Source organism: Lachnotalea sp. AF33-28 (assembly GCF_003477885.1).
GTDB lineage: Bacteria > Bacillota > Clostridia > Lachnospirales > Lachnospiraceae > AF33-28.
In genome coordinates, this window is record NZ_QUEE01000001.1 from 403,701 (window position 1) to 461,371 (window position 57,671).

General features: G+C 47.8%; 39 protein-coding genes (2 of these 39 cut by a window edge). 12 read left to right on the plus strand and 27 right to left on the minus strand.

The features are described from left to right. The 5 genes from DWZ56_RS01650 to DWZ56_RS01670 form a co-directional block, all read left to right on the plus strand. On the plus strand, positions 1-1,156 hold the 3' portion of the coding sequence (locus DWZ56_RS01650) for an ABC transporter substrate-binding protein (RefSeq protein WP_118554630.1). 227 nt of this gene lie to the left of the window's left edge; 1,156 of the gene's 1,383 nt are visible here — the last part of the coding sequence; its start codon lies beyond the left edge, outside the window; the stop codon is at positions 1,154-1,156. A 99-nt stretch (positions 1,157-1,255) separates the two neighbouring features. Further along, positions 1,256-2,167 carry a carbohydrate ABC transporter permease gene (locus tag DWZ56_RS01655; RefSeq protein WP_118554631.1) on the plus strand — a complete coding sequence of 304 codons (912 nt, stop codon included), beginning with the start codon at positions 1,256-1,258 and terminating at the stop codon, positions 2,165-2,167. A gap of 1 nt (position 2,168) precedes the next feature. Next, the gene (locus DWZ56_RS01660) at positions 2,169-3,017 is read left to right on the plus strand and encodes a carbohydrate ABC transporter permease (RefSeq protein ID WP_118554632.1); all 849 of its coding nucleotides are present in this window, start codon (positions 2,169-2,171) and stop codon (positions 3,015-3,017) included. 330 nt (positions 3,018-3,347) lie between these two features. Then, positions 3,348-5,036, plus strand: a complete 1,689-nt coding sequence (locus tag DWZ56_RS01665) for a hypothetical protein (RefSeq protein WP_118554633.1) — start codon at positions 3,348-3,350, stop codon at positions 5,034-5,036. Then, positions 5,018-5,980 carry an aldo/keto reductase gene (locus DWZ56_RS01670; protein WP_118554634.1) on the plus strand — a complete coding sequence of 321 codons (963 nt, stop codon included), beginning with the start codon at positions 5,018-5,020 and terminating at the stop codon, positions 5,978-5,980. The genes DWZ56_RS01665 and DWZ56_RS01670 overlap by 19 nt, the downstream gene beginning before the upstream one ends. Before the next feature lie 92 nt (positions 5,981-6,072). On the opposite strand, the gene DWZ56_RS01675 is transcribed toward DWZ56_RS01670, so the two are convergent. The 8 genes from DWZ56_RS01675 to DWZ56_RS01710 all read right to left on the minus strand — a co-directional run bounded on the left by DWZ56_RS01675 (position 6,073) and on the right by DWZ56_RS01710 (position 18,782). Further along, the gene (locus DWZ56_RS01675) at positions 6,073-7,782 is read right to left on the minus strand and encodes an extracellular solute-binding protein (RefSeq protein WP_118554635.1); all 1,710 of its coding nucleotides are present in this window, start codon (positions 7,780-7,782) and stop codon (positions 6,073-6,075) included. Positions 7,783-8,054: 272 nt separating this feature from the next. Continuing rightward, the gene (locus DWZ56_RS01680; RefSeq protein ID WP_199679535.1) at positions 8,055-8,966 is read right to left on the minus strand and encodes a carbohydrate ABC transporter permease; all 912 of its coding nucleotides are present in this window, start codon (positions 8,964-8,966) and stop codon (positions 8,055-8,057) included. Between the two features lie 35 nt (positions 8,967-9,001). Continuing rightward, entirely contained in the window at positions 9,002-9,949 is a 948-nt protein-coding gene (locus DWZ56_RS01685; protein WP_243095015.1) for an ABC transporter permease, read from the minus strand. A gap of 19 nt (positions 9,950-9,968) precedes the next feature. Continuing rightward, on the minus strand, positions 9,969-12,263 hold the full coding sequence (locus DWZ56_RS01690; RefSeq protein ID WP_330424815.1) for a glycoside hydrolase family 3 N-terminal domain-containing protein: 2,295 nt from the start codon (positions 12,261-12,263) through the stop codon (positions 9,969-9,971). Then, on the minus strand, positions 12,235-13,683 hold the full coding sequence (locus DWZ56_RS01695) for an L-fucose/L-arabinose isomerase family protein (protein ID WP_118554637.1): 1,449 nt from the start codon (positions 13,681-13,683) through the stop codon (positions 12,235-12,237). Before DWZ56_RS01695 ends, DWZ56_RS01690 begins: the two co-directional genes overlap by 29 nt. A 27-nt stretch (positions 13,684-13,710) precedes the next feature. Beyond that, entirely contained in the window at positions 13,711-15,192 is a 1,482-nt protein-coding gene (locus DWZ56_RS01700; protein ID WP_118554638.1) for a rhamnulokinase, read from the minus strand. 26 nt (positions 15,193-15,218) lie between these two features. Further along, positions 15,219-16,085: a class II fructose-bisphosphate aldolase gene (locus tag DWZ56_RS01705; RefSeq protein WP_158584397.1), complete on the minus strand. Its 867-nt coding sequence runs from the start codon at positions 16,083-16,085 to the stop codon at positions 15,219-15,221. A 432-nt stretch (positions 16,086-16,517) separates the two neighbouring features. After that, positions 16,518-18,782, minus strand: a complete 2,265-nt coding sequence (locus DWZ56_RS01710) for a helix-turn-helix transcriptional regulator (protein ID WP_118554640.1) — start codon at positions 18,780-18,782, stop codon at positions 16,518-16,520. A gap of 328 nt (positions 18,783-19,110) precedes the next feature. On the opposite strand from DWZ56_RS01710, the gene DWZ56_RS01715 reads away from it, so the two are divergent. From DWZ56_RS01715 to DWZ56_RS01725, 3 genes are read left to right on the plus strand one after another with little or no spacing between them, the layout of a single operon-like run. Further along, positions 19,111-21,288 carry a glutaminase domain-containing protein gene (locus DWZ56_RS01715; RefSeq protein WP_158584398.1) on the plus strand — a complete coding sequence of 726 codons (2,178 nt, stop codon included), beginning with the start codon at positions 19,111-19,113 and terminating at the stop codon, positions 21,286-21,288. Between the two features lie 27 nt (positions 21,289-21,315). Then, positions 21,316-22,038: a sulfite exporter TauE/SafE family protein gene (locus tag DWZ56_RS01720; protein WP_118554642.1), complete on the plus strand. Its 723-nt coding sequence runs from the start codon at positions 21,316-21,318 to the stop codon at positions 22,036-22,038. Between the two features lie 18 nt (positions 22,039-22,056). Beyond that, positions 22,057-23,325, plus strand: coding sequence for an alpha-L-fucosidase (locus DWZ56_RS01725; RefSeq protein WP_118554643.1), 1,269 nt, complete (start codon positions 22,057-22,059; stop codon positions 23,323-23,325). Between the two features lie 86 nt (positions 23,326-23,411). Here the strand turns inward: DWZ56_RS01725 and nagA are convergent, their stop codons facing one another. Together nagA and DWZ56_RS01735 are read right to left on the minus strand one after the other, a co-directional pair. Beyond that, positions 23,412-24,641, minus strand: a complete 1,230-nt coding sequence (gene nagA, locus DWZ56_RS01730) for an N-acetylglucosamine-6-phosphate deacetylase (protein ID WP_118554644.1) — start codon at positions 24,639-24,641, stop codon at positions 23,412-23,414. A 150-nt stretch (positions 24,642-24,791) separates the two neighbouring features. Beyond that, on the minus strand, positions 24,792-25,685 hold the full coding sequence (locus DWZ56_RS01735; protein WP_118554645.1) for an Rpn family recombination-promoting nuclease/putative transposase: 894 nt from the start codon (positions 25,683-25,685) through the stop codon (positions 24,792-24,794). Between the two features lie 633 nt (positions 25,686-26,318). On the opposite strand from DWZ56_RS01735, the gene DWZ56_RS01740 reads away from it, so the two are divergent. Beyond that, entirely contained in the window at positions 26,319-27,047 is a 729-nt protein-coding gene (locus tag DWZ56_RS01740; RefSeq protein ID WP_118554646.1) for an ABC transporter ATP-binding protein, read from the plus strand. Beyond that, entirely contained in the window at positions 27,019-28,611 is a 1,593-nt protein-coding gene (locus DWZ56_RS01745; RefSeq protein ID WP_243095017.1) for a hypothetical protein, read from the plus strand. The genes DWZ56_RS01740 and DWZ56_RS01745 overlap by 29 nt, the downstream gene beginning before the upstream one ends. Before the next feature lie 78 nt (positions 28,612-28,689). On the opposite strand, the gene DWZ56_RS01750 is transcribed toward DWZ56_RS01745, so the two are convergent. The 10 genes from DWZ56_RS01750 to DWZ56_RS01795 form a co-directional block, all read right to left on the minus strand. Next, positions 28,690-29,223: a GNAT family N-acetyltransferase gene (locus DWZ56_RS01750; protein ID WP_176927460.1), complete on the minus strand. Its 534-nt coding sequence runs from the start codon at positions 29,221-29,223 to the stop codon at positions 28,690-28,692. 17 nt (positions 29,224-29,240) lie between these two features. After that, complete coding sequence (locus tag DWZ56_RS01755) at positions 29,241-30,137, minus strand: aminoglycoside 6-adenylyltransferase (protein ID WP_118554647.1); 897 nt, start codon at positions 30,135-30,137, stop codon at positions 29,241-29,243. Between the two features lie 42 nt (positions 30,138-30,179). Further along, complete coding sequence (locus DWZ56_RS01760; RefSeq protein ID WP_118554648.1) at positions 30,180-33,374, minus strand: glycosyl hydrolase; 3,195 nt, start codon at positions 33,372-33,374, stop codon at positions 30,180-30,182. Positions 33,375-33,662: 288 nt separating this feature from the next. Then, complete coding sequence (locus tag DWZ56_RS01765; RefSeq protein ID WP_118554649.1) at positions 33,663-35,828, minus strand: alpha-L-rhamnosidase-related protein; 2,166 nt, start codon at positions 35,826-35,828, stop codon at positions 33,663-33,665. A 455-nt stretch (positions 35,829-36,283) separates the two neighbouring features. Continuing rightward, positions 36,284-36,859, minus strand: coding sequence for an RpiB/LacA/LacB family sugar-phosphate isomerase (locus tag DWZ56_RS01770; RefSeq protein WP_118554650.1), 576 nt, complete (start codon positions 36,857-36,859; stop codon positions 36,284-36,286). Positions 36,860-36,936: 77 nt separating this feature from the next. Further along, positions 36,937-37,824 (minus strand): carbohydrate ABC transporter permease, encoded by an 888-nt coding sequence (locus DWZ56_RS01775; protein WP_118554651.1) that lies wholly within the window; start codon positions 37,822-37,824, stop codon positions 36,937-36,939. 18 nt (positions 37,825-37,842) lie between these two features. Next, positions 37,843-38,766, minus strand: a complete 924-nt coding sequence (locus DWZ56_RS01780) for an ABC transporter permease (RefSeq protein WP_118554652.1) — start codon at positions 38,764-38,766, stop codon at positions 37,843-37,845. Between the two features lie 154 nt (positions 38,767-38,920). Next, positions 38,921-40,540, minus strand: coding sequence for an extracellular solute-binding protein (locus tag DWZ56_RS01785; RefSeq protein ID WP_118554653.1), 1,620 nt, complete (start codon positions 40,538-40,540; stop codon positions 38,921-38,923). 233 nt (positions 40,541-40,773) lie between these two features. Then, a complete protein-coding gene (locus tag DWZ56_RS01790; RefSeq protein WP_118554654.1) occupies positions 40,774-43,362 on the minus strand; it encodes an alpha-L-rhamnosidase in 2,589 nt (862 codons plus the stop codon). Positions 43,363-43,759: 397 nt separating this feature from the next. After that, on the minus strand, positions 43,760-44,767 hold the full coding sequence (locus DWZ56_RS01795; protein WP_118554655.1) for a LacI family DNA-binding transcriptional regulator: 1,008 nt from the start codon (positions 44,765-44,767) through the stop codon (positions 43,760-43,762). 249 nt (positions 44,768-45,016) lie between these two features. Between DWZ56_RS01795 and DWZ56_RS01800 the strand changes: the two genes are divergently transcribed. After that, positions 45,017-45,673, plus strand: a complete 657-nt coding sequence (locus DWZ56_RS01800; protein ID WP_118554656.1) for a hypothetical protein — start codon at positions 45,017-45,019, stop codon at positions 45,671-45,673. Here DWZ56_RS01800 and DWZ56_RS01805 read toward each other — a convergent pair. From DWZ56_RS01805 to DWZ56_RS01820, 4 genes are all read right to left on the minus strand, one after another. Next, positions 45,670-50,112, minus strand: a complete 4,443-nt coding sequence (locus DWZ56_RS01805; RefSeq protein WP_118554657.1) for a hypothetical protein — start codon at positions 50,110-50,112, stop codon at positions 45,670-45,672. The genes DWZ56_RS01800 and DWZ56_RS01805 overlap by 4 nt on opposite strands. Next, on the minus strand, positions 50,099-50,818 hold the full coding sequence (locus tag DWZ56_RS01810) for a DUF6063 family protein (RefSeq protein ID WP_118554658.1): 720 nt from the start codon (positions 50,816-50,818) through the stop codon (positions 50,099-50,101). The genes DWZ56_RS01805 and DWZ56_RS01810 overlap by 14 nt, the downstream gene beginning before the upstream one ends. A 54-nt stretch (positions 50,819-50,872) precedes the next feature. Continuing rightward, positions 50,873-52,384: a hypothetical protein gene (locus DWZ56_RS01815; RefSeq protein WP_118554791.1), complete on the minus strand. Its 1,512-nt coding sequence runs from the start codon at positions 52,382-52,384 to the stop codon at positions 50,873-50,875. Positions 52,385-52,783: 399 nt separating this feature from the next. After that, positions 52,784-54,580 (minus strand): glycoside hydrolase family 2 protein, encoded by a 1,797-nt coding sequence (locus DWZ56_RS01820; RefSeq protein ID WP_118554659.1) that lies wholly within the window; start codon positions 54,578-54,580, stop codon positions 52,784-52,786. Positions 54,581-54,902: 322 nt separating this feature from the next. Between DWZ56_RS01820 and DWZ56_RS01825 the strand changes: the two genes are divergently transcribed. Continuing rightward, the gene (locus DWZ56_RS01825) at positions 54,903-55,823 is read left to right on the plus strand and encodes an ArsR/SmtB family transcription factor (RefSeq protein WP_118554792.1); all 921 of its coding nucleotides are present in this window, start codon (positions 54,903-54,905) and stop codon (positions 55,821-55,823) included. Here DWZ56_RS01825 and DWZ56_RS01830 read toward each other — a convergent pair. The 3 genes from DWZ56_RS01830 to atpD form a co-directional block, all read right to left on the minus strand. After that, entirely contained in the window at positions 55,817-56,920 is a 1,104-nt protein-coding gene (locus DWZ56_RS01830; RefSeq protein WP_118554660.1) for a Wadjet anti-phage system protein JetD domain-containing protein, read from the minus strand. The genes DWZ56_RS01825 and DWZ56_RS01830 overlap by 7 nt on opposite strands. A gap of 86 nt (positions 56,921-57,006) precedes the next feature. Continuing rightward, positions 57,007-57,414, minus strand: coding sequence for an ATP synthase F1 subunit epsilon (atpC, locus tag DWZ56_RS01835; protein WP_118554661.1), 408 nt, complete (start codon positions 57,412-57,414; stop codon positions 57,007-57,009). 10 nt (positions 57,415-57,424) lie between these two features. Then, positions 57,425-57,671 carry the 3' end of a F0F1 ATP synthase subunit beta gene (gene atpD / locus DWZ56_RS01840; protein WP_118554662.1) on the minus strand. It continues 1,145 nt past the right edge of the window, so only the last 247 of its 1,392 coding nucleotides appear in the window; its start codon lies beyond the right edge, outside the window — the gene reads right to left on this strand; the stop codon is at positions 57,425-57,427.

Genomic DNA, 57,671 nt, shown 5'->3' on the forward strand with positions numbered 1-57,671 from the left:
CACCATAAAGGCCATCGAACTCTATATGGAAAAAAATCCGCATGTCACCATCGAATATGAATATATGGGCTTTGACTCCTATTATCAGAAGCTCCTGACACAGCTTTCGGGCGGGACACAGCCCGAGATCGTTTCGGTGGATTACAAATGGATCGGCGATCTGATCGCACAGGGCAAGCCTTTCCTCAACATGAACGAACTTCCGGATCAAATTGATCTGTCCAGTTTTGATACGGATTTCATCAATGAATACTGTGGACAGGACGGCTACCTGATCGGAGTGCCCTGCGGCATCAACGGCAGAGGCGCGCTCTACAATACAGAATTCTTCGAAAAATACGGTCTTACCACCGCAGACGACTGGAACTGGGACGATCTGCTGGCTGCCGGCAGCAAAGTTAACGAACAGGATGAAAACGCTCATCTGCTCTTTTTGACCAATGATGTGCTGGTCTATATCACCCGTGACCTCATTAAGCAGAAATACGGTGAAAATATGATCAATGACAGCTATGAACTGATCTGCACGCCGGAAGATCTGGTGGAATGCATGGATATGGTACTGCAGCTGGTGGAGACAGGCACTATGCCGCCTTTTGAAGAGAGCGTATTATATGAGACCGTATTTGCCGACCAGATCCCCAACTGGCTGGAAGGCAGCTGGGGCATGACGGTCTTAAGCGCCTCCAATCTGCCTTCCATCGTTTCCGCCTCTCCTTTTAAAATCGGGACTATGCGCTGGGTGGTGGCGGATGATGCTAAAGATTCTTCCATTACCATAGCTCCTACCATGATGCTGGCCATCCCAACCGCCTGCAAGTATCCGGAAGAGGCGGCGGCTTTCATCAACTGGTTCATGAACGACGAGGAGGCCATCCGCATCACAGGTGACACCAGAGGAATCCCGGCCAATAAGGACGCGCGCGCCATATTGGAGGAGGACGGTCTGATCTCTCCGGAAGTCTCTTCTATGCTGGAACAGGCCCTCGCAGACGGCGGCAGCCCGGAAAACGGCCCCACCTTAAACTCCGAATGCGCAGCGATTATCAGCGACTACTCCCACAAAGTCGGATATAAGGAGCTGACGCCCGAGGAAGCCGGACAGAAACTGTACGACGATCTCGTCTATACGCTGGAACAGTTAAAAAAGCAGTAAGAAATTCTTTGTCCCGCTTTGGAAATGGTCCGCAGTCCGGACCATTTCTGGCTTAATAAGCGGCGGCTTATGCACTGCGGAAAATCGAGGTAACATATTATGAAGAAATCAACCGGCAGATCTGTCCGAAGGTATAGGAAGAGGGATTATGCGGCATTCATTTTTATCTCCCCGTGGATCATCGGATTTCTGGTATTCCAGGCCTATCCCTTTCTGTCCTCTTTTGTGTATTCCTTTACGGACCTGTCTATGCTGAAGCCTTATAAATTCATAGGTTTGTATAACTTCAAGGAAATATTCACCCATGATCAGACATTTATACAGTCCCTCAAGGTAACCGTCGTCTATGTGCTGATCTCCGTACCGCTGAAGCTCACATTCGCCCTCTTCATCGCGATGCTGCTGAACCTGAAGGTAAAGGGAATCGGTGTGTTTAAAACGCTCTATTATCTCCCCTCCATCCTGGGCGGCAGCGTAGGAATCGCTATTTTATGGAGATTTCTCTTTAATAAAAACGGATTCATTAATCAGCTGATCGGAAGGCTTGGAATGCCTGCGGTAGACTGGCTGGGAAGCCCCGATATCTCACTGATCACCATCAGTCTGCTGGCTGTCTGGCAGTTCGGCTCGTCCATGATCCTGTTTCTGGCCGCACTCAAGCAGATACCGCAGGAACTCTACGAGGCCGCCCAGGTAGACGGTTCCGGCAGGGTGAGGATGTTTTTCAAGATCACCGTACCGATGATCACGCCCATCATTCTCTTTAATATCGTGATGCAGATGATCAACGCATTTCAGGAATTCGCGGCCCCCTTCCTCATAACTAAAGGCGGACCGTTAAAAGCGACCTATCTCTACGGGCTCATGCTGTACGACAACGCGTTCACCTATCTCAAGATGGGCTACGCATCCGCGCTTTCCTGGATCATGTTTGTCATCATTTTGATTCTTACCGCGCTGATTTTTAAATCATCCGCGTACTGGACTTTCTATCAGGACGGAGGGAAATAAGATGAAATTGAGAAAATGGAAGAAGGCCGGCAGGTTCCTGAACTACCTGTTCCTAACCGCGCTGGCAGTCATCATGATCTATCCTCTGTTCTGGCTCGCTGGATCCGCCTTTAAGGACAACAACGAAATCATCACTTCCTTAAGCATTTTCCCCAGGGAATGGAAGTTCAGTTCCTTCGTGCAGGGGTGGAAGGGAAATGGAAAATACACTTACCTCGTATTTTTCAAAAACACTTTTCTCCTGGTGGTTCCCACCGTATTTTTTACGGTATTCTCCAGCCTGCTGGTATCCTATGGGTTCGCACGGTTTCGCTTTCCTTTAAAAAAGCTGCTGTTCGCCCTCGTGATTTCCACGCTCCTCCTGCCGGAACAGACGCTTCTCGTTCCCAGGTATCTGATCTTTAACCGGCTGGGCTGGCTGGACAGCTACCGTCCGTTTATCGTGCCGGCTATGTTTGCCACTTATCCGTTCTTTATCTACATGATGATTCAGTTCATACGCGGAATTCCGACAGAGCTGGATGAATCGGCCAGAATCGACGGCTGCGGCGCCTTCGGAATCTTCTCCAGGATCATACTGCCGCTGTCCAAGCCGGCCATGTTCTCCGTCACGATCTTTCAGTTCGTATGGCGATGGAATGACTTTTTTAACCCGCTGATCTATATCAACAGTGTAAAAAAATATCCGGTATCCCTGGCGCTTAGGATGTCGTTAGATGTGGCGGATACCGTGCACTGGGACCAGCTGATGGCGATGTCGTTGGTTACGATGCTGCCGCCGGTGCTGCTGTATATCTTCGCACAGAAGTATTTTGTGGAAGGGATCGCTACTACCGGACTCAAGGGGTGAAGGGGCATGTAAGATGGGGGGTGCGAAAAGTCCGCCGGGGAGTGGCGGCGGTATCCCTCATTGGGACACGCTCTCGCTCTGTGAAGCGCGCAGCGGTACTAACGTCACAAAGGACGTGACGTAAGGACCGGCGGGCTTCAAAGGATCCCTATGAGGGATACCGCCGCCACTCCCCGGCTGGGTTATCGAATGTTCGGCGATCTTATATGCCTGAGGAGAAATAAGTCGTAGAAGGCGGGGTATGTGTTGGGGGAATATAATCAGTTGGGGATGAGTTTGAAGGCTACTAGTTTGGAAATGGATTTTATTATTAATAATTTGGAGGGTATTATGCGGAAATTTGAGTTTAGAGGATATGAGATTCACAGTTCCAGGATGTGGCAGATGGCGCAGGTGGATCTGGCGCTGGAGTTTATGAAGGAGGAAGGGCTAAATGCTCTGATTTTTCATCAGAATGATCTGGTGGATCAGATGGTGTTTCCGGAGAAGTATTATGATAACGATGTGATGTGGGAAAGATGGCCGGTGAGAAGACAGGGAGTGCTGTATCAGCGGGATTATCTGAATGGGGTTATACGGAAGGCAAAGGCTCTGGGGATCGGGTTTTATCCGGAAATTAAGGAGATCTATACGGTAGAGTCAATTTTTGAGCTGAAACCGGATCTTCGAAACGCGGATGGGACAGTGTGTCCGAACCATCCGTTCTGGACGGAATTTCTGGACGCCAAGTTTACCGAGCTGTTTTTAGTCTATCCGGATGTATCCGGTGTGATTGTCAGTCTGGGCACCAGGGAGAGCCCGGTATCCATTGCGGCTAACCGCTGCCACTGTGAGCGCTGCCGCAATACCAGGGATCTGGATTGGTATGTGAATGTGCTCACCGCAATGTACCGGCCGATCGCCGCTGCGGGGAAGGTGCTGATTGTGAGGGATTTCGCCTATACGGCAGAGCAGCAGAGCCTGATGATCCAGGCCTGTGAACAAGTGTCGGATGATATCATTATCGCTCTGAAAGCTCAGCCCCATGACTATTATCCCACATTTCCTACAAATCCCGAGATCGGGCATACGGGGAAACTTAGGGAGTACATAGAGTTTGATACCTGGGGACAGTATTTTGGCATGGGCGTATCACCGATGAGTCTGGTGGAGGATATGAAGGAACGGCTGGAAATCTGCTATGAGAAGGGGGCTGCCGGCGCATGGTTCCGCACGGATTGGGAACTGGTGCATGACGCTTCCGTCCACTGCTCGCCCAGCATGGTAAACCTCTATGCCGGTGCCATGCTGACCTGGGACCTGGATACGGAAACGAATGAAATCTATCGAAGATGGGTGTCAAAAGGTCTGTACTCCCCGCTTAAGACTGCTTCCTGCCTGCAGAAGAATGAAGTTCCGGCCAATCCGGAAGCCTGGAAAAAGCTTAAGGATTTCATGAAGGCATCCTGGGAGGCATTCGCTAAAGCCGCGTATATACGCGGGCATCAATATCTGGAAAGCGACCAGCCGCCTTATACCATAGATAAGGCTTTTGAGATAATGACGGTCATTCATTCCAGGGATGACTGGGATCCGGGCGCATCTTCCAGGGTATCTGTGACCCCGGATAATATGGAGTTTATTTTCCGCGAAAAGAAAGAAGCGATCTCCCAAACAGAGGCTTTATATGATATACTGGATATAAATTCTCTTGGGGTTTCGGACAGCTTTGCTGCGGATATGAAGGCTGCCATTGACTGCATGGTGCTGTTTGCCCGGTTCTGTGATATCACAACGAGGGCGATGTATCTCACCGTTTATGCGGAACAGACGCGCTATGAAGACGATCTGAAGGCCGCAGAGGGCACTTTGGATGAGCTCTACGGCATCGCACGGCAGATTGAGGACGCCTTTGACGGAACGTTTTATCCCTATTATCTCTATTCAAGGCTTCACCCCTTAAGAATCCGGCGCTTCGCAGAAGATGTGGCGCGCAGGCTGAAATTGAAGGAGGAGAAGGTATGCAGTACACTTTATTGAACAACACGGATCTGAAAGTATCCAAAATCTGTCTTGGTACGGTGAAGTACGGCACCGATATGCCGGAAAAACAGGCATGCAGACAGATGGAACAGTTTTTGGAATCAGGAGCTAATTTTATTGATACCGCCCACGTCTATGGAGACTGGGAACCTGGCGAACAGGCAAAAAGCGAGCATGTGATCGGACGTTTTCTGAAATCGTCCGGACGCAGACACGATGTGATCTTAAGCACGAAAGGGGCTCATCCCAGGCTGGATACCATGTCCGTTTCCAGGGTGACGCCTGACGATATCCGCACCGACATCGATGAGAGCCTTAAGGCGCTGCAGACCGATTATATCGATCTCTATTTTCTGCATAGAGACAATGCCGGCATCCCTGCCGGGAATCTGCTGGGTGTACTGGAGGAGGCCAGGGCAAAGGGCAAGCTGCGCTGGTACGGATGCTCCAACTGGAGCCTTCCCCGCATCCGCGAGGCGGATCGGGCGGCGGCCGATAACGGGTTCACTGGCTTTGTCTGCAATCAGCTGATGTGGAGCCTGGCCGATATCAACGCAGAAGCCGTGACGGATAAAACGCTGAACATGATGGATATGCCCACCTACGAATACCATCTCCAGACCGGGAAAAATGCGATGGCCTATACTTCCGCAGCCCACGGGTATTTGAGCAAGAGGATTGCCGGAACGCAGATTGGCACAACCGTCCGCGCGCTCTACGACAATGAGGAAAATGAAACGATCCTGTCCCTGATTCGGGAGTCCGGGCTGCCCGTTGGAGAGGTTTCCTTCGCATATCTGATGGCGCAGGATTTTCCGACGGTGCCCATCGTCACGTTCCGCACTGAAGAACAGCTGGAAGAGGGAATCCGCAGCTGTGAACTGAAACTGCCGGAGACGCTGCTGGACGGCATACGGCAGGTTAAGAGACACAGCCTGTAGACTCAAATAGTGGGCAGACACATAGCCAAGTCTGTCCACTATTTTTAATTCCGTAAGCACAGAGTCTGTATCGGTAAAAGTTTCATAAAAGTTTATTTCCTTGCTATATCTACTCTATTCTGCATAATATCAAGTATTGTCTGATAGCCAATTTTTTCTATTTCTTTCATATAATCATTCCAGTCATCATCATTATGGATGTCACGAATACCTAAGATAAATTTGGTCCTAGCTTCATCGATATATGTAACTAAAGTTGCATTTACTTCACTCATTCTTTTAGCGTCTTCCACATTGTAGAAGTATGATTTCATATAATTCTTCTCAGCGGGAGCATATGGAAAATATAACTGGCTGGCTTCCGCGAATACTCTTTCCGGCTCATATTCATCCTCAGATCTTGCCACATAATTCATAAACTTGTCCGGACAGCCTAAGTTATGGCCTGCCCGTACATTATTAGGATCTCCGGAATAGAGATCAATCAAAATTTCTATTTTAGCTGCTTCTCCATTTAGGCCAATAGTCCCCTCTGCCGGCTTTTGCCAGTGAACTCCTTCCACACCGTATTTATTTCTAATTGAAATATCTTCACTATACCAATAGTCCAACCATTTAAATGCCGCTTCAGGATTCTCGCAGGCGCTTGTAATTGCGGAGTAACTGCCTGTACCGATTGACCAAATACGGGTTTTTGTCAACTGCACTCCTTCCGGACCTTTTAGCGGCGGCAATGCTACATATTCTTTAAACCGATCGGTTCCCGGTGTTACCGCCATGGAAGATGCCGTTGATGGGAAGCAGCCAACTATACCTTCTTCCTTTTCCACCAATTGCTTCAGCTGAGCATTATCCTGGGTATAGGTGGATGAATCCAGCAGTCCGGCTTCTGACAGACTATTCAAGTATATAAGTGCTTCTCTATATTCATCCTGTGCATAACTGGCTTGTACTTTACCGTTATCATCAATATAATACATGTTGTCATTATCGTAAGGTAAAAATGCATTTGACAGGAATATCTCCGGCAAACTGTCCCATCCGCCTTTTGTAGCACCTATCAGAGGAATTTCATCCATTTTTCCATTTCCGTTTGGGTCTTTCTCTTTAAATGCCTGCAGGACTTCCTTAAATTCGTCTGTAGTAGTCGGCATTTCCAGCCCCAAATTATCTAACCATGTCTGATTAATCCACATCTTTCCGCCAATTGCGCTGTGTTCGGCCTGTTCCACTTTTTCGCCAACAGGTAAGAAATATGGAATACCAACAATCCGGCCATCCGGCAGCGTTAATGACTCCCTTGCATGTTCTCTTTCCTCCAAGAGGGGTTCAAAGTAAGCGCTCTGTGTTTCCAGATAATCATTAATTGGCACAAACATATTTTTTTCAGAGTAAGTACTAATCAAGTCTGATGTCAGACATGAAATAAAGATATCCGGCATATCCTGGCCGCTGGATAACATCAGATTTATCTTCTGAGTAATATCATCTGCAGGAATCACTATATAATTTGCCTTAATTCCGGTTTTCTCTTCCATATAGTTGATTAGAAGGTTATTCTCATAATCTGATATTTGCGGATTACTTTTTACCACAACATCCAACTCAATCGGTTCAGATGCAATCGGTAACTCACCCTTTGCAGATACCTGCACAGTTGTATCCTGGCTTTGACTCTTATCTGCTGTCTCTGTTGCCGAAATTTTCTGAGTAATTTCTGAGCTTTGAATCCCACACGCACTTAAGGATACAATCAAACTTGTAACAGCAATACATCTTACTAGCCTTTTCATAGCTCTCATCGCGTTCCCTCCAATTCTGATTAGTTTTAGTATCGGGCTGCGGTATAAACAATGTTTATGACTCCGGATTTTCACACATTATTTTAAACCGCTCCCACTTTGCAAAATTACGTGCTGCAAGTACATCTTATTCGCTTTGTCATAATTAGAAAAGTGTAAATCTCTCATATAACATTGAAAAATACCGAAATGACTGCTATTTTACACCACATATGCGCATTTTACACTCCCCTGTCTGTTCAATCTCCTTGTTGTGTCAGAATAAATAAACGTTATCCCTTTACAGCTCCCGTTAAAGTCCCTTTCGCAAAATGCTTAGAAATAAACGGATAAGCTGCGACTAGTGGAACGCTGGAAACTACAATAAGCGAATATTTCAACAAATCTGCCATTCCCTGCTTTGCCAGCATCTCCTTCGCATCCATCATACTCTCAGCAGTAACGGTATTCATAATGAGGATATCCCTAAGTGCCATAGATAGAGGAAGCTTATCCGGATCCGTTATATAGAGGAATGCATCAAAGTACGCATTCCAATGTACGACAGCATAGTATAATGCAAGGACGGCTAATATGGGTTTGGACAATGGGAGCACTATATTTTTTATAAATTTAAAATAATTGCAGCCATCAATTTGGGCCGCTTCAAACAGTTCCTCTGGCACATTATTCTCAAAGAAATTTTTTGCTATCGTCAGATTAAAGATATTAATCGCATTAGGAAGCATCATAACTAACCGTGAATTCAGAAGCCCTAAATTATTCATAAGCATATAAGTCGGAATCATTCCACCGCTGAATATCATAGTAAAAGTAAAAAGCATAATAAATATCTTTCTAAAAGGAAGATTTTTACGTGACAGTGGATATGCAGCCATAACGGTAAATACTAAGTTAATACAAGTTCCGAGCACCGTATAAAATATTGTATTTCCATATCCCACCAGGACTTTAGACTGCTTGAAGACCTCAGTATATCCTTTCAACGAAAAATCTACCGGCAGCAAAAACACATTGCCGGCTGACACCGCTCTCGCGTCGCTGAATGATGCGCTGATCACATGTAATAATGGTATTGCTACGACTAAAAGTGCGAATAACAAAAATATGTTATTGAAAATGTAAAAAAAAGTGTCACTATTCAATTTTTTCATATGTATTTTTGTTTCTAATTGATTTTTCATATTTGTTCTCCCTTGCTATGTTCTTTGCAATACCATTAGAACAAACTTGTCTTACTAAGCTTTTGTGTAATCTTATTCACAGATAATACCAAAATTAAATTAATTACCGAATTAAACATACCAACAGTCGTAGCCAGAGGAATATCGGGGACGGACGAAGACAGGCCTATGTAATAAGTAAAGGTAGCTAAGATTTCTGAAGAATCCTTGTTTAAATTATTTTGAAGCAAAAACACTTTTTCAAATCCCAGATTCATAATATTGCCTGCATTTAAAATTAACATTATAGACGCTGTCGGCAATATACAGGGAATATCAATATAAAGCATCCTTTTAAACCTGCTTGCACCATCAAGCATAGCAGCTTCGTGCAAATCGTTATCCACAGCAGATAATGCCGCAAGATAAACTATCGTCCCCCATCCACAATTCTGCCACACGCCACTCCATACATAAATATGTCTAAACCAATTACTATCTGCCATCAAATCCTTTGGTGTACCACCCAGTGCCGTAACCAGATTTGGAAGCAACCCTATCTTGGGATTTAAGAGCTGCATGATAATACCGACAAGCACTACAGTTGAGATAAAGTAAGGCATATAGGTGACTGTCTGAACTACTTTACTAAATTTCTTTCTTTTGCAGCAATTTAATGCCAACGCTAAAATAATGGGAAACGGAAATGATGCCATTAAATAATAAAAGCTTAAAGTTAATGTATTTTTAATTACTCTGCCGCATTGATAATGGCTGAAAAATTTTTTAAAATTATCTAATCCGACCCATGGGCTTCCTAAGATTCCTTTCTGGATATCGTAATCCGTAAAAGCCATAAGCAGTCCATACATGGGCCCATATTTAAAAAGAATTAACCAAACCAATGGTATAGCAAGGAGAATTAATAGTTGATATGTTTGTTTCAATTTCTTTTTCATATTTTTCATTCTAAAATCTTTATTTTTTGCTATTCCCTGTCTCATCTTTTCCTCACTGTACTACTTACTTGATTTTCACTGTAGTTTCTTCTGTTCCTGCCATCAAAAGGACTTCTCCTTGCTCAATGACAAAATTCATGTGCAGATCCCACACTCCCAGTTCTTCCATGCCAAGATATAGATTCACAGTTTTTGTTTCTCCCGGAAGCAAATAAATCTTCTCAAATCCTTTTAATTCTTTTACTCTTCTGGTGACACAAGATTGAATATCCTTTACATACAGCAGCACCGCTTCTTTTGCGGGGACTGTTCCTGTATTGGTCACATCTATTGTCACACTGATTTTCCCTCCTCTTTCCAGCTCTTTTCGACTGATATGATCTGCCTTTAAATTGGTGTAGGAAAATGTGCTATAGCTCAATCCATATCCAAAGGAATAGGACGGTTCCGGTGACATATCTGTAAAATTTCTATGCCCCTTGTGGTTATAATAAACTGGCAGCTGACCTGAACTTTTAGGAATGGATACGCTTAAACGTCCGCTCGGACAAACCTCACCAGCAAGAATTCTCGCAACAGCAAGGCCTCCCATTTCGCCCGGATACCAGACCTGAAGCAGCGCATTTGCGGGTTTCGCCCAATCCAACGAGAATGGACGGCCACTGATGTTTAAAACAATGACCGGTTTTCCCACTTTAAAGATCGCTTCCGCCAGTTCTCTTTGTACCTGGCCAATATTGAGCTCTGCAATATCCCTGCCTTCTCCTGTATCCACTTCCGTATTATAGTGTACAATTTCTGCTGCACCGTTCTTTCCATATGCCACTTCCGGATTTCTAGCACTGCTGCCGCCTAATGCCAGAATTACTGCATCTGACATTTCTGCTGCTTTTACCGCCGCCTCCAATTCTTCTCTGGTTCCGCTTCTGATTCCGCAGCCTTTTTCATAAATAATTCTGGAATCACTAAAGACTTCTCGTATTCCATCCAGAATGGTGTACACATCCTCTTCCTTCTTCCATGAAGTAAAATCACCTAACAAATTATATATATCATGAGCATTAGGTCCAATCACTGCTATAGTTCCGGTATCTTTACCCAGTGGCAGCAGCTGTTCTTTGTTCTCCAACAGTACTACCGATTCCTCCGCCAGCTGCAGATTAATGCCTTTCATACGGTCATCACCAAAAACTTTCTCTGCTAAATCTTCCGGAGTATATGGATTTTCAAACAGGCCCAGCAGGAATTTCACGTACAAAACATGCCGTACAGCAGTATCAATATCATCCTCTTTTACTTTTCCGTGTTCCACCGCGTCCTGCAGCGCAAGAAATGACTGATTCCAGAGATTTAAATCAATACCGGCATTTAAAGCCGCAGCGCCTGCATTTTCATAACCGCCATATTGTGCCTCTGACATATCTATGGCACAGCCATCCGACATTACAATTCCCTGGAAACCATATTCTCCTCGGATAATATCTTTCAGAAGCTTTTCATTCATATGACACGGAACACCGTCAATATCGTTATAGGCCGCCATACATCCCAGCGCTCCGGCACGTACGCCTGCTTTCATGCCCTGCAGATGGATCTCACGCATTTCCCGCTCTCCGATATTGCTGCAAATACCGCTGTGTGCTCCAATAGGATTTCCAAAACCGCACAGATGCTTTAATACGGCAATTATTTTATTACTGCTTTTCAGCTCATCCGGATCTTCTCCCTGAAAACCACGCACCACATTTTCACACATGCGGGCTGCCAGATAAGGATCTTCGCCAAAGGATTCCTCTGACCTTCCCCAACGGGGTTCCTGTAATATATCCAGACATGACACCAATCCCAGGGTACATCCTCTTGCACGGATCTGCGCCGCAATACATTTTGCCGCTTCCTGATACAACTGCGGATTAAATGTAGAACCGATTCCTACATTGACAGGTATGGAAGTACCATCCAAGGCTTCATGTCCGTGAGGGCATTCTTCACTGATTAATGCCGGAATTCCGAGTCTGGTATGTTCCAGTAAATATTTCTGCAACATATTAATCACTTTTGCGCTGTCTTTAGCAGATACTCCCGGAAATTCCTTTATGTTCCATCCGTCTGCCCGGAAAGGAGCATAGATTGCCCCCACACCGTCTCCATAGGCTACTTCTTCCCGAAATATATCAGTTATTTCAAATCCGGAATCCGTTATTTTGTATCCTTCCCATCCATATATTTTCTGGTTCAGCTGACCCACTTTTTCCCGGAGCGTCATCCGTTTAAGTAAATCTTCGACTCTGGATTGAATCGGCTGCATACTGTCTTTATAAATTTCCATATTACCTATCCTCTTTCTCTGGAGTTCCATGTATCAAATAATATTCTATTTCTTCTTTGCCGGGCGTTACCGGATCCGGAGTAAGTCCGGGAATATATTTACAAGCTTCATACAATACAGCCGAGATCTTTCCGTAAACGCAGGCGCAGTGATGTACATAGGGGCCGGTTACCAATTTATGTTCCCAGGCCTCCCAGTCCGGTGTTTCCAGCCAGACATATGTGCCCAATGTTTTTGGTCCGTCTACTGCTTTTCCTTCTCCCAGGAACAAAGAATAATTTCCATTATCTCCATCAAATCTGCAGACAGTAATATCTCCTTTTTTCAGTTCCCAATCTGCGGTACCCGGTTTATGAGTAGGGAAAACAAAATGTCTGTCTGCTTTGGCCTCGTCTGGTTTTTTCGCAAGCGTATAGGGGAAATTTCCGCAATGCCACAAGAGTTCTGCGTTATCGTTGCAGGGATGTCTTACTGTCAAATCAGCAAAGAAAACCGGGGAAGTACATAAAAGTGCCTCCTGAACCATAATGGCAGATATTGCTCCGTGAATATCCGTTTCACAAACGCAGGGAATTCCTTCCTCAAAAAGAAGTCCATTTGACAGACATGGCATAATACCAATCTCTTCCTGCATTTGTGTCCAGCACTGAATGCAGACTGCCGAGCAATCCAGCTCCGCACAATATTTTTTTATCACACTGTTCAAGGCCGCCACAGTCTCCAACCCATCTGACTTATCAAATACGGAACAGTCAATTCTCTGCAGCTTTTCTTTTGCTTCTGCATAATAACCGCCTTTTACCTCTTTTTCCTGTTTCACCTTGCCTATTAATTCTGACATATTAAGGGGAACTATCTCTATTCCGAATTTTTCCAGCAGTTCTCCTTCATTTACAATCATAGTCCAAAACGGAGCCGGTCTTGTAGAAATCTGCAAAATCCGAATTTTCCTGAATGCTTTTACCACTGCACACACTGCCAAAAAATCGGAAAGTCCCTCGGTAAAACGGGAATCTTCCATAGAGCAGTTTACCAGATATGTAAACGGCACATGAAATCTCCTTAACACCTTTCCCGTAGCAAATAGTCCACACTGTGTATCACGGCTTCTTACCCCGTTTTCCAATGGCGCATCATCTCTGGGGCCCCAGATTAATACCGGTTTGCCAACCTGCTTCGCCACTTTTGCAACAAGATATTCCGTACCAAAATTGGTATGCGGGCAGAAAATTCCGTCTACATTGGCATCTTTGAATTTTTTAACGACAGGCGCCACATGCTCTTCTTCAAACAACAGTCCTTCTTCATTAATATCCTCAATATCAACAATTTCCACATCAAAATTTTTTAATTTTTCCAGAAGCAGATTTTTATATCGAATCGCCTCTTCTGTTGAAAAAATTTCCCTTCTTGTTGATGCTACTCCTAATACAACTTTTCTTTTTTGCATAATAACTCCTTTCTGTGTCTTTGGTTTTTAATGATCCCTATTTATCATTGTGATAAATATTTTATATTCCGCATCCCAGTCTTTGGAATTGCATGGCTGAAATTCTTTTATATCCTGTGTATTTCTTATAATTGTCCTGCCTTCCTGCACATCTTTAACGTCTCCGGAAGCAATCAGCTGAACCATAATATTTCCGATTGCCGTTGCCTCAGACGGGCCTGCGACCACCTTTGTTTTGCAGATATCGGCTGTTAACTGGCATAATAGACTGCTTTTGGAACCGCCGCCCACCATATAGATACATGGATAATGAATGCCTGTGCATTCCATTATATGTTCTATCGCAACTCGATACTTCATCGCCAGGCTTTCATAAATACACCGGACAAACTCTCCCTCTGTTTTAGGAATCGGCTGACTTGTCCGCAGGCAGTATTGACTTATTTGCTCCGGCATATTTCCTGCCTTTTGAAAGCTCTCATCATCTGTATCTATATAGCAGCCGCATGTAATAGAATTCATTGCGCTTTCTTCCAACTGAGCATATTCACAGGTTTTTCCTTCCTGTTTCCACTGTCTTCGACATTCCTGCAAAACCCATGTACCCGTAATATTAGTCGCAAAAGATACTTTCTTCTGATATCCCCGCTCATTTGTCATGTTGAACTCTTCCGCTTTATGAGACACAACAGGCGAATCAAGTTCCGTTCCCAGAAAGGACCATGTACCGCAGCTGATAAAGATAAAGTCTTTTTCCCTGGCAGGTATTGCTAAGACCGCGCTCTGTGAATCATGGGAATCTACAGCGATGACATCCATATCGCTTATTTCCAGCTCTTTCTGTATATCAGGCCTTAACTTGCCTGCCATACTTCCGGATGATATTATTTGCGGGAACAGTTTTTCCGGAATACCCAGTTTATCTAATATTGCCTTGGACCAGGTTCCTGTATGCGTATCTACCAGTTGTGTTGTCATCGCGATAGAATACTCTGCATAAATCTGATCTGTCAGCATGTAGTTAATCAGATTCGGCATCAGCAGCAGTGTTTCCGAATTTTCAAGCAGCGCTGGCCGATCCCTTGCTATGGACAGCAGTTGATAAATCGTATTGGATTCAAGGAATTGGATTCCTGTTGTCTCAAACAGTGAAATAGAACTGCCCAATACTTCGTCGCAAACTTTTTTCATGCCCTTGGTTCTGCTGTCACGGTAATGTACGGGATTTTCCAAAAGTCTTCCTTCACTGTCCAGCAGACCAAAGTCCAGTCCCCAGGTATCCACTCCCAAACTGGTTATCACGCCTTCAGACTTAGCTGCCAAAATTCCTCTCTTTATTTCATGAAAAAGTCTGAGAATATCCCAATAGAGAACACCTCTCATGTTAACCGGGTTGTTCAAAAATCTATAAACTTCTTTCAGTTTAATACTTTTGTTCTCGTACACTCCCAGAACAGCACGGCCGGAGGATGCTCCAAGGTCAAATGCCAGCACATTTCTTTTCTCCATTTCTCTCACCTCTTTTCATCTGTTTGTTAAGTATTGCGAAGAAGTGTAAGCATATTTTTTGCCTGTATCTTCATCGCTTCTTTCGCACACTCTGCAATCTCATGATAATATATGGTTCCTTTTGTATTTTTTATCTTCTCTTCTACCGGTAAAGCGGCGGCGGTTGCTACTCCTGTAAAATAATTGAATTTCCTTACTCCTTCTACTATTGCTCTCTTTATCTGCACATGGTCTACACCTGTTGTACCGTGCATAACCAGCGGAATGCCGCAAGCTTCCTCTATTTTTTTCAGTCGTTCGAAATCCAGCACCGGTTTTTCCACAAAGAATCCATGCACCGTTCCAAAGGAGGCTGCAAGCATATCAATCTTTGTTTCTTTACAGAAGTACGCAGCCAGCTCCGGATCAGTATAATACTGTTCTATATTGTCAATGCTTTTTCCGTATTCCGTACAGCCTCCCATTCCCACTATATTACTTGGCATCATACCTACTTCAGCTTCAATAATGATCCCCAAATCATGTGCAGACTCTGTAAAAGCCTTTACTTTTGCAATGTTTTCTTCTACAGGAAGATTAGAGCAATCATACATAATAGAATTGAAACCATAACGGATTGCTTTTAAGATATAGGAATATTGAGTTCCATGATCCAGGTGCAGCACTACTGGAATTTTTGCTTTTTCTGCAAAAGCGGCTAAAAGCGGACCAAAGGTATCTATCGGCGCATACGGATCATGTACCTGTGCATGACTTAACATAATTGGCGCTCCTACTTCTTCTGCCGCTTCTATAACGGCTTGAATACCCTCTAATGTCGTCGCATTTATCCCTGCTATTGCATAATTATTCTGTTGTGCATCTTTAAGCAGCTCCTTAGGATTTACTAACATACATACCCTCCTTGTATTTGTTATTTTTGCATTCATCACCGGTTTGTAGTTTTCTCCTAAAGTGTAGCAATCCGTTTTTTTTCTGAAAAGTAGATATTTCATATATAAAGTATAAGAAACCTGTATTTTCCGTGAACCCAACACATTTAAACCCTCAAACGCTATATTCCACTAATTCTGACAATTCAGGCAGCTATTGCGGCCAGGCAGGCATGAAAAAGGGACATCGCCATAAAAGGATGCCCCTTATTAATTATCATTTTCGATTTAAAAAAAGGTTTTTAGAATTTTCATAAAACAATTGTTCCATAATATATTTTGCTTCATTTTCATCGATTAAGGCTCTAAAAGTTTCCACCTTTCCAGAATATTTACGGTAGAATCCATTGCCTTCATCCAATTGCTTTCAGCAATCATTCCTTTCCTGTAATTTTACACTCCTCTCTGATGCATTTCCCTGTATTCTGAAGGGGTAACACCATAATATCGTTTGAACGCTTTATAAAAAGTGTTAAGATTCAAATAACCTGTCCTCTGTGCAATCTCCTTTATAAATATCCCCGTTTCCTTAACAAGCTCTCCCGCCTTATCCATCCGTACCTTCTCAATTGTTGCCGCAATACTGTTCCCAATATTCTGACGAAAAATGACGGATATATAGTTTTCTGATAATTGCAGGCTTTTCGCGATCTCTACTATTGAAAAATCAGGTTCCAAGTATCTTTCAGCAATCATTCCTTCAATTCTTTCACAGATCTGGCGTGCCCTATTAGGGCTGGCTGACTGTGTGTTGTTTTCCATATACCTAAGTACTTTAAGAAACTGATTCAGGATTTTATCCCCGCTGTGCATATGTCGAATCAGATAAATACTGTCCTCTGCGTACCGTTCTATCATACTTCCATAAGCTTCTCCTGTACGCAATGTTCGCAGAAATGTACTGCATACATTTTCAACAAAATACTGCCGTTCCTTAGCCCCAATATTTTCAGCATTAAAATTCTTAGCAAACAGTCTATTCAGTATATCTGCCGCATCCTTATACTTATGCCCGGACATACAGTTCATCAGACTCTGTTCTTCAAAGACAGGATAGTAATATCCCCTTCCGTATCCTGAAACTTCTGAACTGTGAATGAATCGTTCAGCGAACGCTGTCCCCTGCGATTCCAGCATATCGAAAAGCTGACAGCAGCTTTGATACTGTGTACAAAGTTGCTCCGGCACTTCACAGTATCGGCTTAATATGCAGGTATATTGCGCCGTTTTGTCACGGTCCAATGCCTCCATTAACTGAATCAGCCCCCTGTCAATCAGTTCTGTTTCCTCTTTATCGGATGCAAAAATAACAGAGAATCGATTGATTTCTGTCTGTATCACATAGCAGTATTGAGGAGCATTCTGCCTGATAATGTCTTCTACCATCATACGAAACACATCACTGTTCTTATAATCTGCCAGATCAAACTGCAGCAATGCAACACAATATTTCTGATAATTCAAGAAATTCCCAAGATGTTTATTTACACTGGTAATTTCCAGCTGAGACATCGGAACCCCGTTCAGCAGCTTTGTAAAAAAGATGATTTTGGAAGTCTGAATATATCGGCTGAGTTCCTCCTTTAGGATTGTATTTTTACATACAATCTTTTGCAAGCTCGCATCTATACTATCTGTATCCAAAAACAGTGATGACTCTGGGTCTTCGCTTCTGTCAGAAATTTTTTTTACAAATTCAAAAATCGGTTTGGAATTATGATATGCCAAATAAACCGCCATCATAATAAAACCGGCAGATAACATGATTCCTGTTAGGAGCACCGCCTGCACATTTTTGCCCGCATTCTGATAAATCACATTCTCAGGAATAAGCCATAAGTATGTCATAGCAACCAGTTCATCTTCTTCCTCTACTACTATATGGCTTATACCATCAATTTGAATTGTGTCTCCTGTCTCCCTACCACACAACTGTTCTGCCAATTGTGTTTCAGAAAGAGTGGAATATAAAACCTCATCTTTATTTTCTATCACAATTAAGTCACTTTCCCTGAAGAACTGTGAATGCTTTAAAATTTTGATGAAGGGATTTTCTGAAAATGTAACAATCAAAAGTAACGGATTATCAAATAATAATTGATTACTCAGATTATATAATACATAGCTTTTTTCTTTTCCATCAGGTTTTTCCTTTACTGAAAGCCTACTTTCATTTTGTAACACTTCTTTTTTCCAATCGTCATATGACTGCTGCGCCTGGTCAAACCGACTGTTATAAAAAATTTCCGGCTCCATTCCTGCATTTCCAGTATCTAGGAATAACTGCGTCCTTCCCAGAAAAACAGTAATTGAATCTAAATCATCCTGCAAAATTCGATATTTCGTAAAATCATTCACAAATAATCTGATTTTTTCCGTATCTTCTACACTGTAGGGAGTTTTCAGCCTGCATATATCCATAAATTGCGGATCCTGTTTCAGAGCATACCACAGCTTTTCACTATCCAGAATTCTTTCATTCATCCAGTTTTTCTGCTCGTTAAGTGTCTCCTGCGCCAGCCTGATCTGCTCTTTTCTTTCCTGTTCTGAAAATTTAGGAAGAATAATACCAGCCAGCAGCCCCACAATCAATATTGTCAGTAATATATTTGACAGCAAATATTCTGAATAAATCTTTGGCATCTCATTTTTCTTCACTCTTTATCTCCTTGTAAGTGTATTACATTGTATCAGTGATAATTTTTTCAGTCAACGAAATTACCTTCCAATTTTATCCATTACTTATACAAGTATTTAGAAATAGCAGAAATATCAATATAATGTTCACCAGAGCCACCTGCGCTCCTGGCCCCTCTTTAACTTCAGTCTAACAAACCTCCCTGTCAGACGAAAGTGTAAATCCTTTTGGCAGGTGTAAAATAGCTGCAATAAAGCTAATTTCCCATATATCAACGGTTTTCAACTTTTGATTTCTTTACCCCTGTGCTATGCTCAAAGCGAATTAATAACAGGGAGGAGTATGCAAATGTATCCGATTTCGACTAATCTTTCAACTCTAGGTTCCAGATATACACTTATATTTGATATTGCAGCCAAACGTTTAAAACACGGTGTCCTTGGCATGTTTCTAGAACAGAGCGACCAGCTGATCTGTGGAGTGGAGTCAGAAGGTATCTCCGGAAGCTATCTTCCTTTCAGTGATCTTCCGAATCATTTCCAGGCCTTTTATCAAACTCTGGAAATGAATTCTGTTTCTTACAGGGCTGTCAACAAAGAAGGGGGATACGATATAAGTATCACTTTCACAAGCCCTTTTTGTCCTGAAAATGAAAAAATGAATACAGCTCCTATTTTTTATACAGACATTGAGATTTCGCGGAACTCTCGTCCTCATAGTCTTGTATGCGTCAGGAAAAATATAGAAAAGGGCATGCTGAGATTCGGCCTTCAAGGCAGCAACCTGAATGCAGCACCTAAGGACAACATTTGTGACTTTACCTACGAAGTGGAAACCAGCAGCCGTTTTGTACTCGGGGATTTTGCTCGTACACTACATTTAAAATTATACAGAGATGGAACGGAAGTAAAAACAGTCCCCTGCACAGAACGTCTTATCAATAAAGATGGGCATTGCGGAAAAGATGGTATTTTTGAGATTCCTTTTATTCTGTCAGATGAACCGTTTCACACGCAATTTGTCCTCTGCGGCTATTGTGATATTCGGGATTTCATCTCTGTCAACGGTACTCTCCATAATTTGCTGTATACCTCCTACTTTGACTGCATAGATGACCTGATGGACTATGCGTTGGACACTGTGGAAGATAATATGCGGCAAACTGCATTTGTTAACAGTGCAATCAGCAAGTCTTCTCTATCTCAAAGCTGGAAGGATTTTATCTCTTTCACCTTTCAGAGTTATAAGATGAACACTGTATGGTCTTATAACAATCAGGGAAAAAAGGCTTATCACGTATGGGAAGGCAACTGCATGTACAACTCCACAATGGATGTAGAGTATAATAACGGACTGTTTTACTATACCTTTTTTCCCGAAGTCCTTCCTACTTTGTTTGAGCAATGGGCTGCTTCCGAAAACGGTAAAGGTTATATTGCTCATGATCAGGGAGAAGCCTATTCTATTAGTAACGCAAAGTATTCTTATCCCATGATTGTAGAAGAAAATTGCTGCTATCTTCTCATGCTGCATACTTATTGCATCTACCGGGGCAGTTGGGAAACAGCAGCTTCTCATTACGAAGTTATTAAGCGGTTAGCCGACCGCATACTGAATGCTGATACAACTGGCAACGGCATTCCCGATACCGGAACTGATAATACAATTGATGATGCCATTCCTGCCATACAAAACGCCCGAGAACAGACTTATCTCGCTCTCAAAAGCGCCTGCGCCCTTGGCTGTTTTGCAGAAATAGCCCAAAATCTCGGACATACCGATGAGGCCAAAACCGCATTATCACGCTCACGTCAAATTATGGTAAGTGTGGACAAAGAGCTATGGTTAGGTGATCATTATGGAGTATGTACTGATACCAGCCAGAATGGCTATCGCCGTTTCCTGACTCATGAGATACTGTCCGGTCCCATGGAAGGAAAAGATTCATATTCCATTTATGCGGAAAACGGGTTGCTCTATCCGTTCCTTTCCGGTACAGCAATGCCTTACTTGAATACAGACCGGCTGAAACAGAACATCGCTGTTTCCAATGAAATTTGTTCTACGGAATTTGGTTGTAAACATTCCCATGATTCCGGCTCTGTCTGGTTCTCTCAAAACATGTGGAGAGATTTTACCGCCTCTTATCTTGGTCATGATATGCTGGATAATGTGGATCGCTATTGGGAATTCCAGAAAATTATGAACACCGGTGAAAATCTGAATCTGTATATTGATACCTTTGGAGAAAATGCTCTGTGGTATTATCCCAGGGGACTCACCTCCGTCGGTGTACTAAATGCTTCTCTACGGCTACAAATCAACAATTTTACACATGAACTGCATATATCTCCTCTGCGGCAGAGTATGCGCATTCCGCTTGTGTTCCTGGCTGACTGGAAAAAGCTTCAAATGCCCTGGGTAACCGTTAACGATGGCAGAATCACTATTGAGAACAGTCAAATGCTTCACAGCTATAAGATTATATTGCAAGAATGGCAGATCCATGAATCACAGATAAACTAACCGTATTCTGCCGGAAAGGAACTGAATATGCTGCTTAATATACTTATTTTTATAATTGCCTGTTCATCGGGCTTTCTACAATCCATCAGCGGTTTTGGTTATTCGGTGGTGTCTATGGCCACTCTCCCCATGCTGATGACACCGGTTGCTGCTACCACAGTTTCCGGAGTGGTAGGCAACCTTCAGTCCATAGTATTGTCTCTGAAGATGAGACATCACATTCGTTATCGCGTACTTGCAGTACCGCTTGTAATATCTGTTTTATCAGGCTGGGTTGCTATCTCAATTATGTCTGCACGGCCTCTTGTGGAATACAAGCGTATGTTAGGCATATTCTTAATCTTTATTGCTCTCTATCTTCTTTTTTTCAATAATAGAATAAAAATCAAGGCTAATATATTTACCGGTATCATAACAGGTATCATCAGCGGAATTGCCAATGGTCTATTCGGTATGGGCGGTCCGCCCGCTGTTATGTACATGATGGCAGCCACCAAAAACAAGGAAGAATATTTATCTACAATACAGTTTTTCTTTCTTTTATCCGGACTTAGCAATACAGCCGCAAGAATATGGAATGGCGCATTATCAGATGCAGTGTTAAAGTTCTGTGTTATTTCTATCGCAGGTATGCTTCTTGGCGGACTAGCCGGAGCAAAGGTTTTCAAGAAATTATCTCAGGACCAGATGGGGAAATTTGTATATGGCTTTATGATGATTATGGGACTGTTTATCGCATTCAAAGGATGACAGTTAAAGGAGGTATTTATGAAAAACAATACTATGAACTGGTGGCTTGATGCCAAATTTGGTATGTTCATTCACTGGGGAGTCTATGCGTTGCTGGCAGGTACATGGAAAGGAAGAACCGTTAAAGGCAACAGCGAGTGGATTATGCATCGTTTAAATATACCGGTCAAAGAGTATGAAGAGATTGCTTCCACCTTCTGTCCATCAGAATTTAATTCCGATCTTTGGGTAAAAACGGCATATGAATCCGGAATGAAATATATTGTATTTACCGCCAAACATCATGACGGTTTTGCTATGTTCCATTCATCAGACCCTTACAACATTACAGATGCAACACCTTTCGGCAGAGATCCTGTAGCTGAACTTGCAAAAAGCTGCAAGAAATACGGAATAAGATTATGTTTATACTATTCACACGTGTTAGACTGGCACGAGCCGGATGCTTTCCGTGATGATATACCACTTGATCAGCTGTCCCTGGTACAGGAAAAAAATATATCATTCCGAAGATATCTTGACAAAAAAGTGAAACCCCAATTGAAAGAGCTCCTCTCGAATTATGGAAACATAGGCGCCTTGTGGTTCGATATGCCCGGCTGCATTGACAGCACATATTGCAGGGAAATACGTGATTATGTAAAAATGCTTCAGCCTGAATGTATTATCAGTGGCCGCATTGGTCATGGGATGGGGGATTACATTACAGTTGGCGATAACAAAATTCCGCTGACGGCCTGCAGTAAACCATGGGAAATGCCGGGTACGATAAATGATACATGGGGGTATAAAGCAGGAGATCGGAAATGGAAAACTTCAGATGAGCTGTTACGTATTTTACTTAAAATAGTCAGCAGGGGCGGTAATTACCTTCTGAATGTAGGTCCCGATGCTCTGGGAAATATTCCTGAAGAAAGTGTTAGAGTGCTTAAGGAACTGGGAGCTTTCCTTACTCAAAACAGTGAAGCAGTCTATGGCGCTGCTGCCATGAATCCTTACCCCTATGATCTGTCCGAAGGTTTATTTACTTCAAAACCTGGAGTAATGTATTATTGCTGTCTGTCTGTTCCTGACAAACTGTTTCTTAGCTGTATCTCTAACCCCATTAAAGCGGTGACACTGTTAAGGACAGGCGAAGCGCTCTCATACGAAGTCACATGGTCTGAGGCTTCCATGTGCCATGATCTGGTGATTGACATGCCGGTCGAGTTTATAAATGACAATATTATTGTTATAAAAATTGAAATTGAAGGAAACACCCCTGTTTTTGAAAATATCTTCCGGTAATACTTGTTAGAGCACGCACGGCGGGCATACTATAAAGACGGTGAACCGATGATTTAGCCGGTCCACCGTCTTTATACTTATCACTATCAGTATTCTTCCACCAGATACTCATAGCATTCGAGATTATCATACCCGCATCCGACATCAGGCGTATATTCCGTAACGCCTTCCACCACCGTCTCGATCACCCGGTAATCATCATCGATCACCACATAATCCGCATCCTTGTGTTCTTTAATAGAACCCTTCTTTCCGCTTACATGGCAGACCTTCGCCGGGTTCAGGGATGCCATCTGCACCGCCTCTTCCATAGGGATGCCAAGCCGTTCCACCCAGTTTTGGATACCATAGAGGATATGCAGCGCGCTGCCGTCTATAGTACCGTCCGCGATGTGCAGCAGTCCGTCGGTACCCACCTCATATTTCTCATAGCCGCATTCATTATCGGCGGGGAGATGGTAGAGACCGGTTTTCAGGCCGGACATCTTGCCTGCATCCGCTACCAGGCAGAGCCTTTGGGGCCCCTTCATCTCATAGCAGATCCTTAAAAATTCCGCCGAGGTGTGCGCGCAGTCAGAGTTCAGCTCGTTATAAATGCGCTTATCCAGCAGGGCCGCGCCCACCACGCCGACTTCGCGCTGATGGATCATGCGCATACAGTTACCGGTCTTCTGAGTGATAACGGCACCGCGGTCGATAGCTGTTTCGCATTCCCCGTAAGTGGCCCAGCTGTGCCCGATACAGGGGTTAATGCCGTTTTGTACCAGATAATCAAGTATTTCCAGGTTGCCCGGAATCTCAGGCGCCATCGTTACAGTCACGATATGGCCTTTAGATATCTCCACCCATTTCTTCATCCGCTCCAGGTCCGGTGCACAGATTTCAGCAGGATCTACGGAGCCGAGCACTTTCGGCGAAATAAACGGTCCCTCCATATGGATACCCAGGATGCGGGCACCCACCCGTGGCTCCTCGCAGGCATCGGCAATCGCCGCAGTATTCTCCAACAGCCTGGGAGTCAGATGGTTGGTGGGAAGAAACGCAGTCACACCGCAGGTAGTCAGGGCCCTGCCCAGTTTTTTGATTTCTTCTTTGTCCGGAGACATGGCGTGCCAGCCTTTATAACCATGCACATGCATTTCGATGATGCCTGGAATAATACGCTGCCTCCCGTAATCCCGGATTTGCATCCCTTGCGTATCGGGCAGGTTTTCATCCGTGTAGATGGCCCTGATTATTCCGTCTTCTACCAGAAAAGCCCCGCTCAAGCACCCCCTCTCCGTATAGATCCGCTGCGATTTTACAAGAAATTTCATACCTTTCCCTCGCTTTCTGCCGCCCGTTACAGCAGCTTACATCTGAAAACATTACACTATTTTTCCCGCCGTCTGAACTGTTACCGCAATTTGGATACCCGCAGAAATGCCATATAGAACTGAACTAAGTAGCTCTTTTCATCTCCCTTCTCACCCCCAGTACTTCCTAAGCCACTTCTTTGCCTCTTCCTCCGACAGTTCAAAGCGCTTCTGCAGTTTCTCCTGCACACGTTCCCTCGGTATATTTTCCTCACGATTATCACAGATAAAAGCTCTAATTCCTTTCTCCATACCTTGCTCTATTCCTAGCGTTATTCCTTGCTCCATTCCCTGCTTTACTCCAATCCTAATCCCCTGCTCCCTTTCCTCTTCCAATATCTTACACATAATCTCCACTCCTTCCTTCTGCTCCTTCAAATATCTCACTTTCCTCACCACATTCGGAAACACCTCTGTCTGATAATCGCTGTCCGACTTTTTCATATACCTAAGCAGTTCATCAATCTTCTCATCCTCACAACCATATGTCAGATTCGCATATACCTCATGCACTCCGTTATCCGTTACCGTACCCTGTCCCCTGACCACTCTGTCTATATAACTAATCCCCGTCTTCTGATTCAGAAAATCCTTCTCCGTAATAAATATCAGATACAGCTCCGGCAGTTCCTCATACGGACACCCTTTTTCCAAAAAGCTCATATCCATACTCGCCTGATAATATCTGGCCCGTCTTTGATGGTCTTCATCCTCCGAAACCTGCATCTCAATATTTACCATCCTGCCGTCCGTATCCTCGGCCAGCACATCCAGAACGACCGATCGGTTCTCAATATTCCGGATCGAATACTGTGTTTTAACGTCCTTCACCACTAATGACGGATGTCCCAGCAATATCCGGATCACCTCCTGGCACGCTTCCTTATCCTCCAGCACCTTGCAGAAAAATATGTCGCTGGTCAGTTGAAACCTGCGCACCTTATTTCTTCTCTCCTCATAACTATCCATCCTGTTCCCGCAATAAGACTCTTGATCTGTCCCCATACTGCTCCTCCCTCCTATGGCAGGAGCTGCTTCTTTCCTCCTGCCATATCATAAACTAATGTTAATTGAAAAATATGGCAGAATATGCCGGCCGCCGTTACCACAGCAAAGAACGAAACAGAAAATAATGTTCTGAAACGAACATCGATATATTACTATTATAATCTGCCCCTTCAAAAATCTCAACACTTTTTTCCTCGAATGTAATCCGTTACTGTTCACACGCTGCCGATAAAGCAGCGTATGAGAGGGCAGGAATTTTTCAGTAACTGTGAACAGCAACGAATAGTAGCAAAACGGTAATAAAAACCCAGAAATATCTTGACAACAGCATGCGCTATGCTATAATATCACCAAGCAATCAAAGGGAGTAGCAGAACATCCTGCAGGATGGATTTGAGACCGTCAGCCGATATCGAGAGATATCCGTATCAAATGAGACAGCAAGACTTTTATTGTGGCAGCAATGTCATGATAGAGGTCTTTTCTTTTATCCAAACGGCCGCCGGCAGGAAGCGGCCTTCCATGACGGCGCACCCGCGATTGCCCGGGTATATGAGGCGCAGCTGTTAGGTACCGAACCGCCGCGTCAAACCCAAGAACGGAATCGGTTAGTAATATAAGGAGGATACTATGAAATTCATAATCGAAAACCTTTCCAAGAATTATGACAAGAAAGAAGTTCTCAAAGACATCAGCTTTTCCTTTGACAGTGGAAAGATCTATGGCCTTCTCGGCCGTAACGGAGCGGGCAAGACCACGCTGTTTAACTGTGTCAACCGGGATGTCAAAGCGGACTCAGGCCGTTTTTACCTGGAAGAGGGCGGTCAGGCCAGAGATATCGGCTGTGATGATATCGGCTATGTGCTCTCCACGCCCACAGTGCCCGAATTTCTCACCGGCCGGGAATTTCTTAAATTTTTTATCGATATCAACCGCAGGAGCATTTCCGGACTCCTAAGTATTGATGAATACTTTGATATGATGAATATCGAAGCTCCTGACAGGGATAAGCTCTTGAAGGACTATTCCCACGGCATGAAAAACAAGATGCAGATGCTCATCAATATCATTGCCAAACCAAATATCCTGCTGTTGGATGAGCCTCTGACCTCGCTGGACGTGGTCGTGGCCGAAGAAATGAAACAGCTTCTGCGTTCCCTCAAAACGGACCGGATCATCATCTTCTCCACCCATATCATGGAGCTGGCGCTGGATCTGTGCGACGAGATTGTGATACTCAATCATGGGGAGCTGGAAACTGTGGATAAGGAAAACCTGGATAACCGTGAATTTAAAGATAAGATAATCAATGCCCTGCGGGAGGAAGAACATGATGAAAAGCCTGATGCAAGCGTTTAAGATATCCTATTCCCTGAAGAATACCTACCGGGTCAACAGCATTATTTATTCCATCCGCCAGCTGCCCCTCATTAAAAAGATTCTACCTGTTTCCCTTTACGGGATCAGGGGATTTAAAATATTTGCCAATGTTTTATCGGTCCTCTGGGAGATATCATCCGCGTTTTTAGGCAAGTTTCTGTATATCCTGCTGATGGTGACGGCGGTGAGCGGGCTTTATAAAGACGCGCCCGGGGCGGATCTGTTCGTGCATATATTTTTCTTTTTAACACTGATCGGCTCCTATATGAATACCTTTATGTTCAACCCGACCAACGACAAATACTATGCCATGATTCTCATGAGAATGGATGCGAAATCGTACACCCTGTCGAATTACATCTACTCCATGATCAAAGTGATGGCGGGCTTTCTGCCTTTCACCATATTGTTCGGCCTTGCAAAACAGGTTCCGCTATGGATCTGCTTACTGCTTCCCTTTTTTGCCGCATCGTCAAAAATGCTGGTAGCATGGTTCTCACTGCGAAGTTACACGGACACGGGAAAATGTGCCAATGAGAATCTTCCCGCCAGAATCGGATGGACCCTGGCAGCGGTATTGCTGGCCGCAGCGTATGGGCTGCCCTTTCTGGGGATTATTGTGCCTTACCTCCCAATCGCTGCAGTCATGGTGCTAAGCGTCGCAGCAGGCATTTATGCGGCTGTTCAAATCGGTAAATTTGACCAGTACCGGGATATGTATCAGACACTTTTATCCGATAAGAAAAACGGTACGGATCTGACACAGGCGACGCGAAAGGCTGCGGCGGAACAGGGCCGCAGGATGATCAGCGCGGATTTGAGCATCACAAGCAGTAAAAAGGGCTTTGAATACTTCAACGAGCTGTTTATCAAAAGGCACCGGAAGGTGCTCTGGAGCGCCTCGGTAAAAATCGCCGTGGTGAGCCTGGCATGTGTGGGCGGCCTGCTCATCGCCTGCCTGGTCAATCCGGCATTTGCTTCAAAAGCCAACCAGATGCTGATTTCTCTGGTACCGGCCTTCCTGTTTATCATGTACGCCATCAACCGCGGCACCACCTATACCAGAGCGCTGTTCATGAACTGTGACCACAGCATGCTGACCTATTCCTTTTACAGGAAACCGTCATTTATCCTGCATCTGTTTTGGATACGGCTGCGCGAAATAGTGAAGGTCAATCTGCTTCCGGCGGCCGTGATCGCGGGCGGGCTGACGTTGCTTTTGTATGTTTCCGGCGGGACCGCCGCGCCCCTTTACTATCTGCTGGTGCCGGTATCCATCCTGTCCATGAGTGTTTTCTTTTCCGTGCATTACCTGGTGCTGTATTATCTGCTGCAGCCCTTTAATATGTACACCGAAGTTAAGAGCGCGACTTATCAGATTATCGCCATGGCCACCTACTGGCTGTGCTATCTGATGCTGCGCATCCGGGTGGATACCATGACCTTCTGCGCGCTGATGCTGGTATTCTGCATTCTCTACTGCATCGCCGCCTGCGTACTCGTATATAAATTGGCTTACAGGACCTTCCGGATCAGAAATTAAACCTTCCGTTATTGTAAAACGCCCGCTGGTGCTAAGGCTGTAGAATACACAGCCAAAGCACTAGCGGGCGTCTCTGATTTAACGTCGGCAGGCAGTTCCGTCACTGCTATATTGATAAGCTATTCTCGCGCTTTCATCCGCCAGATGTATGATGCCGCATCTCACAAAACCGCTTTTTTCTATCAACCTCTGCATGATCCGGTTATCCGCATGCGTATCAATCCGCAGATTGCCGGACCGCTCCAGACAAAACGCGAGGCATCGCTCAAATATGCCCCTTTCTGTTCCGTCACTTGCCACGCGGTGGATCGTCCCATAGGGCCTGTCGTCTATCCACGCTCCGTCTTCAATGATACGGTAAGTGGGTTCCTCTCCGATAAAGAAAACAAACGCACCACAGAGCCTCCCATTTATCTCAACAACAAATAGCTGTTTTTTAAGGATATCCTCCTGCAGCAGCGCCGGCGAAGGATAAGTATCTCCCCATTGCCGCGGATTGCCGCTTTCACGCATATATTTCCTGGCCGCGCAAAATATTTCCAAAATCTCCGGCAAATCCAAAAGCTCGGCATTCCGGACCACTGTTTTTTTATTCTTATCACCGTTTATCATTACCCGCACACCTTTTATCAGTCAGAGGGGCAGTGCGCCGATGCAGGATATACCTCCCGCGCATCCTTTGGAAGCCTGCGCACATGCTCCAGATACCCCCTGCTGTTTTCCGCCTCGGTTGAGTTATACGGATAACCGAAGACCGTTCCCAGTTCCTTCCCCAGTTCGTCAAAGAGGTCGCACATGTTAAACACCGCGATCCAGGCCCGCTCTGTGTCCGCCAAAGGAAAGGTGGCGAGGTAGCGTTTCCACAGGCTCTGCGGTATCCATTTATCCAGATATTTCCCCGCTTTGCCCACGCTGACCGCAAAACCGTTTTCCGCTCCCACCTTCCATTCAAGCAGGCGCAGCAGCTCCTCCCGGACATAATTGAGCATTTCCATCACATAGAGGATCTCCTCCCTCCACAGGCCCTTTGCCACATTGTTCAGGCACCACCAGAACTCATTGCAGCAGCTTAAGAACTGTTCCCGATCCGGCCTTCTCACCCAGAAATCACAGTCCGACGGGTGTTCCAGCACCGGCAGGCAGCCGTCCTTATCCATCAGAACCCGGTACATATGGTCCGTTTCCAGATTTTTCAGTTCCGATTTCAGCGTGCACACGTGCAGATCCAGCCGGTTTCCATCCGCGAACTGGATCAGCCACCCGTAACAGTTCTCCGGATCGGACGGAAAGAACGGGCTGTCCTCCGGGTACTGCATGTACAGCCGCTCTCCGAACCGGTCAATCCAGCTCCTGTCCTTTCGGAAGGAGCCGGTTTCCTCTACAATATAAACTACATCATAATCCTGAAAAATATCCCGCGGCACGTTCGGATTCACTCTGGAGCCGCCCAGATATGCGGCCCGTATGCGTTCATCCTCCTCTGCCGTGCGGATTATCAGATCAAACATTTCCTTTTCCGATCGCATGAACTTTCCTTCCCGCCATGCGGCAACGCTGCCGCAAGCCCGTCAGATTCTCTCCAGCTTATGCTCATCGTAATCAAAATACGTGCCGTCCAGCATATTGGCCAGGGAGTTGGTCAGCTTCAGGGTTACCTCATTCTCACCGTCCTTTAACAGACCGCTGTCCCCCTTCCAGACATAGGGCGTATAAGCCTTCACTCCGAGGGAAACACCGTTGACCATCACCTCCAGGCAGTTGTAGATGCTGTTGCCGAAATCAAAGGCCAGGTGGAACTGCTCCGGGAACTTTGATTTGTCTGCCTCTACCGAGGTGCTGAAGGTGAAGGTTCCGCTGTAGTAAGGATATCCCTCTACATAGCTGCCGGACACGGCCGCCATGCGGGAAGGCTTCACCATCACCATATCTCCGTCTCTGCGCTCCAGCTCAAAGTCCCCGTACAGATACAGCGGATCACGGATTCCGTCGGAATCCTTTGTGATATTCACTTCGATGAAAAGCTCGTTCTTACCGGCTTTCACCTTATCCGCCACAGGGCATATGATATTGTTCTGATCATCCACAAAGGTGGGCTTAAAGTCTGCCTTTGTCAGAGACTGCCCGTTCATATATATGGTAAATGTATCCTCAATGGTCCTGCGGTCCATCAGAAACGCCAGATCCTCCGGCACATAATCGGCCTGGAAGGAGGTCCTGAAATAAGCTTTCATCGGATAGTTCAGCCCGATCTTCTTAGGTGTCCCGAACTCTCCGCGGTAGGTGAAAGCGGCGCTGTCAATCTTAAGGCCGGCCGCACACTGTTCGATGAAGGTCTTCGCCGGGGACAGCATCCATTCCTTCTGATCCGTGGAAACCTCAAAGTTCTCAAACCTCATGATATTGCCGCCTTCAACGCTCACCCGCATAGGCTTTTCTGTAGAAACCACAATTTTTTCCTCATCAAATGCCGTCTTTAAGCAGGTAAGGGACTCTCCTGCTGCCTCGCTGTCAGCCAGGCAGATGCAGCGGCTCTGATAAGGCTCAAAGCATACCGTAAAGGATGCGGCCCCGGGGCCGTAGACCTCGATGCTGCCGTCCTCCATATTGAGCTCTTTCACCTCAAATCCGTAAGGAAGTCTGGTGCGGACATCCACAGATGTCTTCTGTCTGCCCTGATTGCTCAGGAAGAAATAGAGGTCCCCATCCGCCCCGCGGCGGATAGTGCTGATAAAATCTTTATGCGCTTCCTTCGCGGGATAGAGCTCGATCACATCCTGATTTACCGCTCTAAGCCATGCGATCCATTCCTCATCGATGCCGGCTTCTCTTAGAGAGCCGTCCGTTGTGAAGAAACGGCAGCTTTCATCGCCGTATGCCTCTGCGGACGCAGACGCCTTGCCCCAATATCCGTCTGCATTGGAATCGGCAGCATGAAACAGCTCCTTCCACATGCCGGGCACATCGGGCGTACCGTCAATAGCACGGTAAGGCAGCATTCCCAGCGCAGCCACATGGCCGCCGCATTCCGCCAGCGCTTTCAGTTTTTCATAGGCGCCGGTCTCCATGCTGGTGCAGGGAGGCAGGATGACGGTGGAATAAACAGCATTTCCAATTCTCACACTGCCGTTCTCCACAGTGGCTTTCTCCAGCATTTCCGCATCCAGATGGTCATATTCGATCTGGTTGAACAGCAGCTGCTTGCAGATATGTACCCAGTCCTTTTTGATGCTCTCACACTGCAGCTTCTCCTTTTCGTCCTCGCCCACATAGTGGAAGCCGTGATTCGGATTGCCCAACAGAGTCCACATGGAGGTGACAGGATCCAGCACAGCCACATTGGTGAGGGGCTCCGTCTTGCTGATGAACTCGCCCATACGGCCCACAAAATCCGCAAACTTGTTATAGTGCTTCCAATACGGATTCTGTAAAAACTGTGACGGAGGAGCGTCATGCTTGGTGATGGCCTCAATCGTATAATAGAACGCATGGAAATTATAGAAGTTGATGCCGCTGGCTCCCAGCCGGTCGATCATCCACTTGGCGTCCTGCAGCGTCATGGACCAGCCTACGCTGTGAAAGCTCTCATCCATGGCAAACTCATGGCCCAGCTGTCTCTGCATGGAGCTGATGGCCTTGGGATTGCTCCTGTAATTAGCATTGTAGTAGTCATAGGTCCATTCCAGGGACTTGCCCAGCTTCTCATGTCCCGGATCGCCGCCGACGATATCGCTGTAAATCTGCGTGGTCAGACGCATGGACGGCACTTCCGTTGCATAGAGCAGGGAATTGTCCTGGCACCAGCCGGCTACCGTCTTATGGTACGTCTCACGGAACAGCTCATGAACCGTATTATAATAATCATAGCGGATCTTATACGCATCCTTAAAGGAAGCGCTGTGCAGAGCCGGCATGACATCGCTTAAGGAATAGCCGTTTTTCTGTTCAAAATATTCCGGGAGCTTCGGGGACCACGGGATCGCGCTTAAAAGCCCGGTCTCATCCGAGAACATTCCGAATATATTTTTGCCGAAATCCCCGCCCACCGTGTCCTTATATCTCTCATGGGTGGTGCGGATAAAGGTATCCACCGCCTGTTTGTTACAGGGATCGAAATATCCCCCGTAATATTTGAAATCGTTAAGCTCTGTCTGTGTATAAGCTTCAATCCTCCAGCTGCCTTCGGGAAGGGTGGTGGTCAGCACCTTTCTGGTGGTATAGGTAAAGAAACGCTTATAATTGTATCTGGTCATTCCGCTTTCCTGATAGATCTCGTCCACCTGCAGATTGCCCAGATCCCCGGTCAGATCAATCAGGCTGTCCCACTCCTCACTGCCGTCTTCGCGGATCTTTACGGCTTTCAGATAAATAATTTCGGACCATCCAAGATCCAGCACCACCTCTTCGCCGCCCTTCGCGCTGACCGTCTTATGGTTCAGGATCTTGTGGCCGGCATCGGGATGCTCCAGAAGGACTTCCCCGCCGCTCATGCCGCTAGGGTAGGGGTACTCATCATACAGCCACGCCTCCAGGCCGTATTCTTTGGCCTTTTCGCAGGCATAGCGGATCAGGTCGAACCACTTGTTGGACAGATAAGGAACCTTGAGGCCCTGTCTCGCACAGATGAACACGCCGCCCAGGCCTTTATCCGCCATCTCTTTCAGCTGGTGGTCGATTTCCGCCTCGTTCATGTCTCCGTTCCAGAACCAGAACGGTTTGCCCCTGTATTTTAACGGGGGATTTTTAAATTCTTCCGCAAAATTCATTATTTAACCTCATTTCTGCGCTGCCTGATACATTTGATCGCTATGAATACTTGATAACCCGTTTGGGGCCTCCGTATTCAAAGGCTGCGGCCGCAGCGCGGGCCAGGCCTGCCTCCCGCCTCACTGTAAACACTTACATTTTATCATTTTACCACATTTTAATAAATAATTATAATACGTTTTTCTAAAATATCTTTTACCGGATGTTACTATTCGTTACAGTTCAGACGGCTCATCTTCTTGACCGAAAAAACCGGTCAAGCAGCGCAGGGCATAATGTCTGCCACATTATACCCTAAGGCAGCCGGACGGGGTTTTTAAGATGCCCGCCGCCTCATATATGCCGAAATTGTCTCTTTTAAAACATTTCCATTCCCCCGGAGCGGCCGGGCGTACCCCGAGCACATAAGCGCCATAGAGATACACCGGAATTCCGCTCCAGCCGTGGCACAGGCTTCCTGCCCTGTCAAAGGCTCCGGCCCCTTCATCTGTTTCCCAGAATGCAGTGCCCCCACAAAAAAGCATTCTGCCCCATCGGTCCGCCACTTCATCGAATACCAGCCTGCCAAACCGCTCCGGTTCCATAAGCAGCGCTTCATATTTAAATATGCTGCTGCTTAGTGTCACAGGTACCAGTCCTTCCTCCGTCAGCGTGCGGGAAAGGCTGTCCCTGCGTTCCTCCGGGCAGGCGCCCGTATACAGCGCCAGAGCCTGCACCAGCTGCGAATAGCACATCTGCTCTCCTTCCCTTATGAAGGCCGAATATGCCCCCTGCTGCTCATTCCAGTAGGATTCCAGACCCGCCGTCACCGATGCGATTTCCTGTTGATACCGTTTGGGATCATACATGGCTGCCGCCCTTTGAAGGGCCAGCAGATAACAAAGCTGCAGAACCGCATCGGCGGACGGCGCAGATAAACCGTCCCGCCTTAAAGGCTGTCCGTCCAGCATTGGCTGCCAATCATAGAAATTCCAATATCCGGGTTCAGAAAACGCCATGGCCAGTCCGCCGGACATCTGACGGCTCATGCGATGCAGGATCCGCCCGATCACAGGGGCCATCTCTTCTGTAAAAGCAGCATCCCCGCTATAGCGGTAATATTCTTCCACCGCCCATATAAATGCAAGGCTGAAAACCGGTATCGTTATGTCCACTCTGGCGGGTGAACACAGCTCCAGCAGACTGTCTTCACGCTGTGACAGCGCCAGAAGACGCAGGTTTTCCCGCGCATATGTAAACTCACCGAAAGCGTAATACCCCGCCAGCATCTGGTTACGGGCATCAAAGGCATAAAGCGCCTGTTCCCGCCAGGGGCAGTCCTCATAATGCTCATGCATGCAGTTGCGCAGAGTATCTCTGCCCACTCGGTAGATCTGATTATGAAGGTGATCGGCACACCGAAAATCCGGACTTAAATCGACCGGGTAACTGACAGGCAGAAGACCGGCATAGTAAAGCACCGCCTCACTGCCGTAAATAAATATCTGCAGGTACCGGCAGCCCAGCCGCCGGAACCGGTAAATGAACGGTTCACGCACAGGACCGGACGTATACCGGACCGCAAAACATCTGCCGCCCACCGCCGAACGTACCCGCAGATCCTCCAGATGTTCACCGAATCCCACTTCCACCTTAGTTTTTTGAGGGCAGGTCAGATCCAGCTTCAGGCAGCCCTCTCTGATCCGTCCCAAATCCAGCACCAGATACAGACCGTCCTTTTCTTCGCTTATCAGGCGGATACCCTGCAAAGAGGGAAGGCAGGGGAAAGCCGCGCCTTTTGTGATCCCGTCAAACTCCCGGAAGAACAGCCCGGCATGCTGCATGCGAAGCCCGGGCTTCTCATCCTCACCTGCCTCAAAGACACCCTGGGATATTATCCTTACTCCGCAGGGATCTTCTGTCTTCAGTTCGGATATCGGACGGGGCACACACACAACTTCCTTTTGGACTTCGGCCGCTTTTTCCCATGGACCGCCGTCCCTGCCGGAAAACCAAAACCCCTTTCCCAGCTGACCAGTGATGTTTTCCACCCCTTCCGTCTCAAACCCCGGCATTCTTCTTGCCAGGGTATCTGTGCCGCTGCCGCAGAGAAATTCCCCTTCACAGCTTATCTCAAACCGAAGGCCCGGCATCTCCGCACGGCTGACTGAGGTATCCTCGCCCTGATACCATACAGCGATCTCCAGAACGTTTTCACCCTGCTCCAGATTCACTTCCACAGTCTGTACCGACTTATAAAATGGATAATCACCGTACTGTGAAGAAGGAATCCAAACACCGTTCAGATGGATACTGTACTGTCCGTCCACACTGACAGAAAGTCTGACCGCGCCGGAGGCATTTGTCCGGCAGATATGCTTAAACTGCGCATAGGTATTGGCGGCATGCTCTCCCTGCAGCCAGATCCAGGAGGAGCCTGCCGAGAACATATTACTTTCGTACTGAACTTCCATATTTTTTACCTCCAGACTTTCTTCAGATTATTATCTCCATCAGGAAACAACCGGCAAGGACATACTAAAGATTTGTTTTGCAACACAGGCGATTGCGCCTATCAGAGAAGCATCCCCGCAGCAATTACAGGATACTTTTACTTTTCCATATTGCCGAATTTATCTTATCATATATCGTAATATCCATCAATTTATTTGTATTTCCCCGCCTTATTTCATACTTATAATATTTCTTTTGTAGCTTAAACATTATGGATTTTATACCTGATTTACTGTCAAGGAGACTCATCAATGAAAATCTTCCTGCAAGCACGGAAAAACCGGCGTGATTTCCACCACGTCGGTCCTACCGAAAAATTTTATTTATTTCCTTATGAGCTCCGCCTAATCCGCGGTACCTTTTTTAACACTATATTAAAACCATTCCATTTCTTTTACGGGCTCCAGTCCCCAGCTTATTTGACATCATCCGGCTTATCCATCAGATCCAGCGGATAATCTCCCAGCCGTTTCACCTCAAACCCGTTTTTCTTGAACTCTTCGTAATCAAACGCGTTGAGCTCATCGATTGCCAGCTTGTGAAACTCATAGAAATTAGGCCACCATTCATATCCGCTGCCGAGTTCCGCACCCAGGTAGGCATCAACGATATCCTTAGCCATCTGCGGCGCTACATAAAACGCCCCCATGGCAAGCACATTTACGCCGTTGCCGGTAATCGCCCGCAGCGCAGCCGGCACGCTTTCCACCACGCCCGCATGTACACCGGGGCATTTGCTGGCGGCGATATGAATCCCCATACCGGTCCCGCAGAACAGCAGCGCTCTCTCAAATTCTTTTTCGGCAATCTTCGCGCCTGCCTTTAAGCCGATACGGTGGAACATCTCTGGATCCTCTTCATCCGCGCTCTTAACACCGATATCTGTAACTTCCCAGCCCTTTTTCTTTAAATGCTCCACCACCACTTCTTTCAGCGGAAATCCCGCGAAATCCGCACCTACCAGTATCTGTTTGTCTTTGACTGTTTTCATAGCACTTCTCCTTTCTCATGTCACCAGCCAAAGGCTGATGACCTGCGCACACTTCAGTGTGCTTCCTCCGGGCGCACTCATCCTTTAACCGCCCCCACCATAACTCCTTTTACAAAATACTTCTGAACAAAAGGATACATGATCATCACGGGGATCGTGGATATAATGATTACCCCGTATTTGATAATGCCGCCGGTCCGCATCATTTCCGCCACGGCCGCCGCATTCATGGACCCTCTGGACATGTAGTCGGACATCACCAGGATCTCTCTTAGAATGGACTGCAGCGGCAGGATCTCGCGGTCTGTCAGAAACAGCAGCGCGCTCACATAATCGTTCCAGTGCCCGACAGCATAATACAAAACCAGCACCGCCAGAGTCGCCTTGGACAGAGGCAGGTATATCTTCATCAGCAGCTGCGGCGCGCCCGCCCCGTCAAGGCTGGCCGCCTCCTCCAGCTCCTTCGGGATCCCGTACATAAAGCAACTGCGCAGTATCAGCACGTTAAATATGTTGATCGCATTGGGGATCACCATGACCCACGGCGAATTCATCAGCCCCAGATCCCTGATCTGAAGGTAGTAAGGGATCATGCCCCCGCCGAAATACATTGTGAATATGTACATGACGGTGAGGAACTTTCTGGGCCAGAAATCCATCCTCGACAGCGTGAACGCCGCGCAGACTGTCAGCACTATATTGATCGCGGTGCCGCCCACCGTATATACGATGCTGTTGCGGTAGGCGACAAACAGTTCTTTATTCTCAAAGATCTTGCGGAACCCCTCCAGCTGGAAGCCTTTCGGGATCAGCCATACTTCCCCGTTAGTTATGGCATAGGGATCGCTGACGGAGGAGATGATGATAAACCATATGGGCCAGGCGAACAGGATCAGAATCAGACCCATAAACAGTTTATGGACAATATTAAATACCGTATCCGAGTTAAATTTTCTATTCCGCATTCTTCTCTTCCTCCCGCATCACCACAGACTATAGTTGCAGGTTTTCTTCGCTATGGTGTTGGACGCCAGTATCAGGGCCACGCTGATCAGCGAGTTGAACAGCCCCACCGCCGTGGAATATCCATAGTCCTGCTGCAGCACACCGAGCCGGTATACATAGGTTGATATGACATCGGACGCCGCCATGTTTAACGGATTCTGCATCAGAAGCACCTTCTCATAGCCCACATTGATCACACTGCCCAGGTTGAGAATCAAAACCAGCATGATCAGCGAGCGTATCGCCACCAGATCTATATGCCAAATTCTCCTCCATTTGGACGCGCCGTCCACAATCGCCGCCTCGTGAAGCTCATAATCCACCCCCGCCAGCGCGGATACAAACATGACGGAAGAAAAGCCGAGCCCCTGCCAGGTGCCGCTCCACGCATACACATCTGCAAACATGCTGGGCGTCGTCAGAAATCCTATGGGTTCGGCGCCAAGTTTTCCCAGCACCGAATTCACCATGCCTCTGTCTCCCAGGAAGATTTCGAGCATGCCCACCATCACCACTGTGGAGATAAAATAAGGCAGGTAGGTCAGCATCTGAATGGTCTTTTTCATCCGCTCCTTGCGCACATAATTGAGCATCAGCGCAAATATTACCGGCATCACGATCCCCAAAATCAGCGTATAGATGCTGATTGTCAGAGTATTGGCCAGAAGCTGTTTGAAATTGTAGCTGGAAAAGAACCGTTCAAAATGTTCAAATCCCACCCATGGGCTGCCCCAGATCCCGTCCTTGATCCGAAACTCCTTAAAGGCCAGCTGCACACCGGCCATCGGTATATAGGAAAAGCAGATATAATAGGCCATGACGGGCAGCGACATCAGATACAGCAGCCAGTTTTTCTTCCACTGCTTCCTGCATTTCTTGAGAAAAACTTCTTTCCGGGACATCGTTCCCTCACTTTCCGCTTTTAACCGCTTCTCACTGTGCGGTTATGAGCAAAGATTTATGAATCTGCCGGAAAAGCGGCCTGTATCAGGCCAGGGGCAGTCCTCATCGTCTCCTGGCCTGATACAGGCGGTAACTTTTCAGCAGCTGTAATCACTATTTATCTCTGCTTAAGAACCTGTCATAGGCAGCCTGGTCGATTTCCACCAGACGCTTAAGCTGCATTTGGTTCAGCGTATTGATGTATTCATCCCAGGTCGTATCCAGATCCTGATCACCGGTGGCCACCGCGGCGCGATACTGATCCACGTAGGGCTGGATGTCCGCCAGATAGGTGCTTCTTTCCTTGGACTCCGCATCCGTCCAGGTCAGCACCGGCAGGGGATTGGAACTGTCGATCGCCACACGGCGCTGTTTCCATAGGAAGCTTTCATCCGGATTCTGATTGCCCGCATTGTAGATCGGGGGGATGAGCACCGGATCCGCCATCTGTCCCATCAGAGTTGCCGATTCCAAAATTGTGGTCTGGTTATCTCCCCAAGGGCCGTCCGTAACCCAGGAATATGTCTGGCCGTCATCGCTAAGCTTATAGGATTCGCCCTCCAGGCCCATCCATAACAGCCTTCCGCCTTCTTCTGAATAAAAGTAGTCCGCCCACTGCGCCACAAGCTCCGGATGTTCACATTTGTCCGTAATCACCAATCCGCCTCCCTGGAACCCTGAAGATACCACCATATTGCTCTCATTAAGAGGGGTCAGGCCCGGGAAATCCTCATCCCGTTCAGATCCTACGCCCAGATAGCCGCCCCAGTGCAGAAATGCGCCCACATTGTCGGATGTCATGGTCATGGCTTCCTGATCCTGCCAGCCGATCGTCTCATAGTCCGAATTTACAAGGCCTTCCTCCACCATCGTGCGGAGAATGCTGAGATATTCTTTGTACTTTTCGGTAGCCGGGTAAAACTCAGCCTTTCCATTCTCAAAAGACGTGGCGGAACCGCTGATCACATCGCTGGCAATCCCGAAATACTGCGGCAGGAATCCCAGCATATCCTTACACAGAACCAGTGGAAGTTCATCCGCCTTGCCGTTTCCGTTGGCATCGCTGTTTTTGAAGGTCCTAAGCATATTCAGGAAATCCTCTGCCGTCTTAGGCTCTTCAATATTCAGCTGCTCCATCCAGGGCTTGTTGACAAACATCAGCATACCCGCTTCCTTATCTCCGATCTGGGGCAGGGAATAGATCTGCCCATCTTCGGATATCAGATAATTCCAGAGATTTTTCTCGTCCAGGGCCGCCTTCAGATTCGGCATATACTGCTCAATCAGGTCGTTCAAAGGAATCACAACGCCCTGTCCCGCATATTTGGCAATATCCATCGCTGAAAGGCCCACTCTTAAATATACGTCCTTATACTCACCGCTGCCGAACTCCAGAGGAAGCTTATCCTTAATATCCTCGCCGAACGGATGGTAATCCCATTTGATATTTGTCTTCTTTTCCATTTCGGTAAGAGTGAGTGTCTTCGTCACATCCGTTCCCGGCACCTGATAAAGGCCCAGGCTCATGGTCACAGGCTCCGCCAGCGGGAACGCCGCTTCTTTGGAAGCGTCTTCCCCGCCCTGGGAAGCTGCCTGCGTTGTGCCGGCAGCAGAAGTCTGGCTGCCGGCATCGGTGGTATTTCCCGCGTCTTTTTTTCCGCAGCCGGATATAAGAGCCGTCATCATGGCCATGCAAATCAGCAAACTCATCATTCTTTTTCCAAATTTCTTCATTTTACTCTCCCTTCTTTACTAATGTCACCAGCCGAAGGCTGATGACCTGCGCACACATCCGTGTGCTTCCTCTCCTAATGTCAACAGCCAAAGGCTGATGACCTACGCACACTTCAGTGTGCTTCCTCTCCTATGTCACCAGCCGAAGGCTGATGACATGTACACACATCGGTGTCCCTCCTCAAAATCCTGCCGGCCTTCCGGCATTAATCCCCTGTGTACTCCTGCGCGCCTTATGCTTTCCACAGGTGAAACTCATAATTTCCGCTTTCCAGGACCGCCGCATCTTCTATATCCGCCCGGTATCCTTCGGGGATATAAAAGCGCACGCTTGTATTCCAGGGGATCCGAAGTGACACTTGAAGCTCTTCCTCCGCCTTTTTCCAGCTGATCCCAAGCCTGCCTCCCGGCAGCTGCCGGCTCGCAGTCACCTCCTCCAGTTTTTTAGGCACCAAAGGCCTGATCTCATACCGCTGCACTTCTCCCGGCACAGGCTTTATTCCCGCCAGACCCTTTAGCAGCCATACTGCAAAGGCCCCAAGCATGGGATGGTCATGGGAATTCATATGGTTTACGGCCAGGTTCTCCCAGCGTTCCCATATGGTGGTAGCTCCCTGTTCCAGCATGTATCCAATGCTCGGATACGTGGTCTGTGTCATCAGTGTAAGCGCCAGATCCGCCATGCCCTCCTGCACGAACAGGTCATAAATGAGTTTCGTCATCTGATTGCCTGTAGCCAGATGGTTTCCTCTTTTCTTAACAATGTCAGTCAGCAGATGGCGCATTACCCGGTTCTTTTCGCCCTCCGGCACAATGCCGAGAAACAGCGGCATTACATCCGCGCCCTGGGCTCCGGTTCCGTAAAAGCCTTCTTCCCGGTAATACTCTTCATTGATAGCCTTTTGCAGTTCCCCGCACCGTTCATCAAAGAAATCCGCATCCGCTTCCATGCCAAGCTCCCTGCCCATTCTACTCATGACCGCGCAATCGTAATACAGATAGGAAGTGGTGACCAGAGGCTGCGGAATATCCCTTGGAACCGCGTTTTCGCCCCAGCCCCAGACAGCTTCCGTCATGGGCGGAGCCCATTCACCGAAGTAACAGTCGGGCAGAAGCCCTTTCTCCGTCCTCTCCTTCAGTTTGAACCGCACGTATTTTTTCATGGGTTCGTAGTATCTCTCCAGTATCTGCCTGTCATTTGTAAAGGAGTACAGGCACCAAGGCAGCAGCACGAAAACACTGGTGATGTGGGATCCAGGGCGTCCGCCGAAGTAATAGGGGGCTGTATCAGGTATGGCGCCATCCTCCGCCTGTGAATCCAACAGATCCTGCATCCATTTTTCATATGCAAGCACACAGTCAAAATTATAAATCGCGTTTTCATACCGCGCCGTCATATCATTGACCCAACCCAGGCGCTCATCTCTCTGCGGACAGTCCGTAGGCACGCTGTGTATGTTATTTTCCTCTGTCCTCATCACCGTTTCGTAAATGCGGTTCACAAGTTCATCGGAACAGCTAAAGGAAGCCGCTCTCTGATTTCTGGTGCTGATCTGCACGGCATCCGCCCGGTATACCAGTGTCCCGGGCTCCATTTCAATGGACACATAGCGGAAACCATGATAGGTGAAACGCGGATGCCAGGTATGCTTTCCTTCCTGTCCGATTATGTACTCATCCTTTGCTTTGGCGCCGCGTAAGTTTCTCTGGTTTACCGTGCCGTCCGGATTTAATGTTTCCGCGTATCTTATGATGACGCTGGTGCCGGGGCGGCCTTCCGCTTCAATCTCCACCCAGCCCGCCATATTCTGTCCATAATCAATGGTCATGTTATAACTGTCATTTTCACCGGTATAAGCCACATGCACGGGTGCTCTGCGGAGTCTTTCACCGATGGACGGCATGATCTGGCTTCGCAGCACTCCCTTCGGCGCATCCGCTCCCACAACTTCCTTCCAGGTTTCATCGGGGAAATAGCCGGGCTCGTTCCATCCTGTTTTCTCCCTTGATGCATCATAGGTTTCCCCATCATAGATATTGTTTTCTGTCACAGGGCCGAAAGCCGCCCGCCAGTTTCCGTCGGCCTTTGTAGCTATGATCTTCTCATCCAGATACAGATTGCACAGCACCTTCGGCCGTGAATTCCAGGATGGCCACGTTCCTGCGGCAATTCTGAAGAATTCATGTTCCAGTCCCTGCCAGCCTTCTCCCAGTTCAAATCCCAGAACATTTTCTCCCGTTTTGAGATAGCTTCCCACATCATAAACGCGGTATAGCGCTGTTTTGTTATAATCCGTCCAGCCAGGATCAAGACTGCTGTCCCCGACCTTTATGCCATTTATGGTTGTCTCGCAGTAACCGAGTCCGCACACATAGAGCCTCGCCTTTTGCGGCAGTTCCTCAAGCGTGAAGGTCCTTCGGATCAGAGGAGCCTCTCCCCTGCGCTCCTCACATGGCCGTATCCATTCTCCTGTCCACTCTTTTTGGCAAAGGATTCCGGTCTCAAAGCTGTCGGATGATGAGAGCGCTGTCTCTCCTCCGTCTGTGAGAACCGAAACCTCCAGATCCCACAGATAGCGTTTCCGGCTTTCTAATGCCGGGCCTTCATAGAGTATACCGCTGTTCTTTCCCGACATCCGCATCCCGCTGTCCCAGATCAGGTCTCCGGATTCGTCCTTTACCGAAACCCGGTATGATTTCTGCATGGTGTTTGCCAGAGTCCCTTCCAACCTCCATGCGAATCTGGGATGTTCATTCTGTATTCCCAGAGGGGATTGCAGGTACTCGCAGGTCATCACCAGAATGCTGTCCTTTTTCTCCATATTCTTCTCTCCTATACGAATATTGTTGTTTCGGGTAAATTATTTTTGCGTTTTTTATTATGCATATTTTATATATATGCATTGATTTTATTATATTCGTTTATGTATTAATAATATCATTTGCGGGTAAACCTGTCAATTGTTGAAATGTTATAATTTTACCCGGGTAAAATTATAACATTATGCTGAAAACCAATCCTGTCCACAGGATTCTCCGTCCCTGGCGGGCCGCACAAAAGGAGTTCAATAGTATTTTCAGAGAAAAAGCATGTGTGCGCTTTTGAAATGCAAATGGAAAACAAGTCGGATTATCCAAAAGAAAGCAGCGGCAATAAAAGTGCATGCTGCTGCTTTCGCAAATTACTCATAGTTTTGTCTCCATCTTTCTGCCCCACAATCAGCTGCGCGCAGCTGTGGACTCACGCACAAGGAGCTTCCCGCCATTTCTGAAATAGCCTACATTCCCCTGGATCATGTTGGCATACAAGAGCTCAAATGCCTTTCTTCCCAGCTTCTTGTCCGCCTCCAGCGTGGTCAGGGATGGAGAACTGTATCTGGCCAAGTCCGTTCCGTCAATACCGACCACGGAAACATCCTCGGGTATCCTAAGTCCGCATTCTTTGAAAGCCCTCATGGCACCAATGGCCATCATATCATTGCCGCATACGGCCGCGGTAAATTTTTTACCCGACTCGACCAGCTGCCGCGCCCGCTGATAGCCGTCCAGCATGGTCGTCGTATATGGGAATTTCCCATCAATCAGCAGATGATCCTCATAATCCAGGCCCAGACGTTTCACGTTATTTAAATAGAACCTGCATCTGCAGTCACTTTCGAGCTTTCTTCCCAAACCGCTTAGGTAAGCGATCTCCCGGTGTCCCAGCTTATATAGGTACTCCATGATCTTCCACATGCCGTCCTCATAATCGTTCTCGAGGGAAGAGATCCTCTTCGTGTCGATCTGCACATTGCCGCTGGCCACCACCTTAATGCCGTTATCCACCAGCCGGTAGAGCTTCTGCGTATCGAATTTATGGGGAAGGGCAGTCACAAATATGCCCTCCAATCCCCGGGATATAAAGTTTTCGAAATACGCATCCAGCTTGCTAAGCCCCATGCAGATGTTTACAAAGTAATTTTGCTCATCCGCAGCCCGTTCAAAATCCTCCGCCAGCTCAGCGAAAAACGGATTGGATATATCCTCCAGTATGATTCCCACCTGCATAGTCCGCTTTGTGGACAGGCTTCTGGCGACCATATTGGGACTGTAATTCAGCTGCTTTATAACTTGTCTGACATGCTCTGCGGTTTCCGCCTTCACCTTGTCAGAATTATTCAATACATTTGATACCGTTGCCGTCGATACTCCGGCCGCCTTTGCCACATCTCTCCTGGTTACCGCCATATTTATTCCCCCGGACAATTCCAATTTATAATCATACTAGCATCGGAATTTCATTATGTCAATTGCCCGATGATGCCGCCGCCCGTTTATCATAGAAAATTGTTACAATTCTCTGCCCCCGCTATGCGCGGGACGTTTACGGACGCTGTAAAGTAAGCTGTAAAGTAACAGAAAATTTGCATTGTTCTGTCCTCGCTTGATTGATATAATATGTTTAAAGTGAGCACATGTCGAGGAGGGACTTAAAAAATGAAACTGCCAAACAAGCACAGCCACTGTTACACCTGTCTTTTCATTCCCTATATACTGATCCTGGTAACGCTCACCTCCTGCAGACCGCAGGATGCGCTGCAGAATACTTCCGTCGGTGCCGGCGGGGCCTCTTTTGAGGCCGAAACGCCAGCCAAACAGACCGACGGTCAGCCCGTAAAACGCTTTGCCGGCGAAGAGTCCGGTGAAACCGAACCGGCCATCCCGGAATCTCTCAACTTTAAGTACCTCCTGCCGGTGCCCAGCCGCATCTCCTATCACACGGAGTCCTGTGATATCTCTGTCGAAAACCCGGAGCTGATCAGCCGTATCTGGGCCCTGCTGCTGGATGCATGCGATGACGGCGCCCCTTTTAATATGTGCCTGTTTGATCAGGATAACAGTTCATTTGAGGGCGCAGCATACTATTTTCTGGTTCAATATGAACAGATGCATACCATTTCCGTTCTGTCCGAAGAGGGCGCAAAGGGATGCGTCCTGGATTTCGATGAAATCTACTTCGGATCAGAGGAAACGGAGGGCAGCGGATATATCATACCTCTCGGCACCAAGCAGTACTGTCACGTGCTGGGTGCCGGCGGACTGGGGGATGCACGGGTAAAAATCGAAGAAGTACTGCAGGCAAACGGCTTTTAGAGGGGCAGCGTCTCCTGCTTATACTCCGCCGCAATGTATTCCGCCGCATCAGCCTCAATCTGGCTGCGGTAATCCACCACCACGGTCTGCTGACGGCCGCCCACCACTTTTTGCCCCAGGATATAGTTCACATCAAATTTACCGGTTATGGCCGGTGTCGCTCCACGGGTGGGCACGATCAGCTGCACCTGATTGGCCAGAAGCATGGCGAAGATCGGCTCCCAGATATAGGTATCCTTGGCGGCGCCGAAGGGATTATCGATAAAGATAACCTTGGTCAGATCCTCCGGATCCCCATGCCATGAGTTGATGCTGGCGATGTAATTGATGACAGCGATCAAAAACTGGATATAGATGCCCTGGGACTGTCCGGTGCTCCCCACTGCATCCTCATAACGCAGGTGACGGCTCTGCTCCTTGATGCGTTCCCGTTTATACAGTTCCAGGCCGATGCCGTTCATGTCCCTGACAATCACCGAGAACAGCCGCTTCAGGGAAAGCTCCTGGATCACATAGCGCTTTTTCTCCTCCTCGCTGTCATAGCGGTCCATGTTCGTCATGACCTTCTCCAGATATTCGGAGATAAAGTAACCCTGCTGCTCTTCCTTCACATAGGGCACATGCAGCTTGACGATCTGCGTCAGCTCGCCGTCGATGATAATGCTGGAGAGCTTCGGAAATTTATCCAGCTCCATCTTCACATTGTTGCAGCGCTGCAGGCACTGGTTTTCGAAACTTTCCCTGATCTTCTCAATGTCCCTAAGCCCGCTCTCAATCCGCTCCTTTTCGAGCCTCGTCATGCTGCAGGCCTCTTCCAGGCTGCGGATCTGATGCTCCGTCTGATACGAATCCTTCGGCACATGGATCTGTTCGCGCAGCTGCAGGGCAAACGGCAGCGCATCTGCCTGCTTTAACCCTTCTTCACAATCCTGCTTAGCCTTCTCAAATACCTTACCGGCCCTCTCTTTCACCGCGGTCCACCGGTTCCATCGATCTTTCAGGCCTGCCAAAGCTTCCGCATAATCGGCAATATAAGATAACACGCCCTCCTCTTCCGGCTCTTTTACATTCACCGCATAGGTTTCAATCAGCAGGTTCACGCTATCCTTAAGCCGCTCCAGGGATATGCTGCGCTGCTGCTTGCCGGACAGCTCTTCCCGCAGGTGGGAAAGCTCAGCGTCCATCGCTCTTTTCAGCTGCTGCGCCTCTGCTATCGCAATGCCGAAATCCAGAATTTCCTCCGAAATCCGCTGCACACTTCCATAGGTCTCGGCAATCTGTGAAGCCATCAGCCTGATCTCCGACTCATGCCCTGACTTCTCCTGTTCCAGGCGGTTCTTCTGTTCTGTCCGCTTCTTAAGCTCCCTGCCGGCCCTCTCAATCGCATCCCGCTGTTCTGACAGCGCTTCTTCCGCGGTTCTTTTAAGCCTGCGTTCCTCATACAGAAGCTCCAGCGCGCCCAAATCCGCCTTTCGCTTTTTCATCTCATTCAGAGAGCCGCTCATCTTGCCTTCCAGCACCGTGAGTATCCCGTTCTTTTCAGCAGTCTGGCTGTTCTCCTGTTCAAACGCCTTTAAGGTGGCGGAAAGCTTGACGTCCAAATCCTCCTCGATGACCTCCGGCACAGGCAGGCCGGGTCTGTCATAGGGCGCATACTCTTTGGACCACTGTTCAGCCAGCAGGCGCAGTTCCTCCTGTGCCTGACGGATATCCGCCCTGCACTCCTCCATCACAGCCTGCTGCAGGAGGATATCCCTGCGGCAGCTCTCCTGTAAAGCGGTCAGCTCAGCCTGTCTTCGTTCAAACCCTTCAGCTGCCTTTTTCTGCACTCCAAACTCGTCCCAGCAGGCATCCATCCGCTTTAATACGGACAGCAGTTCTTCCTGTTCCCCAAGCTGTCCTGCAAGCGCGCTCTGCTCCTCTTCCAGCTCTTCCAGGCGGCGCGCCGTTCGCTCTTTTTCAGCCGCCTGCGCATCCAACGCTTTCCCGAGGTCCGCGCCGCGCGCTTTAAGCTCCTCCAGTTCCCGTACCCACAGACCATATCCGCGGGCGGATTCCAGATATTCAGACACCAGCGCGCAGTCACCGGCGCAGGTCTTCTCCTGTTCACTTAATGAGGGGATGCGGCTCTCCAGACTGCCGATAGCGGTCCTGACTCTGTGAAGCTCCTTTTCCAGCGTATCCTTTTCAATAAACCAGGAGATATCGCGGCCCGCAAACAGGATGCCGTCCTGTGCCGCCGCATTCGGATTATCCAGCAGCATCCGGTCGATCACGGGAACCGTCCAGGTCAGTTTCTTCCAACAGTCCGGTTTGGGATCAGCCTTGATTTTATCGTATACACCATGGGAAACAACAATACAATAGGGCAGGAACGAAAAGCGCTCCAGCAGATTCCTTCTGGCCTCCTGGGGCATCCTGGAAAGCATGTCCGCACCCGATGTTCCGTCCTGATATTTTCTCTCCAGGTAATCCAAAAGCTCCGAGGTTTCATCCGTAACCGCAAACAGCACGCCCGCCTCCAGCTGCCGGCAGACCTGACGCAGCCTGGAAAGCTCCCGCTCGCTGTCGCTTTTCTGTATCACCAGTTCCTCTCTGCGATGGGATATCAGTTCCAGGAGGCGCTCCGGCTGTTCCTCTCCATATGCACGGCCGCGCATATCCGCCTGCTCCTTTAATAGGCGGTGGGCATCGCATTTCGATTCCAGCTCTTCCTTCCGCTTCTTACTATCCTCCAGAAGATGCTCCAGATTCTTATCCTCCAGAGCCAGTTCCACAGCCTTTTTTCTCATTTCCTCCGATTCAGAGGCCATCGATTGGCGATGCCGGAGCAGCTCCTCTAACACCTGCGTCTCCTGTGATATCTGCGCTTTAAGCTGTTCCATCACAAGCACGGGGGCTCTGTCCTTCAGCTCCTCCAAAGCGGCCAAAAGCTTCTCCGTCTTCTCTTTATTTTCCTCCTGGCGGGAGTTCAGCACCGCCAGCTCACGGTCCGCTTCCCGCTCCTTTTCATCGGATGCTGCATGGCACTTTTCAGCCTCCTTCAGCCTTTGTCCACTCTCTTCCACGCGGGAGTCAAGCATTTTCTGCCTGCGCTCATTGAGAACTTTTTTCTGGGATACCAGTTCCTCCAGACGGCGGTACTGCTCCTCGCTGCCTTTTTTCTGTATCTCTATCTCTTCGCGGATGCGGGCGCACGCTTCCCTGTCCGATGCATATTCCAGATAATAGTTCGCCGTCTCTTTCCCGGTCAGTGAGCGTTCGAGCTCTTCCTTTTCCTGCAAAGCCAGACCGCACTGCCTGGCCGTCCGCTCAAGATTCTCCACGCACAGTTCCAGTTTGTGCTCCGCCTCCATAAGCTTTAAAGTCTCCGCCCTGCGATGCATCTGCACGCGGCGGCTTTGCAGATCCTCCTCCTGCGCCGATAATTCTTCCAAAGCTTTTTTAAGCGTCTCAATTTCCCTGGCAAGGGAGAAGTAAAAGCTGCCGGTCTCCTCCGCGAGCACCTCCTGCTCTCTGTAGATTTCAAGAAACGCGGAGAGCTTTTCAGAAAATTTCTCCAGCAGCGCAATCTGACGGTCATACCCCGCAATCTGTCGTTTCTTTCTGGAGAGCTCCATCATCTTGTCACGGATGTCCAGCAGCGTAGCTGCCAGGCGCTCGTCCTCATTTTCCTGCCCGATCTTGACCTGGTAGGCTTTCTGTATGATCTCTTCAATCAGCAGATCTTCCACCACTTTCCTGGTGGTACGGTAAGCCGTTTCAAAATAGGTGCGGACATGTCCCTCTGTCTTATTGATACCGCGGATGATATTCCATTGGCTCTCATACAGGCCGTAGCCGGCGATAAATCTCTGATATTCGTTCTTCCGGTCAAAGACCATGACCATATAGCGGTTGCTGTTTTTATCCGACAGCTGCTTTAGCAGGGACCTAAGACCGGAGTACGTGATGCGCTCTCTGCCGTCGGTTAGCGGCAGATTGCGGATGTCATGCTCCCCATACTCGGAGTAAAAGATGCAGTAGTTGAAATACTCAATGGACTGTGCCGAAGCCTGTCCGCTCACCGCGCCGGCTTCTTCCCCCTCATGCCTGTCCGCCGCACGTTCCCGCCCCTTTCTGGCACTGAAGCCGGTGGTCATATATTTATAGCCCGTCCGTTTGCTGTCCGGACGGTCCAGCCTCCACTCAATCAGAGAGTGAATGACGGAACTCGCATTGCCGCCTCTGAACAGCTTTTCCACCGGCTGCTTGTCGTCCAACGTACAGTTCGGTATCAGATTCTGCAGAAGGAGAAGCAGAAGAACGCTCTTTCCGCCGCCGTTGGCCAGATCGTACAGAGCGTTTTTCCCCTGAAAGTTCATGCAGAAATCGTCATAGAACTGAGTGCCGTTGTTGTACTTAATGTTGTTGACCCTGACACGGTTAATATGCGGCATCGTCTTCTCCTCCCATCATGACCTCGTAGATCCTGCTCTGATGTTCCACAAAGTATCGCTCGATCAGCGCTTTAAACCTCGCGGTGGGATAGTACATCTCCTCCACCACGGTGAACAGCCTCTGTTCCTCCAGAAAGTTGAACACTTTCTTCACCAGGCCGGTGCGGCTTCCCATCTCAGCCCGGACCCCCGACCCGGCCTCCGTGCTCACATCCGGCATCTGCTCCCATAAAAGAGCGATTTCCTTAAAGCTGTATTCCTCCACCTCCGTGAACACTACCGTCTGTATCTGCTGAAATACACGGTGGAAGGACAGGGTAACGTTTTCCACTATCTCATGTATCTTCACATAATCCTGATAGGTGTAGGTTGCGGAATCTGTATAGAATTTGGTGATGATATTGTAAATGATGAAATAGCACAGAAACAGCTGACGGTTTACCCTGATCCCAAAAGCGGCCCGAAGCTCCTCATTGGTAAAACCGAACACCGCGTTATTCCCGCCAGGGCTTAGGTAAAGGCCGTTATTATAATCATAAAGCTCCAGGTTAAGCGACCTGGTAAGCTGCATCACCAGCTCATAAACCTCCCCGTTCTGATTCCAGGCATCATAGAGCTTGGAATTGACCCCCTGCTCCGCCACCTCTTCCTGGTTCACCAGCTTGGCAAAAATCTCTATGGCTGTCTCCATCGCCTGATTCTGCATCTCATTCCATCCTTTCTAAGGTCATCAACCGAAGGTTGATGACCTGCGCGCACTTCAGGGCGCTTTCTCAAATCTGATATTGGTTACTGTAAATGCGGAAGGGAGTTCCAGCTCATCCTCCGGCAGCATGGTCAGCCTGAAGTCCGTCATGTCCCCTGTGCCGCTCTGTTCCAGATAATAGGCGGCCAAAAGCCCTTCAAAGGCTGTGGACGGCTTTTCTGCGGCCTGTTTTATATGGTACTCCTGTTTCTGGCACAGCTGAACCAGAAAAGAATAATAGTCACCGTTCACAAAGATCCGTTTTCCGAATCTCTCTTCCAGATACCGGTTCCAGTCTTTCAGCTCAAATTCGCCCTCTTTTTTGAACATCTCAAACAGCAATTTTAACAGTCTGCTGAAATTGCCGGATATCCTGGCCTCCTCCAGCTCATCGTCATAGACATAATCGGCCTCCCGGGCCTCTTTAAGTTCCTCCGTCTCCTCCTCCAGGCCGGGATGCAGAAGAAACAGATCATCGATCCGGTTCAAATCAAAGATCTTCTTCACATGGGGCAGAAGCAGCGGTGATACCAGGTTTTCCAAACCCGATGAGCTGTCACGGTCCATCAACAGCTCCATATACTGCTTGAAATAGAACACGCTGCGGATGGAATTGAGCTTACCCTGTTCCACAAACGCATCGGCTTTTTTCTTCAGGTCCATACATTCGGCCAAAAGCTCCGAGTGCCTTGCGATAGCAGTTTTCAGTTCTCCGTCCAATAGGAATATCTCTTCCCGGTTTTTCACCTGCTCCAGCGGTGAGAGCATATTCATGGCGCCTCCGATCAGGGCCGCGTTCTTCATAAACAGATCGTGTTCCTCATCAAACCAGCGGACGCTGTTCTGGAAAAATTCATCGTACAGGCGGATACCTTCTTTTAGGTCGTGGCTTAGGACATTGAGCACGCTGCGCTTTTCCATCTTCAGCTTGTTCACCTCATTGCAGATTCTGCGCACTACCTCCCGGCCGCCTCTGAAATTGCGGGATTTGATCATCTTCTCCAATAAAAGCTGCTGGATGCTGATCTTGCTCTCTTCTTTGAATTCCTTGGTGTTGAGATAGAATTCTATACCGGTCTCGGTTATGTAATAATAGATGCTGCCCTCAAAAAAATTGCTCTTAATCAGCCATACCCTGGCCGCCTTCTCTTTCTTAATCTCCGGGTCATAATATGTATAGGTAAAAGGCTTACCATCGTTCTTGATCTTGTCGAAAATGTAGGCCGCAATCTGCGCGCTCTCCTCACGGTCCAGCCGCAGGCCGAACTCTTTGGCGAGGAAGCTTTCCAGAAATGCGTGATAATCCCTGTAGGAAACCCCTGTGTCATTAAAATTATTCTCTTCTATAAACATGCGAAGGATCGCCATAAGCGTATAGCCCATGTCGATCCGGCTGTATTTTCCGTTCTGAAACTGTTCCAGGCTGTTGTCGGCAATCTGAAAAAATGGGAAGTACTTTTTCAGATTCTCCATGCGCATAGCCTGTTCTTCTCTGATCTGGGCGATATATCCCTGGTATTTATCCATAGCTTGCCTTTCATCCTGCATGGGATTGCTCTGTTTCCTTCCGGCAGGAGTTATATTCTCTGCCATATCATTGGACGGGTGGGCATATGGCAGAACTGCCGGTTGCTGATACAACATCATAGAATATAAATATTTAGACCGCTCCAAACGGAGCGCTGACTGGTGTATTCATTATATCTTTTCGACAGCGAAATGGCAACCACTATTTCTCGCCGCAAGGTACCTCCTAAAAATGTTACTATTCATAGCTGTCATAAACGTCCCGCGCATAGTGGGGCAGAGTATAATCCCCACTATGCGCTGCTTTATCGGCAGTCATGAACCTTGACTTTTTCGTTACTATTTACGGCTGCCGACATGCGCGGGAAATTTGTGGCAACCGTGAATAGCAACACTCTTTCAAACCTTTTTTTCGTATCCGACCTTGCGCATGTTGATTTCACGTATGATCTCGGGTTCTACCTTAAAGTTGCGCTCCATATCCATCAGGCCGTTGATCTCCTGCTGGACATCCGTAACCTGAGTATAGCAGAAACCGCAGACATAGGATAGTTCCTTTATGGCCGTAGTGATGCTATCAAACCTCTGGACAAAGGCCTCTTTGGTATCCACCTTATCCCCATAACCCCAGCCGGATTCGCCATTGTCAAAGGCGATGCCGCCGAATTCACTGATGATCACCGGCTGACCTCTGTATTCATAGCCGTCTGCAAAGGCGCTTCTGTCTTTGTTATGATACAGCGCTGACTGCAGTATGCGGTCCCGGCCTTGGGAGTAACGCGCCTTTAATATGTCCCCGGATGCCTCGTAATCGTGAAGCGTGATGATATCCGAGACAGTGTGCTCCCAGCCGTCGTTCACAATCACAGGGCGGGTTTTATCTAAGCTCTTTGTGAGATAGTAGATGGCTTCTGTAAAATGCTGCTGGTCTTTTCTGGTCTTGATCCGGCTGATTCCCCAGGATTCATTAAACGGCGTCCAGGTTATGATACAGGGATGATTATAGTTTTGTTTTACTATTTCCATCCATTGTGCGGTGAATTCCGTGACCGCGTAATCCGTATAATCATAAGCGGCCGGAGCTTCGCTCCATACCAGCATTCCTTTCTTATCACACCAGTACAGAAAGCGTTCGTCCTCCGTTTTCTGGTGCTTGCGGAGTCCGTTATAGCCCAGCGCATGTATCTTATCGATATCCTCTATTAAAGCCTCCTCGCTCGGAGGGGTCAAATGGGAATCTTTCCAGTACCCCTGATCCAGGATCAGTCTCTGATACAGCGGGCTGCCATTGAGCAGTATATTGCTTCCGTCAATGCGGATTTCCCGCATCGCGAAATAAGATCCGACCTCATCCAGGACGGCTCCTTTATCCGTGATTCTAAACAGTATATCGTAAAGATCCGGTCTGGCCGGGGACCAGCAGCGCACCTGATGCGCAAAGCCCTCCGGCGTCTGCACCGCCAGATCCACGCAGGAATTTATATGCCCGTTCACAACAGCCGTAAACGTCCGGCTGATCAACTGTCCGCTGAAGGAAACCGTGGTTTCCACCATTAATTCACCGTTAAAGCGGTCTTTTGGGGCCCTCACATCCAGCTCCAGGTTCAGGCGGTCCGCCTCGCAGTCAGGAGTCATTTTCACATTAACGAGGCTGATTTCAGGCACGTACTCCGCCCAGACGGTCTTCCAGATGCCGGTGGTCTGCACATACCAGCACCCGAAGCTTAAGTCCTTCCAGCGCTGCTTGCCACGGGGCTGCTGCGTGTCAAAGGAATCCTCCACCTTGACGGTCAGGCTGTTTTTGCCGTCCTTCACCAGCTGGGTGATGTCAAACGAAAATCTCACGTACCCGCCTCGGTGGCTTCCGGCGTATCTGCCATTGACCCAAAGCCTGGTCAGGTAATCGGAGCCCTCAAAATGTATGACATACCTGCTGTCCTTTAATCTGGATGCGTCCACCTCAACGGTTCTGTGGTACCAGACATTGTCGTGACGGGTCTCATCCCTAATATTGCTAAGTTCCGTTTCATAGGTAAAAGGCACCCGGATCTGAAGATCGCTTTCAAAACCTTCGTACCATTTTTCGTTTTCACCCGCATTTTCGTCATCGAAACGGAAATCCCAGATTCCGTTCAGATTTTCCCAGGATTTGCGGACAAACTGCGGTCTCGGATAATCTTTTATATAGCATTCCATTTTGTTTACCCCCATATCGGTATATATTTATTTTGTTCTTTACTGATAATTATATAGTTTTGCTGCAGCAAGTAAAGTAAATACGGATTGATTCGAATGGATTATAGCGGAAAATCATATTTATCAACAGCAACGCTGTATAAATGAGAAAGTTTTTCTGTCTTTTTCACATGATAGCTGTTAAAATAATGATGACATTAAGAGGAAGCACACTGAAGTGTGCGCAGGTCATCAGCCTCCGGCTGGTGACAGGAAAAGAGGAAGCACACTGAAGTGTGCGCAGGTCATCAGCCTGGTGACAGGAGAAAGGGGAACGGACGGAATGGCAAAATTTATACAGTATGATATGGACAATGCGGATGCGTTATGCAGGCTGGGAAAGGCGCTCTCCTCACCGGCGCGTCTGGAAATACTGAAGCTGCTGTATGGCAGGGATCTGATCATCGGCAGCATTGCTAAAGAGTTGGGACTTCCCGTATCCAGCACGGCATTCCATCTGCGGGTTCTGGAGGAGGCAGGGCTCATCTCTATGGAAGAGCTGCCGAATACCAGGGGGAGCATGAAACTGTGCCGCTGTAGTGCGGACCGCATTTCAGTCGATCTGGCCGGCAGAAAATCCGACATCGACGAGATCTTCAGCGCGGAAATGCCGGTGGGCGCATTCAGCAGCTGCAGGGTGACCCCCACCTGCGGCCTCTGGTCCGTGGACGGCATGATCGGAAATGAGGATGCGGAATACTGCTTTTATCTGCCCCAGCGCATGAATGCCGCTATCCTGTGGAGTTCTTCCGGGTATCTGGAATACAAATTTGCAAACGGAGTACCGCAGAATAGAACCGCCAAAAAGCTTACGCTTTCCATGGAACTGTGTTCGGAGGCCCCGTCCTATAAGGAGGACTGGAAATCAGACATTACGCTCTGGATAAACGGCAGGGAATGCGGAACCTGGACCAGCCCCGGAGATTTTGGAGGCAGGAGGGGACGCCTGAATCCACCCTGCTGGGCCAACGGGAAAACCCAATACGGCATGCAGGTGATCTGGGAAGTGGATGAAGAAGGGACCTGTATAAACGGCAAAAAGGCGGCCCAAACTTCGATAAAGCAGCTGTTTCTTTCGGAGCGGGCCTATGTCGCAGTAAAAATCGGCAATAAGCCCGACAGCCGGTATGTGGGAGGATTTAATATCTTCGGCAAAGGATATGGGGATTATAATCAGGATATTGTTCTGACCATCGCCTATTGACCGGCTTGCTGCTGCCCGATCCCAAGCCAGATCGGCGCGACGGCCTCCTGAGGTATGTATCTTCCTTCCTCAAAAAGTTTTATAAGGCGGGCGGCGGTATCCCCGGGCAGTTCTTCAAGCACCGGGAGCGCCTCTCGCATGGCTTCAGCCATTACATGTGTTTCTGTCAGGGGCAGTGCCTTCGGATCATAGGCTGAGACCAGCGCCTGATACCAATCAGACCGCAGCGAAACCTTATACATCTGCCCGTACCGTCTCCGAAATTTGGCATAGATGGACAGGCCCTCCGGGTCCAGATCTCCGAAGTAATGCACCGCATCCCCTCCCCCAATCCCATAATCCTTTGCCACCGCAAAGGAACTTAGAATCTTCTTTCCCTCGCCGAATATCACACAGTCATAGCCAAAGCCAGCCATTTTTTCCATTACCGTATAATAAGTATCCTTATTCTCCGTTATGAGCACACGGTGCTGCCTGTTTTCATAAAGGCCCGGATAGGAAATATGGAAAAACGGTTCCGGCGCATGCCTCACTCCCAGATTGCTTAATGAAAGGCCCATCCGGTTTAACACTTCCAGGGCGCGCCCGCTGGATTTTTTATTCTTTTCGGGCTGTTCAAATGCTTTCTCACTGTGAAAAAGGTAAAATCCAAGCTCATTGGCGGTCAGGTCCGGTTTCTCTTTTTGCTGCCAGCAGCTGTAGATCCTGTCCAGATATCCCTTGTCTTTCTCGAACTCCGCCTTTTTCGCACGGTAGTATTCCGGCACTCTGGTGCCCGGATATGCATAGAGCTGTTTCTGATACCCACTGTCGTATTCTTTTGTTCTGGATGTTCCGTTGAGGAGATATTTCTCATAAGAAGGCACGGCCGCCCTTCTCACCTTCGAGCTTGCCACAGGGCTTAAGATTTGGTCACGGCAGAGCCGGTCCAGGGCCCGTTCGAACTCCTCCATCCGCGCCACCCTGATCATCCGGATGCAGCTTTCATCCCCTCCGCCTGCCGCCTCCAGCAGTTCTTCCTTTTGAATCCTCCTGCAAAAGCCTTTGTTTTTCTCCAACTGTACCTTACAGTATTCCGCTAACAATTCGTATATCATAGCTCACTCCTGCTGCTTTTATAGCAAAACAGGCAGGAATTCCGTCCGTTGTATGGAATTCCTGCCTCATGATCTTATCTCATCCGTTATTTGGTCAGCGACAGACGCACCAGCGCCTTTTTTAAGGCCACCTCCGCCCTCAGGCGGTTATACTGCCCGTCACCGCTGTTTAAACGGCGTTCCGCACGGACCTTTGCTTCTTCCGCGCGATGGCGGTCAATTTCTTCCGGCCACTCCGCTTCCTCAGCCAGGATGGTGATGCTGTCCTTAAGAATGGTGACAAATCCCTCATGCACCGCGGCCTTTTTCACTGTGGCGCCGGCCTCCTCATGGATGGTCAGCACACCCGGTTCCAGCGCACAGGTCAGGGGAATATGATTTTTATATACGCCGATCTGGCCTTCGCTGGTGTTCATCTCCACCATATAGGCCTGACCTTCATAAAACACGCGGTCCGGCGTGATCACTTTTAATTCAAACAAATTATCTGCCATACCATCCCCCTTATTTTATGCGGGCCAGTACGTCATCTATGCTGCCGGCATTTAAGAAATAGCTCTCCGGAATATCGTCATGCTTTCCTTCGATGATCTCTTTAAAGCCCTGTATCGTATCCGCAATGGGAACATATCTGCCCTCCAGACCGGTAAACTGTCCCGCCACGAAGAACGGCTGAGACAAAAATCTCTGGATCTTTCTTGCTCTGTTTACGGTCAGCTTATCCTCCTCGGAAAGCTCATCCATGCCCAGC

What these genes read in the sequence shown, in the direction of transcription:
- DWZ56_RS01725 (WP_118554643.1), top strand. Translation starts at nt 22,057, where the DNA reads ATGAAAAACAATACTATGAACTGGTGGCTTGATGCCAAATTTGGTATG.
- DWZ56_RS01685 (WP_243095015.1), bottom strand. Translation starts at nt 9,949, where the DNA reads ATGAGACAGGGAATAGCAAAAAATAAAGATTTTAGAATGAAAAATATG.
- nagA (WP_118554644.1), bottom strand. Translation starts at nt 24,641, where the DNA reads ATGAAATTTCTTGTAAAATCGCAGCGGATCTATACGGAGAGGGGGTGC.
- DWZ56_RS01795 (WP_118554655.1), bottom strand. Translation starts at nt 44,767, where the DNA reads ATGGCGGTAACCAGGAGAGATGTGGCAAAGGCGGCCGGAGTATCGACG.
- DWZ56_RS01745 (WP_243095017.1), top strand. Translation starts at nt 27,019, where the DNA reads ATGATGAAAAGCCTGATGCAAGCGTTTAAGATATCCTATTCCCTGAAG.
- DWZ56_RS01705 (WP_158584397.1), bottom strand. Translation starts at nt 16,085, where the DNA reads ATGTTAGTAAATCCTAAGGAGCTGCTTAAAGATGCACAACAGAATAAT.
- DWZ56_RS01770 (WP_118554650.1), bottom strand. Translation starts at nt 36,859, where the DNA reads ATGAAAACAGTCAAAGACAAACAGATACTGGTAGGTGCGGATTTCGCG.
- DWZ56_RS01755 (WP_118554647.1), bottom strand. Translation starts at nt 30,137, where the DNA reads ATGCGATCGGAAAAGGAAATGTTTGATCTGATAATCCGCACGGCAGAG.
- DWZ56_RS01790 (WP_118554654.1), bottom strand. Translation starts at nt 43,362, where the DNA reads ATGGAGAAAAAGGACAGCATTCTGGTGATGACCTGCGAGTACCTGCAA.
- DWZ56_RS01780 (WP_118554652.1), bottom strand. Translation starts at nt 38,766, where the DNA reads ATGTCCCGGAAAGAAGTTTTTCTCAAGAAATGCAGGAAGCAGTGGAAG.
- DWZ56_RS01750 (WP_176927460.1), bottom strand. Translation starts at nt 29,223, where the DNA reads ATGATAAACGGTGATAAGAATAAAAAAACAGTGGTCCGGAATGCCGAG.
- DWZ56_RS01680 (WP_199679535.1), bottom strand. Translation starts at nt 8,966, where the DNA reads ATGAAAAATCAATTAGAAACAAAAATACATATGAAAAAATTGAATAGT.
- DWZ56_RS01800 (WP_118554656.1), top strand. Translation starts at nt 45,017, where the DNA reads ATGAAACTGCCAAACAAGCACAGCCACTGTTACACCTGTCTTTTCATT.
- DWZ56_RS01785 (WP_118554653.1), bottom strand. Translation starts at nt 40,540, where the DNA reads ATGAAGAAATTTGGAAAAAGAATGATGAGTTTGCTGATTTGCATGGCC.
- DWZ56_RS01700 (WP_118554638.1), bottom strand. Translation starts at nt 15,192, where the DNA reads ATGGAGAAAAGAAATGTGCTGGCATTTGACCTTGGAGCATCCTCCGGC.
- DWZ56_RS01655 (WP_118554631.1), top strand. Translation starts at nt 1,256, where the DNA reads ATGAAGAAATCAACCGGCAGATCTGTCCGAAGGTATAGGAAGAGGGAT.
- DWZ56_RS01760 (WP_118554648.1), bottom strand. Translation starts at nt 33,374, where the DNA reads ATGAATTTTGCGGAAGAATTTAAAAATCCCCCGTTAAAATACAGGGGC.
- atpC (WP_118554661.1), bottom strand. Translation starts at nt 57,414, where the DNA reads ATGGCAGATAATTTGTTTGAATTAAAAGTGATCACGCCGGACCGCGTG.
- DWZ56_RS01740 (WP_118554646.1), top strand. Translation starts at nt 26,319, where the DNA reads ATGAAATTCATAATCGAAAACCTTTCCAAGAATTATGACAAGAAAGAA.
- DWZ56_RS01660 (WP_118554632.1), top strand. Translation starts at nt 2,169, where the DNA reads ATGAAATTGAGAAAATGGAAGAAGGCCGGCAGGTTCCTGAACTACCTG.
- DWZ56_RS01805 (WP_118554657.1), bottom strand. Translation starts at nt 50,112, where the DNA reads ATGCCGCATATTAACCGTGTCAGGGTCAACAACATTAAGTACAACAAC.
- DWZ56_RS01675 (WP_118554635.1), bottom strand. Translation starts at nt 7,782, where the DNA reads ATGAGAGCTATGAAAAGGCTAGTAAGATGTATTGCTGTTACAAGTTTG.
- DWZ56_RS01715 (WP_158584398.1), top strand. Translation starts at nt 19,111, where the DNA reads ATGTATCCGATTTCGACTAATCTTTCAACTCTAGGTTCCAGATATACA.
- DWZ56_RS01765 (WP_118554649.1), bottom strand. Translation starts at nt 35,828, where the DNA reads ATGGAAGTTCAGTACGAAAGTAATATGTTCTCGGCAGGCTCCTCCTGG.
- DWZ56_RS01665 (WP_118554633.1), top strand. Translation starts at nt 3,348, where the DNA reads ATGCGGAAATTTGAGTTTAGAGGATATGAGATTCACAGTTCCAGGATG.
- DWZ56_RS01670 (WP_118554634.1), top strand. Translation starts at nt 5,018, where the DNA reads ATGCAGTACACTTTATTGAACAACACGGATCTGAAAGTATCCAAAATC.
- DWZ56_RS01825 (WP_118554792.1), top strand. Translation starts at nt 54,903, where the DNA reads ATGGCAAAATTTATACAGTATGATATGGACAATGCGGATGCGTTATGC.
- DWZ56_RS01690 (WP_330424815.1), bottom strand. Translation starts at nt 12,263, where the DNA reads ATGGAACTCCAGAGAAAGAGGATAGGTAATATGGAAATTTATAAAGAC.
- DWZ56_RS01830 (WP_118554660.1), bottom strand. Translation starts at nt 56,920, where the DNA reads ATGATATACGAATTGTTAGCGGAATACTGTAAGGTACAGTTGGAGAAA.
- DWZ56_RS01775 (WP_118554651.1), bottom strand. Translation starts at nt 37,824, where the DNA reads ATGCGGAATAGAAAATTTAACTCGGATACGGTATTTAATATTGTCCAT.
- DWZ56_RS01820 (WP_118554659.1), bottom strand. Translation starts at nt 54,580, where the DNA reads ATGGAATGCTATATAAAAGATTATCCGAGACCGCAGTTTGTCCGCAAA.
- DWZ56_RS01815 (WP_118554791.1), bottom strand. Translation starts at nt 52,384, where the DNA reads ATGGATAAATACCAGGGATATATCGCCCAGATCAGAGAAGAACAGGCT.
- DWZ56_RS01810 (WP_118554658.1), bottom strand. Translation starts at nt 50,818, where the DNA reads ATGCAGAATCAGGCGATGGAGACAGCCATAGAGATTTTTGCCAAGCTG.
- DWZ56_RS01735 (WP_118554645.1), bottom strand. Translation starts at nt 25,685, where the DNA reads ATGGGGACAGATCAAGAGTCTTATTGCGGGAACAGGATGGATAGTTAT.
- DWZ56_RS01720 (WP_118554642.1), top strand. Translation starts at nt 21,316, where the DNA reads ATGCTGCTTAATATACTTATTTTTATAATTGCCTGTTCATCGGGCTTT.
- DWZ56_RS01695 (WP_118554637.1), bottom strand. Translation starts at nt 13,683, where the DNA reads ATGCAAAAAAGAAAAGTTGTATTAGGAGTAGCATCAACAAGAAGGGAA.